At 45.9% G+C, this 57,671-nt stretch carries 53 protein-coding genes (2 of these 53 cut by a window edge); 27 read left to right on the top strand and 26 right to left on the bottom strand.

Features of this window, described 5'->3' with window-relative positions; translation table 11 throughout:
* The 6 genes in view from ubiE to tatC are tightly spaced (at most 21 nt apart) and all read left to right on the top strand, a layout consistent with a single transcriptional unit that may run on beyond the window.
* Positions 1-484: the 3' portion of a bifunctional demethylmenaquinone methyltransferase/2-methoxy-6-polyprenyl-1,4-benzoquinol methylase UbiE gene (ubiE, locus tag DFP81_RS12580; RefSeq protein WP_115898231.1), read on the top strand. It extends 272 nt beyond the left edge of the window; 484 of the gene's 756 nt are visible here — the last part of the coding sequence; its start codon lies beyond the left edge, outside the window; the stop codon is at positions 482-484.
* A 1-nt stretch (position 485) separates the two neighbouring features.
* Positions 486-2,129 (top strand): ubiquinone biosynthesis regulatory protein kinase UbiB, encoded by a 1,644-nt coding sequence (gene ubiB, locus DFP81_RS12575; protein WP_115898230.1) that lies wholly within the window; start codon positions 486-488, stop codon positions 2,127-2,129.
* 16 nt (positions 2,130-2,145) lie between these two features.
* Complete coding sequence (locus tag DFP81_RS12570) at positions 2,146-2,478, top strand: phosphoribosyl-ATP diphosphatase (RefSeq protein ID WP_115898228.1); 333 nt, start codon at positions 2,146-2,148, stop codon at positions 2,476-2,478.
* A gap of 11 nt (positions 2,479-2,489) precedes the next feature.
* Positions 2,490-2,708 carry a Sec-independent protein translocase subunit TatA gene (gene tatA / locus DFP81_RS12565; protein WP_115898226.1) on the top strand — a complete coding sequence of 73 codons (219 nt, stop codon included), beginning with the start codon at positions 2,490-2,492 and terminating at the stop codon, positions 2,706-2,708.
* 3 nt (positions 2,709-2,711) lie between these two features.
* On the top strand, positions 2,712-3,152 hold the full coding sequence (tatB, locus tag DFP81_RS12560) for a Sec-independent protein translocase protein TatB (RefSeq protein WP_115898224.1): 441 nt from the start codon (positions 2,712-2,714) through the stop codon (positions 3,150-3,152).
* 21 nt (positions 3,153-3,173) lie between these two features.
* A complete protein-coding gene (gene tatC / locus DFP81_RS12555) occupies positions 3,174-3,932 on the top strand; it encodes a twin-arginine translocase subunit TatC (RefSeq protein WP_115898223.1) in 759 nt (252 codons plus the stop codon).
* 112 nt (positions 3,933-4,044) lie between these two features.
* Here tatC and dtd read toward each other — a convergent pair whose 3' ends face one another.
* The 3 genes from dtd to thiI form a co-directional block, all read right to left on the bottom strand.
* Positions 4,045-4,479: a D-aminoacyl-tRNA deacylase gene (gene dtd, locus DFP81_RS12550; protein ID WP_115898221.1), complete on the bottom strand. Its 435-nt coding sequence runs from the start codon at positions 4,477-4,479 to the stop codon at positions 4,045-4,047.
* A gap of 207 nt (positions 4,480-4,686) precedes the next feature.
* Positions 4,687-6,507: a translational GTPase TypA gene (gene typA / locus DFP81_RS12545; protein WP_115898219.1), complete on the bottom strand. Its 1,821-nt coding sequence runs from the start codon at positions 6,505-6,507 to the stop codon at positions 4,687-4,689.
* A gap of 260 nt (positions 6,508-6,767) precedes the next feature.
* Positions 6,768-8,222 (bottom strand): tRNA uracil 4-sulfurtransferase ThiI, encoded by a 1,455-nt coding sequence (thiI, locus tag DFP81_RS12540; protein WP_115898277.1) that lies wholly within the window; start codon positions 8,220-8,222, stop codon positions 6,768-6,770.
* A 335-nt stretch (positions 8,223-8,557) separates the two neighbouring features.
* On the opposite strand from thiI, the gene glnA reads away from it, so the two are divergent.
* From glnA to tsaC, 5 genes are all read left to right on the top strand, one after another.
* The gene (gene glnA / locus DFP81_RS12535; RefSeq protein WP_115898217.1) at positions 8,558-9,964 is read left to right on the top strand and encodes a glutamate--ammonia ligase; all 1,407 of its coding nucleotides are present in this window, start codon (positions 8,558-8,560) and stop codon (positions 9,962-9,964) included.
* Positions 9,965-10,171: 207 nt separating this feature from the next.
* A complete protein-coding gene (gene glnL / locus DFP81_RS12530) occupies positions 10,172-11,257 on the top strand; it encodes a nitrogen regulation protein NR(II) (RefSeq protein WP_115898215.1) in 1,086 nt (361 codons plus the stop codon).
* A complete protein-coding gene (gene ntrC, locus DFP81_RS12525) occupies positions 11,254-12,687 on the top strand; it encodes a nitrogen regulation protein NR(I) (protein ID WP_115898214.1) in 1,434 nt (477 codons plus the stop codon). The genes glnL and ntrC overlap by 4 nt, the downstream gene beginning before the upstream one ends.
* A gap of 147 nt (positions 12,688-12,834) precedes the next feature.
* Positions 12,835-13,215, top strand: a complete 381-nt coding sequence (locus tag DFP81_RS12520; RefSeq protein WP_115898212.1) for a DUF3461 family protein — start codon at positions 12,835-12,837, stop codon at positions 13,213-13,215.
* A 141-nt stretch (positions 13,216-13,356) separates the two neighbouring features.
* Complete coding sequence (gene tsaC, locus DFP81_RS12515) at positions 13,357-13,914, top strand: L-threonylcarbamoyladenylate synthase type 1 TsaC (RefSeq protein WP_115898210.1); 558 nt, start codon at positions 13,357-13,359, stop codon at positions 13,912-13,914.
* A gap of 101 nt (positions 13,915-14,015) precedes the next feature.
* Here tsaC and DFP81_RS12510 read toward each other — a convergent pair whose 3' ends face one another.
* From DFP81_RS12510 to amaB, 12 genes are all read right to left on the bottom strand, one after another.
* The gene (locus tag DFP81_RS12510; RefSeq protein WP_115898208.1) at positions 14,016-14,729 is read right to left on the bottom strand and encodes an ABC transporter ATP-binding protein; all 714 of its coding nucleotides are present in this window, start codon (positions 14,727-14,729) and stop codon (positions 14,016-14,018) included.
* Entirely contained in the window at positions 14,726-15,607 is an 882-nt protein-coding gene (locus tag DFP81_RS12505) for an ABC transporter ATP-binding protein (protein WP_115898206.1), read from the bottom strand. The genes DFP81_RS12510 and DFP81_RS12505 overlap by 4 nt, the downstream gene beginning before the upstream one ends.
* Entirely contained in the window at positions 15,604-16,878 is a 1,275-nt protein-coding gene (gene livM, locus DFP81_RS12500; protein ID WP_115898204.1) for a high-affinity branched-chain amino acid ABC transporter permease LivM, read from the bottom strand. Before livM ends, DFP81_RS12505 begins: the two co-directional genes overlap by 4 nt.
* Entirely contained in the window at positions 16,879-17,790 is a 912-nt protein-coding gene (locus DFP81_RS12495) for an ABC transporter permease subunit (RefSeq protein ID WP_115898202.1), read from the bottom strand. It lies immediately after the preceding gene.
* Positions 17,791-17,877: 87 nt separating this feature from the next.
* Complete coding sequence (locus DFP81_RS12490; RefSeq protein ID WP_115898200.1) at positions 17,878-18,990, bottom strand: branched-chain amino acid ABC transporter substrate-binding protein; 1,113 nt, start codon at positions 18,988-18,990, stop codon at positions 17,878-17,880.
* 465 nt (positions 18,991-19,455) lie between these two features.
* A complete protein-coding gene (locus tag DFP81_RS12485; protein WP_245959156.1) occupies positions 19,456-20,493 on the bottom strand; it encodes a divergent polysaccharide deacetylase family protein in 1,038 nt (345 codons plus the stop codon).
* On the bottom strand, positions 20,493-21,791 hold the full coding sequence (locus DFP81_RS12480) for a S41 family peptidase (RefSeq protein ID WP_245959155.1): 1,299 nt from the start codon (positions 21,789-21,791) through the stop codon (positions 20,493-20,495). Before DFP81_RS12480 ends, DFP81_RS12485 begins: the two co-directional genes overlap by 1 nt.
* Positions 21,792-21,837: 46 nt before the next feature.
* Complete coding sequence (locus DFP81_RS12475; protein WP_115898194.1) at positions 21,838-22,980, bottom strand: murein hydrolase activator EnvC family protein; 1,143 nt, start codon at positions 22,978-22,980, stop codon at positions 21,838-21,840.
* 7 nt (positions 22,981-22,987) lie between these two features.
* Positions 22,988-24,517, bottom strand: a complete 1,530-nt coding sequence (gene gpmI, locus DFP81_RS12470) for a 2,3-bisphosphoglycerate-independent phosphoglycerate mutase (RefSeq protein ID WP_115898192.1) — start codon at positions 24,515-24,517, stop codon at positions 22,988-22,990.
* Between the two features lie 104 nt (positions 24,518-24,621).
* Positions 24,622-25,524: a LysR substrate-binding domain-containing protein gene (locus DFP81_RS12465; protein ID WP_115898190.1), complete on the bottom strand. Its 903-nt coding sequence runs from the start codon at positions 25,522-25,524 to the stop codon at positions 24,622-24,624.
* 129 nt (positions 25,525-25,653) lie between these two features.
* Entirely contained in the window at positions 25,654-26,925 is a 1,272-nt protein-coding gene (locus DFP81_RS12460; RefSeq protein WP_115898188.1) for an NAD(P)/FAD-dependent oxidoreductase, read from the bottom strand.
* 112 nt (positions 26,926-27,037) lie between these two features.
* A complete protein-coding gene (amaB, locus tag DFP81_RS12455; RefSeq protein WP_115898186.1) occupies positions 27,038-28,582 on the bottom strand; it encodes an L-piperidine-6-carboxylate dehydrogenase in 1,545 nt (514 codons plus the stop codon).
* A 192-nt stretch (positions 28,583-28,774) separates the two neighbouring features.
* Between amaB and DFP81_RS12450 the strand changes: the two genes are divergently transcribed.
* The 8 genes from DFP81_RS12450 to DFP81_RS12415 all read left to right on the top strand — a co-directional run bounded on the left by DFP81_RS12450 (position 28,775) and on the right by DFP81_RS12415 (position 35,646).
* The gene (locus DFP81_RS12450; RefSeq protein WP_115898184.1) at positions 28,775-29,668 is read left to right on the top strand and encodes a LysR family transcriptional regulator; all 894 of its coding nucleotides are present in this window, start codon (positions 28,775-28,777) and stop codon (positions 29,666-29,668) included.
* 85 nt (positions 29,669-29,753) lie between these two features.
* Positions 29,754-30,557 carry a DUF1338 domain-containing protein gene (locus DFP81_RS12445; protein WP_115898182.1) on the top strand — a complete coding sequence of 268 codons (804 nt, stop codon included), beginning with the start codon at positions 29,754-29,756 and terminating at the stop codon, positions 30,555-30,557.
* Positions 30,558-30,770: 213 nt separating this feature from the next.
* Positions 30,771-31,193: a rhodanese-like domain-containing protein gene (locus tag DFP81_RS12440; protein WP_342769967.1), complete on the top strand. Its 423-nt coding sequence runs from the start codon at positions 30,771-30,773 to the stop codon at positions 31,191-31,193.
* Positions 31,194-31,204: 11 nt separating this feature from the next.
* Complete coding sequence (gene grxC / locus DFP81_RS12435) at positions 31,205-31,459, top strand: glutaredoxin 3 (RefSeq protein WP_115898180.1); 255 nt, start codon at positions 31,205-31,207, stop codon at positions 31,457-31,459.
* A gap of 92 nt (positions 31,460-31,551) precedes the next feature.
* Positions 31,552-32,031, top strand: coding sequence for a protein-export chaperone SecB (gene secB / locus DFP81_RS12430; RefSeq protein ID WP_115898178.1), 480 nt, complete (start codon positions 31,552-31,554; stop codon positions 32,029-32,031).
* Positions 32,032-32,269: 238 nt separating this feature from the next.
* Positions 32,270-33,946 carry a COG3014 family protein gene (locus DFP81_RS12425; protein ID WP_115898176.1) on the top strand — a complete coding sequence of 559 codons (1,677 nt, stop codon included), beginning with the start codon at positions 32,270-32,272 and terminating at the stop codon, positions 33,944-33,946.
* A 54-nt stretch (positions 33,947-34,000) separates the two neighbouring features.
* Positions 34,001-34,603 carry a penicillin-binding protein activator LpoB gene (locus tag DFP81_RS12420; RefSeq protein ID WP_115898174.1) on the top strand — a complete coding sequence of 201 codons (603 nt, stop codon included), beginning with the start codon at positions 34,001-34,003 and terminating at the stop codon, positions 34,601-34,603.
* Positions 34,604-34,605: 2 nt separating this feature from the next.
* Positions 34,606-35,646 (top strand): LPP20 family lipoprotein, encoded by a 1,041-nt coding sequence (locus DFP81_RS12415; protein ID WP_115898173.1) that lies wholly within the window; start codon positions 34,606-34,608, stop codon positions 35,644-35,646.
* A 73-nt stretch (positions 35,647-35,719) separates the two neighbouring features.
* Here the strand turns inward: DFP81_RS12415 and DFP81_RS12410 are convergent, their stop codons facing one another.
* The 4 genes from DFP81_RS12410 to pobA all read right to left on the bottom strand — a co-directional run bounded on the left by DFP81_RS12410 (position 35,720) and on the right by pobA (position 40,048).
* Positions 35,720-37,009 carry a TRAP transporter large permease gene (locus tag DFP81_RS12410; RefSeq protein WP_115898171.1) on the bottom strand — a complete coding sequence of 430 codons (1,290 nt, stop codon included), beginning with the start codon at positions 37,007-37,009 and terminating at the stop codon, positions 35,720-35,722.
* Positions 37,006-37,515: a TRAP transporter small permease gene (locus DFP81_RS12405; RefSeq protein ID WP_115898169.1), complete on the bottom strand. Its 510-nt coding sequence runs from the start codon at positions 37,513-37,515 to the stop codon at positions 37,006-37,008. The genes DFP81_RS12410 and DFP81_RS12405 overlap by 4 nt, the downstream gene beginning before the upstream one ends.
* Before the next feature lie 46 nt (positions 37,516-37,561).
* Positions 37,562-38,584 (bottom strand): TRAP transporter substrate-binding protein, encoded by a 1,023-nt coding sequence (locus DFP81_RS12400; protein ID WP_115898168.1) that lies wholly within the window; start codon positions 38,582-38,584, stop codon positions 37,562-37,564.
* A gap of 255 nt (positions 38,585-38,839) precedes the next feature.
* Positions 38,840-40,048: a 4-hydroxybenzoate 3-monooxygenase gene (pobA, locus tag DFP81_RS12395; protein ID WP_115898166.1), complete on the bottom strand. Its 1,209-nt coding sequence runs from the start codon at positions 40,046-40,048 to the stop codon at positions 38,840-38,842.
* Positions 40,049-40,358: 310 nt separating this feature from the next.
* Here pobA and DFP81_RS12390 point away from each other — a divergent pair, with 310 nt between their 5' ends.
* From DFP81_RS12390 to DFP81_RS12370, 5 genes are all read left to right on the top strand, one after another.
* Positions 40,359-41,252, top strand: coding sequence for a helix-turn-helix domain-containing protein (locus DFP81_RS12390; protein WP_115898165.1), 894 nt, complete (start codon positions 40,359-40,361; stop codon positions 41,250-41,252).
* 175 nt (positions 41,253-41,427) lie between these two features.
* Complete coding sequence (locus tag DFP81_RS12385) at positions 41,428-41,610, top strand: hypothetical protein (protein ID WP_115898163.1); 183 nt, start codon at positions 41,428-41,430, stop codon at positions 41,608-41,610.
* A gap of 294 nt (positions 41,611-41,904) precedes the next feature.
* A complete protein-coding gene (locus DFP81_RS12380) occupies positions 41,905-43,680 on the top strand; it encodes a GGDEF domain-containing protein (RefSeq protein ID WP_115898162.1) in 1,776 nt (591 codons plus the stop codon).
* 78 nt (positions 43,681-43,758) lie between these two features.
* Positions 43,759-44,562, top strand: coding sequence for a UDP-2,3-diacylglucosamine diphosphatase (locus DFP81_RS12375; protein WP_115898160.1), 804 nt, complete (start codon positions 43,759-43,761; stop codon positions 44,560-44,562).
* 164 nt (positions 44,563-44,726) lie between these two features.
* Positions 44,727-45,161: a MarR family winged helix-turn-helix transcriptional regulator gene (locus DFP81_RS12370; protein ID WP_115898158.1), complete on the top strand. Its 435-nt coding sequence runs from the start codon at positions 44,727-44,729 to the stop codon at positions 45,159-45,161.
* Positions 45,162-45,325: 164 nt separating this feature from the next.
* Here DFP81_RS12370 and DFP81_RS12365 read toward each other — a convergent pair whose 3' ends face one another.
* The 7 genes from DFP81_RS12365 to DFP81_RS12335 form a co-directional block, all read right to left on the bottom strand.
* Positions 45,326-45,988 carry a 3'-5' exonuclease gene (locus tag DFP81_RS12365; protein ID WP_115898156.1) on the bottom strand — a complete coding sequence of 221 codons (663 nt, stop codon included), beginning with the start codon at positions 45,986-45,988 and terminating at the stop codon, positions 45,326-45,328.
* Entirely contained in the window at positions 45,988-47,865 is a 1,878-nt protein-coding gene (locus DFP81_RS12360) for a DUF294 nucleotidyltransferase-like domain-containing protein (RefSeq protein WP_115898154.1), read from the bottom strand. Before DFP81_RS12360 ends, DFP81_RS12365 begins: the two co-directional genes overlap by 1 nt.
* Before the next feature lie 224 nt (positions 47,866-48,089).
* Complete coding sequence (locus DFP81_RS12355) at positions 48,090-48,872, bottom strand: diguanylate cyclase domain-containing protein (RefSeq protein ID WP_115898152.1); 783 nt, start codon at positions 48,870-48,872, stop codon at positions 48,090-48,092.
* Positions 48,872-49,246 (bottom strand): biofilm regulation phosphoprotein SiaC, encoded by a 375-nt coding sequence (siaC, locus tag DFP81_RS12350; protein ID WP_115898150.1) that lies wholly within the window; start codon positions 49,244-49,246, stop codon positions 48,872-48,874. Before siaC ends, DFP81_RS12355 begins: the two co-directional genes overlap by 1 nt.
* An 8-nt stretch (positions 49,247-49,254) precedes the next feature.
* Positions 49,255-49,791, bottom strand: a complete 537-nt coding sequence (gene siaB, locus DFP81_RS12345; protein ID WP_115898148.1) for a biofilm regulation protein kinase SiaB — start codon at positions 49,789-49,791, stop codon at positions 49,255-49,257.
* Positions 49,792-49,816: 25 nt separating this feature from the next.
* Positions 49,817-51,802, bottom strand: a complete 1,986-nt coding sequence (gene siaA, locus DFP81_RS12340) for a biofilm regulation protein phosphatase SiaA (RefSeq protein WP_115898146.1) — start codon at positions 51,800-51,802, stop codon at positions 49,817-49,819.
* A gap of 76 nt (positions 51,803-51,878) precedes the next feature.
* Positions 51,879-54,842 (bottom strand): bifunctional diguanylate cyclase/phosphodiesterase, encoded by a 2,964-nt coding sequence (locus tag DFP81_RS12335; protein ID WP_181903089.1) that lies wholly within the window; start codon positions 54,840-54,842, stop codon positions 51,879-51,881.
* 358 nt (positions 54,843-55,200) lie between these two features.
* Between DFP81_RS12335 and DFP81_RS12330 the strand changes: the two genes are divergently transcribed.
* The 3 genes from DFP81_RS12330 to DFP81_RS12320 form a co-directional block, all read left to right on the top strand.
* Entirely contained in the window at positions 55,201-56,205 is a 1,005-nt protein-coding gene (locus DFP81_RS12330; RefSeq protein WP_245959154.1) for a TRAP transporter substrate-binding protein, read from the top strand.
* A gap of 122 nt (positions 56,206-56,327) precedes the next feature.
* Complete coding sequence (locus tag DFP81_RS12325) at positions 56,328-56,885, top strand: TRAP transporter small permease subunit (protein ID WP_115898141.1); 558 nt, start codon at positions 56,328-56,330, stop codon at positions 56,883-56,885.
* Positions 56,878-57,671 carry the 5' portion of a TRAP transporter large permease gene (locus DFP81_RS12320; protein ID WP_115898139.1) on the top strand. 523 nt of this gene lie beyond the right edge of the window, so only the first 794 of its 1,317 coding nucleotides appear in the window; it begins with the start codon at positions 56,878-56,880; its stop codon lies off the right edge, out of view. The genes DFP81_RS12325 and DFP81_RS12320 overlap by 8 nt, the downstream gene beginning before the upstream one ends.

The following is a 57,671-nucleotide window of genomic DNA, read 5'->3' as shown; positions in this document are numbered from 1 at the left end:
AATACTGGCTGACATCAACGACTCCATGCTCAAAGTCGGTCGTGATAAATTAGCCAACCATGGCGTAGTAGGAAACGTAAAATTTGTCCAAGCTAACGCCGAAGCACTTCCTTTTCCAGACAATACCTTCGATTGCATCACCATCGCCTTTGGCTTGCGTAATGTTACCGACAAATCCAAAGCCTTGGCGTCTATGTATCGTGTCCTAAAACCAGGCGGCCGCTTATTGGTGTTGGAATTCTCAAAACCGGAATCCGAGATGTTGTCGCAGGTTTATGACCATTACTCATTCCGCTTATTGCCATTTATGGGCAAAGTCATTGCTAACGATGCCGAAAGCTATCGTTACCTAGCAGAATCCATTCGCATGCACCCAGACCAAGAAACCCTGAAAGGCATGATGGATGAAGTGGGCTTTGAGCGTACCAGCTACCAAAATATGACTGGCGGCATTGTTGCCCTACATAAAGGATTTAAATTCTAATATGTTCACCAGCGCCTTTCGTTTAACGCGCATCATTTTGACCGTGCTGCGCTTTCGCCTTGATGCTTTAATTCCATTTGATAAATTACCTTGGTATTTACGTTATACCTTAGGCTTATTGTGTCAATTAGGCCGTAAACGAGCGATTCAAAACCGAGGCGAGCGGTTGCGCTTGGCCCTTGAGTCACTGGGTCCTATTTTCGTCAAATTCGGCCAAATTTTGTCTACTCGCCGCGACCTACTGGACGACGATATAGCTGATGAGTTGGCCAAACTGCAAGATAAGGTGCCAGCGTTTTCAGGTAAAACAGCCCAGGCGATTATCGAGCGCGACTTAAAAGCCCCGGTGAGCGAACTGTTTGCTGAATTTTCCGCGACCCCCCTAGCTTCTGCTTCCATTGCACAGGTGCATACAGCCACCTTGCATTCAGGTGAAGAGGTGGTGGTAAAGGTGATTCGCCCGAATATTGAGAAAACCATTCGCCAAGACATCGGCTTGCTTTATACCTTGGCGCACTTTATTGCCAAAAGCAGCTCAGATGGCCGTCGTTTACGCCCTGTCGAAGTCGTTACCGATTACGAATACACCATATTAGACGAGTTAGACTTAGCCAAAGAAGCCGCCAACACCGGGCTCTTACAACGTAACTTTACGGACTCTGAACTGCTCTACGTCCCTCAAGTATATTGGGATTACTGCCAAAAGAATGTCATGGTGATGGAGCGTATTTCAGGCATTCCGGTAGCGGACATAAAAGCCTTAAACGCCGCAGGCACTAATATGAAGTGCTTGGCAGAGCGCGGCGTGGAAATTTTCTTTACCCAGGTTTTCTCACACAGTTTTTTCCATGCCGATATGCACCCTGGCAATATCTTTGTGGATGTTTCCAACCCTGAAAAGCCTAAGTACATAGCAATCGATTGCGCCATTATGGGCAGCTTAGATGATGCAGACAAAAACTACCTAGCGCGTAACCTATTGGCCTTTTTCCAGCGCGATTACCGCTTGGTTGCAGAGCTTCATGTGGAAAGTGGCTGGGTGCCAAAAGAAACCCCTGTGCACGCTTTTGAATCCGCGATTCGCAGCGTTTGTGAGCCCATGTTTGCTAAGCCTCTGAAAGACATTTCATTTGGTCAGGTATTGATTGGCTTATTTCAAACCGCGCGTCGCTTTAATATGGAAGTCCAACCACAGTTGGTTTTGCTTGAAAAAACACTGCTCAATATCGAAGGGTTAGGACGTCAGTTGTACCCTGATTTAGACTTGTGGGTCACTGCCAAGCCCTTCCTAGAACGCTGGATGCACCAGCAAGTTGGACCGAAGCGTTTATTTGAGGAGGTGCGTAAACAAGCTCCTGAATGGGCAGGCCAAATGCCGAAGATCCCTAATTTGATCTTCTCCGCCCTAAGCCAAGCCTCGCACCAAGAAGAACGTATGCAAAGCCACACCGCCGCTATTGTTGAGTTAAGCAAAGAGGTGAAGAAGACACGCCGCGGCTTACCGTTCCGATTATTGGGGCTGGTCAGCCTTGGAACCGCCTGGTTGACGATCAACCCTGAGGCGTTAAAACACTTGCAAAGCGCTGACATGTTAAGCATTTCGCTGTTTATTGTTGGTCTATACTTATTGATATTAAAACCGTAACATTCGTGAGATTATAATGAAGATTGATGTATTAGCTGAACTCGCTGCCACTCTAGAACAACGTAAAACGGCAGCGGCAGATTCCTCTTATGTTGCTAGCCTGCACGCAAAAGGGTTAAACAAAATTCTTGAGAAAGTAGGCGAAGAAAGTACCGAAACTATTATCGCTGCTAAAGACGCTCTGACGTCACAAGACAAATCAGAGCTAATTAATGAAACAGCAGATTTATGGTTTCATACACTGGTTATGCTATCCCACCTTGATTTAGGTCCGGATGACGTTTTAAATGAATTAGCGCGTCGCTTCGATTTATCAGGATTAGAAGAGAAGGCGAATCGCTCTAAATAGGAGTATTGAAGATGTTAGGTGGTATCAGTATTTGGCAGTTACTTATTGTTTTGGCTATCCTTGTTCTTATTTTCGGCACTAAAAAATTAAAAAACCTTGGTGGTGATTTAGGCGGTGCCGTAAAAGGCTTTAAAGAAGCCGTTAACAAAGAAGATGAGAGCGAAGAATCAAACATGGCGCAAAACAAAGTCATTGATTCTGAATCTAAAAAAGACGACAAGAGCGTTTAATCTGTGTTCGATATTGGCTTCTCAGAACTGCTTGTTGTTTTCGTTGTGGCCTTGATTATTCTGGGCCCAGAACGCCTTCCTACTGCGGCCAAAACCGCCGGTCTTTGGGTGCGTAAAATACGCCGCTCGATTAGCTCTGTGCAGCGTGAAATTAACGCCCAGCTAGACCAAGAAGAATTGCAGCAGAAAATCAGCCAGACCAATCAGCGCATTATGAAAGAAGGCAATGACATTCAAAACATGATCACGCCTTTACCAGAATCTGCGTTGGCTAAGCAAAGCGGCGAACAACATCAACAAGCAAACCCAGAGCACTCCAGCCCTGCCTCATCAAAAAGCATTGAACAGGCCAATAACCTAGCCCCAGAGGCGCCAACGACGATGGCCGCCAGCACGGCAACAACAGGCACATCAGACAGCACGGCTGAAACATCTCGCTCTTAATTTATTGGTAGATTGTTAACTATGAGTACTGATTCTTCTGCGCAGGCACCACTTGTCGCCCATTTAATAGAACTAAGAAACCGACTATTAAAATCTGTCTTGGCAATTTTAGTCATCTTTATTGGCTTGTATTTCTACGCCAATGAACTCTATATGATAGTGTCTGAACCGCTAAGAATGCTGCTCCCCAAAGGCAGCTCCCTGATCGCCACCGAAGTCGCCTCACCTTTCTTAGCCCCATTAAAACTGACGTTTGCCATTTCCGTCTTGCTGTCGATACCTTATACCCTATATCAAGCTTGGTCCTTCATTGCCCCAGCCTTGTATAAAAACGAAAAGCAAATCGCCATTCCGTTGCTTATCTCCAGTATCCTTTTGTTTTACGGCGGCGTTCTGTTCGCCTATTACGTGGTACTGCCACTGATTTTCGGCTTTTTTACCACAGTCGGACCTGGTGATGTGACCGTTATGACGGACATCAACAATTACCTGAACTTTGTCTTAAAGCTCTTCTTTGCCTTTGGGGTGACGTTTGAAATTCCTGTGGCGACTTATTTATTGGTAAAAGCTGGGGTGACAACCGTGGCAACCCTATCAAAGAAACGCCCTTATGTTTTTCTCGGCTGCTTTGTTATCGGGATGCTAATCACACCGCCCGATATCTTCTCACAAACGCTTCTCGCCATCCCTATGTGGATGCTTTTTGAATTAGGCTTGCTGGCTGGAAGAACCGTAAAAAGAGAAGAAGAGAGCGCTGAGGAAGCTCCTGAGGCAAGTTAATCGCAAGATAAGACAATAATCGGTTTGTTAATAAAGCGGCGAGTTTTCCACAGCCGCTTTTTTTTGCCCTGTTTATTCTTGCCGATAGACACCTAATCGAGCATAAAACCATTTAATCCAGCATAAAAGTAACGGGACCATCATTGGTGAAGGATACCTGCATGTCAGCACCGAAGCGGCCTGTCTCAACCTGGGCGTACTGAGCTCGAACCTTATCCACAAAGTCATTAAATAAACGCTCGCCTTCCGCAGGAATGGCAGCTGTGGAAAAGCCTGGGCGAAGGCCTTTTTTGGTGTCGGCCGCGAGGGTAAATTGAGACACCAACAAAACACCACCAGAGGCTTGCTGGACATTTAAATTCATCTTCCCATCTTGATCAGAAAACATACGGTACTTTAGCAGCTTATCCGCTAGGCGCTGCACATCTTGCTCCGTATCACCTCTTTCAATGCCTACCAAGACTAGCTGTCCATGATCGATGGCGCCGATCACCTCACCATCTACTGAGACGCTGGCATTTAAAGCTCGCTGCACTAATACTTTCATGGCTACTCCTTTTGAATGCGCTGTGTTTTTCTATGCTTATGGCTATTTAAGAGCGCGCTGCGCTACTTTAGAGGACAACTCATCCCCCAGAAAAAACAAAAGCGCCCGAAGGCGCTTATGTCGCTCACGAAACCACTTGCGTGGCTCCATTTGCTGCTGCTCTTTTAAACCACTCTGACGAGTCGCTTATTAAAGAATCGCTATTTCTTACTTACGACCAGCGCGTTTACGCTCGTTTTCAGTCAATAGTTTCTTACGAACACGGATGCTTTCTGGTGTTACTTCTACCAACTCATCGTCTTCGATAAACTCAAGCGCTTGCTCAAGCGTGTGCTTGATTGGTGGCGTCAACGTCAAGGCTTCATCCGTACCAGAAGCACGTACGTTAGTTAGCTGCTTACCTTTTACAGGGTTAACGGCTAAGTCGTTGTCACGTGAGTGAATACCGATGATTTGACCTTCGTAGATATCTACCGCATGGCCTAGGAACATACGACCACGACTTTGTAGGTTAAACAAAGCGTACGCGGCTGTTTTACCCGTCAACATACTCACTAGTACACCGTTTTGACGACTGCTAACATCACCTTCTTTAACTGGACCGTAGTGGTCAAAGACGCTAGTCATGATACCAGAACCGGAAGTCAAGGTTAGGAACAAGCCACGGAAACCGATCAAGCCACGAGATGGCGCGATGAACTCAAGGCGTACACGGCCTTTACCATCTGGTTCCATGTTAGTTAACTCAGCTTTACGCAAGCCAAGCTCTTCCATGATAGAACCTTGATGCTGCTCTTCAACGTCGATAACCACTTGTTCGTATGGCTCTTGGATTTTGCCGTCAACTTCTTTTTGAACTACTTCAGGACGAGACACACCCAGCTCAAAACCTTCACGACGCATGTTTTCGATCAATACAGAAAGGTGAAGCTCACCACGACCGGAAACTTTAAATTTATCAGGCGTATCACCTTGCTCAACGCGCAATGCTACGTTGTGGATCAACTCTTGGTCTAGACGGTCTTTGATGTTACGAGAAGTAACATACTTACCTTCTTTACCAGCGAACGGAGAATCGTTCACCATGAATGTCATGCTTACTGTAGGCTCATCAACAGTCAATACTGGCAATGCTTCTACGCACTCTGGGTTACACAAGGTGTCAGAGATGCTTAGACCGTCGATACCATTAATACAAACGATATCACCAGCAGACGCTTTTTCTGTGTCTACACGTTGTAGACCGTGGTAGCCCTTCACGTTTAGGACTTTACCTTTACGCTCTTTACCATCAGAAGATTTGATCACTACTTGCTGGTTTGGAGACAAGCTACCGCGTGTGATACGGCCGATACCGATAACACCAACATAAGCATCGTAATCCAATGCAGAAACCTGCATTTGGAACATGCCTTCTGGATCAACATCAGGCACTGGCACGCTGTCGACGATCATTTGGTAAAGCGGCGTCATGTCTTCTGCCATAGCTTCTGGATCGTTACCAGAAATACCATTGATTGCAGAAGCGTAGATAACAGGGAAATCAAGCTGCTCTTCAGTGGCGCCTAGGCTATCGAACAAGTCAAAAACTTGATCCATTACCCAATCAGGACGCGCGCCTGGGCGGTCAATTTTGTTGATAACAACGATTGGACGCAAACCACGCTCAAATGCTTTTGATGTTACGAAACGCGTTTGTGGCATAGGGCCATCTACTGCGTCTACCAACAACAATACAGAATCTACCATGGACAATACGCGCTCTACTTCACCACCGAAGTCTGCGTGTCCAGGTGTGTCTACGATATTAATACGGTAATCGTTCCACATGATTGACGTGTTTTTCGCCAAGATTGTGATGCCACGCTCTTTTTCTTGGTCGTTGGAGTCCATGATTCGTTCTGAACCTTGGTCTTTACGATCTAGCGTACCAGATTGACTTAAAAGCTGATCAACCAAGGTTGTTTTACCGTGGTCAACGTGGGCAATAATAGCTACGTTACGTAACTTATTGATATCATTAGACATTATATTTCTCTGCATTAAGCGTAAGCAAAAAGATGTATCGCTGCTTGGCGCGAGCAGTGATGCTCTTCAAGCGCGTTGAATCTCAGTACGGGGTAAAATTCGCGCAATTGTACCCTTATATTTGTGAAGATCCCATTAAACTGACTAAAAAAGTCAACAAATAATCTTCTTCAGGCATTTACTCCACCTTTTTATGGCGCAGCAAATGACGCAAAACCCAGTTCTTGTTGCCAGCCTAATTGACCAGCAACTCGCCTTTATTAAGGCAGGTAAATCCCCACATTCTTATTGCCTTTACCCAGCAAATAAGAAGCATGAATGCGGCTCATCACCCCTTTACCGCAATACAATAAATGCATCACATCGGCGTCTAACTCAGACCATTTTGAGTCCAATGCAAAAAATGGAATGACTTTAACAGGTCGACCACTGACTTTTAGTGGACGCTTCAAGGCTTCGTCAGGGTGACGAATATCAATAATGATTTCATTACCCACCGGCATGCGCACTTCAGGCACTTCCCCTTGATATTGCTTCTCTACATCGTCCATCACATTTTGGATCGACATGACTCGCATATCTTCTACGGCTTTATCCAACACCGCAAAATCGAAATTGGCTTCTTGTTTCTCAACACGGTGCATTTTCGCACGAGTGGTGGGTTTCACGGAAATAACACCACAAAACTCCGGCATACTCGCCGCAAAGGGTGCGGTTCCAATCTCAATGGCTTTATCAATGATTTCTTGCTTATTGGTGGTGATTAAAGGGCGCAGCACCAACTCATCGGTGACTTGATCAATGACTTTTAGGTTGACCAAGGTTTGACTGGAAACCTGGGCAACACTTTCTCCTGTCACCAAGGCTTTGGCATTCACCCCTTCCATCACTTGTGTTGCTGCACGCAACATCATGCGCTTGAGGATTACCCCCATTTCCGCATTGTCTACCTTAGTTAGGATCTCACCTACCACTTCTTCAAAAGGAACGGTAACAAATTTTACGTTCAAACCTGAGCCATACTTTTCCCATAAAAAGTTAGACACTTGCTTAACGCCAATTTCATGGGCATCACCACCTAAGTTAAAGAAACAAAAATGGGTTTTCAGACCACGACTCATGGTGAGGTAAGAGCTGACGGTGGAGTCATAGCCGCCTGACATTAATGACAACACAGAATCTTGAGAGCCAATTGGGTAACCACCCAAGCCCTCTACACGTTGCTCAATCATCCATACGCGATCGTCACGAATGTCGATTGGCACCAACACATCAGGATCTTTTAGGCGCACACTGTGGGCACCAGACTTTGCTTTAAGGCAGCCACCAATATAACGCTCCGCTTCTACAGAAGAAAAGCCATGCTCCTTTCCTACACGCTTAACGCGCACAGCAAACACGGCGTCTTTAAGAATATCCCCATAGGAGACTAACGCTTGATCCACAATACCGTCTAAATCCACCAACGGAAATTCACGGACAAACTGGAAATGAGCAATGCCAGCTATATTCGACAGTGCTTCAGTAAAATCAGCCCTAAGCTCATCACGCTCTGACAACACCTCAATGAAATCCCAATTACCTGCTACCACCACATCCGCATCGTGCTGTTTTAGCACTAGCTTTATGTTTTGACGCAGCTGTTTGATAAATGATTTTCGTACAGGACGACTTTTAATGGTGATTTCAGCGAAAAACTTAACAATAAATTTCATAAGGAGTGCGTTGCATGCCAGGTAATTAAAAACGGGGCTCATTATAGAGAAAAGCCAAAGCGGACGAAAACAATATATTCGCACCAAAAAAGGGCGCAAAAGAATAAATCGCACCAAAAATAAACGGAAGTTTTTGTGCTGACCTATTTTAGGGCCATTCGTGTGCGCCTTCATAGGGCGATATTTTTGTATCTTATTGTTATATAAGGGTTTAATAAAACGCCCAAAATTCTGGCACAGCTTGTGCTAAGTAATCTATCAACAGCGCTTCACCTTGAAGCATTTTAAATACTATATCGGAACAAATTTCTTTTTAATCAATTGGAGAACCAACTATGTCAAACAAGACCCTTGCTTTGATTGCTGAACACGACGCGAAGTGGGTTGACCTTCGCTTTACCGATTTCAAAGGTAAAGAGCAGCATGTGTCTATCCCAGCTTCTACTGTGGATGAAGAGTTTTTTGAACACGGTCAAATGTTTGACGGTTCCTCAATCGCTGGTTGGAAAGGCATCAACGAATCCGACATGATCATGATGCCACAAGACGACACCGTTATTGTGGATCCATTTACAGAAGAATCTACCCTGATCGTTCGTTGTAACATCATCGAGCCATCTACTATGCAAGGCTACGACCGCGACCCTCGCTCTGTTGCGCTACGTGCAGAAGAGTTCCTTAAGTCTACTGGTCTTGGCGACACTGCATTCTTTGGTCCTGAGCCAGAGTTCTTCGTTTTTGACGACGTTAAATGGAAAACAGACATGTCTGGTTCTTGTGTTGAAATCAACGCAGAAGAAGCAGCTTGGGCGTCCAACAAGAAATTCGAAGGCGGCAACATGGGCCACCGTCCTGTTGTTAAAGGCGGTTACTTCCCTGTACCACCGGTTGACTCTCACCATGACCTTCGTGGCGCTATGTGTGGTGCTATGGAATCTATGGGCTTGGAAATCGAAGTTCATCACCACGAAGTGGCAACTGCAGGCCAAAACGAAATCGGTGCTAAATTTAACACTCTAGTTAAAAAAGCCGATGAAGTTCAAATCCTTAAGTACTGTGTACACAATGTTGCTCACGCTTACGGCAAAACAGCGACATTCATGCCAAAACCAATCGTTGGCGATAACGGTTCTGGTATGCACGTTCACCAATCTTTCTGGAAAGATGGCGTTAACCAATTTGCTGGTGACCAATACGCTGGCCTGTCTGAAATGGCGCTTTACTACATTGGCGGTATCATCAAGCACGCTAAAGCATTGAATGCGTTCACTAACGCTTCAACTAACTCTTACAAGCGTCTTGTTCCTGGCTTTGAAGCCCCTGTTATGCTAGCTTACTCAGCTCGTAACCGTTCTGCTTCTATCCGTATTCCTTACGTTGCTAGCCCTAAAGGCAAGCGTATCGAAGCACGTTTCCCTGATCCAACCGCTAACCCATACCTAGCATTCTCAGCAATGTTGATGGCTGGCCTTGACGGTATCAAAAACAAGATCCACCCTGGCGATGCTGCTGACAAAGATTTGTACGATCTTCCAGCGGAAGAAGCATTGGCTATCCCACAAGTTGCGGGCAGCCTAGAAGAAGCACTTAAGTGCTTAGACGAAGACCGCGAGTTCTTGACTCAAGGTGGCGTTTTCTCTGATGAAATGATCGATGCTTACATCGAGCTTAAAGCGGGTGAAGCTCAGCGTGTTGCAATGACAACAACACCTCTTGAGTTCGAACTTTACTACAGCGTATAAATGTAGAAAGCCATAAAGACAAAGCAAAGCCCCGATTCAATTTGGGGCTTTTTTTTGCCCTCGAAAAAAACATATATTTATAGTTGCACCAAAACAGAGCACAATACCTTTATAGACTCTGGAAATACCCAATGAAATCAGTCTTCTTTATGGCACATTGTTGGTTCGTATTTTGCAGTCCATTAGAGTCACTAAAGAGGCACGACTGTGTATAGCTTATTAATAGATCGTTTATCAACGGCTGTGGTACAAGTAGACCGCGAGCTGAATATTGAATATTTAAACCCAGCAGCTGAAATGCTATTGGCCATTAGCCGTAAGCGCATTTATGGTCAGGAACTAGGGGTAGTGTTCCGTGAAGATGAAGCCAGTGTCGCGTCTTTGTTTAACGCGATAGAATCCGGCCACCCGTTTACCAAACGGGAAGCGGAAGTTGAAATAGCCAACGGCAAAAAGTTATTTTGCGATTACACGGTAACGCCTGTTATCGGCACCATTAACACCACCGACAGCCTGCTGATTGAGCTTTACCCTAGAGACCGTATGAAACGCATATCTCTAGAGGATGAACTGATTGCCAACCATCAAACCAGTAAAGAATTGGTGCGCAATCTGGCCCACGAAATTAAAAACCCATTGGGTGGTATTCGAGGAGCGGCGCAATTGATAAGCCGCGCCTTTACCGACGAAGCATTGAAAGACTACACCCAGGTTATTATCGAAGAATCAGATCGCCTGCGTGATCTGGTCGACCGCTTACTCGGCCCTCGTCAGCTACCAAAAACAAAAGAGTTGAATATCCATCGGGTGATTGAACGCGTCAAACAACTGATCCAGGTTGAATCAGAAGGTTTGATTGATATTGTGCGTGACTATGACCCAAGCATCCCTGATATTGTGGGCGATGAATCTCAATTAATCCAAGCCCTACTCAATGTTTCCCGCAATGCAATGCAGGTTTTATTGGAGCAAGACGACAACCCTCACAGACAAATTCGTTTCGTAACACGAGCATTACGACAGTTCACCATAGGCGCAAAACGCCATCGTTTAGTCTGCAAAGTCAGCATTATTGATAATGGTCCTGGCATTCCGGAAGCGTTATTAAAAACTCTATTTTACCCAATGGTTAGCGGTCGCGCTGATGGCACTGGACTTGGGCTGTCAATTTCCCAATCCGTTATCCACCAACATAACGGCATTATCGAGTGCCAGAGCCAGCCACATAACACCGAATTTAATATTTTAATTCCTATTGAGACGCGGGCCCTAGGCAAGGAGAAAGACATATGACACAACACGAGACCGTCTGGATTGTAGATGACGACAGATCGATTCGCTGGGTACTAGAAAAAACCTTAGAACAAGAAGGGATCCATTGCCGTCTGTTTGAGTCCGCCGAACACTTAGTGGACCTGATTGACCAAGAACAACCCAGCGCAATCATCAGTGACATTCGCATGCCTGGCATGGATGGCTTAACCCTGTTGAACAAGTTACAAAATGATCACCCGCACTTGCCTGTCATCATTATGACGGCGCATTCTGACTTAGAAAGCGCGGTTGCATCTTATCAGGGCGGTGCGTTTGAGTATTTACCGAAACCTTTTGATGTAGAAGAAGCCGTCAGCCTAGTAAAGCGCGCGATTTTACACCACCAAAACGCCATGCCTAGCATTGAAGAAACCACCGAAGAAGTTGAAACTCAGGTAGACAAAGACATTATTGGTGAAGCACCTGCCATGCAAGAAGTGTTTCGTGCCATTGGTCGCTTAGCCAATTCCAATATTACCGTGCTGATTAACGGAGAATCGGGAACCGGTAAGGAGCTGGTCGCTCAAGCCTTGCACACTCACAGCCCAAGGGCGGCCAACCCCTTTATTGCTCTCAATATGGCGGCTATTCCCCACGATTTGATCGAGTCTGAGTTATTTGGCCATGAGAAAGGCGCTTTCACCGGTGCCAATACCCAACGACGCGGCCGTTTCGAACAAGCCAATGGCGGCACCTTATTCCTTGATGAAATCGGTGACATGCCTGCCGAAACGCAAACTCGACTATTGCGAGTTTTAGCCGATGGGGAATTTTACCGTGTGGGTGGCCATACGCCTGTTAAAGTGGATGTTCGTATTATTGCTGCAACGCACCAAAACTTAGAAGGTTTGGTATTAAAAGGTTCGTTTCGAGAAGATTTATTCCATCGTTTAAATGTCATCCGTATTCATTTACCTAAATTGGCAGAGCGACGTGAAGATATTCCTAAACTGGCACGCCACTTTTTAAGCCGTGCTGCAGAAGAGCTGGCGGTAGAGCCTAAACTGCTCAGCAAGGAAACAGAAAACTATCTCACCAGACTTGATTGGCCTGGTAATGTCCGACAACTTGAAAATACCTGCCGATGGCTAATCGTAATGGCATCTGGGCGTGAAGTCTTAGTCGAAGATTTACCACCAGAACTATTATCCGAAGCCCCTAGCGAGCAACCTTTTGGTTCTTGGGAAGATGCTCTTAAGAGCTGGGTAGATAGCGCCCTAGCCAGTGGCCAAAAAGGCATTTTAGAGCAAGCCGTGCCTAAGTTTGAGCGGATCATGATTGAAACGGCATTAGCCCATACCGCAGGGCGACGCCGAGACGCTTCATTATTATTAGGCTGGGGCAGAAACACCCTCACCCGGAAAATAAAAGAGCTAGGAATAGATAATACTGAGCAAGAAGAAGATTAATTTTCCACTAGCAGATGGCGGCAGAAAACACTTGGCATCATTGATTGCCAATTCCCTGCGCCATCTCAATTTTCTTATCGTTTGCCCTTGCTTTTGAACATAACAATCCCATACTAATTAATAACAAACATTAAATAGGACTTTGCTATGTATCCAACGCTTGAATCTATGGGCATCACTAGTACAGAAAACATCGAAAAATTCACTCTTCGATATGAAAATGGGCAAGATGTTTTAAAAGTATATTACCGTCGTGAGAAAGGCTCTTTATTACCAAAAAGTAAAAAGTTTAAATTTGGTCGCTCTACAAAAACAGTTTTAGCCGATGGCGGACAACAAACTTACCGCCAAGTACAAGAACCTTCTTTGATTGTGGTTCGTGCTTTAGAAGAGCTAGAAAAAATTGTTGGCAAGCAACAAGAAGCGAGAGTCTCTAAAGAAGACCTTATTGTTGAGCTAGAGCACCTAGAAAAAGTCATGGAAAGTAAGATCGCTGACATCAAAGCCAAAATCAACGCCCTAAAGTAAGCCTTAATACGCTTGCCAGTCATTAAGTTGGGATCGAGGCTGATTAATTTTTCTTAATCGGCCTTACTTTCTGGCTCCTGTTCATAAATACCCTTAAAATTCCCCCTGACGTTTTTCATTTCCCTGTCAGAGTGACCTTTCATGAAACTGATACATTCCCCAACACAACTTGCCGATATTGTGCGCCAAGGTGGCGTTATCGCCTACCCAACTGAAGCCGTTTGGGGCTTAGGCTGTGACCCATTTAATGAATCAGCGGTCAAAAAAATTCTTAGTTTAAAGTCTCGAGCAATTGAAAAGGGCCTGATTTTGGTCGCAGGCAACGCCGCCCAATTAGCCCCTTGGACTGAGACATTAACCACAGAAGCGGCGGAGCGGCTAATCAGCAAAACGGCTATTCCTACTTCTTGGGTAGTACCTGATACGCAAATTACCCCGCCATGGGTCCGAGGTCAGCACGCCAGTGTGGCGATCCGTTTATCACAACACGCGCCCGTCCAAGCCCTTTGTGCGGCCTTTAATGGCACTCTCGTTTCTACCTCTGCCAACCCGGCTGGACTTGACCCTGCCATGTCAAAAGAAGAAGTGATCGCTTACTTTGGTGACGGCATTGATGCTATCTATGATGCCCCTCTCGGTGGCAATAGCCAGCCATCACAAGTGAAAGATCTATTAAGTGATACGTTATTTAGAGCTTAATCGCCACGCGAAGCGATACGGTTTTGCTGCAGTCCAAAAAAATGGCGAATCTTAGCCGATAAGATTCGCCATTTTTGCTCACTCAGCCTTTAAGCAAAAGGCTAATGGCCGCCCAAATACGCCTCACGGACTTCTGGATTGAGCAGTAGCTCTGCCCCAGTGCCGGTTAAACGAATTTCACCATTTACCATCACATAGCCACGATCTGCCAGTTTTAATGCGTGGTTGGCATTTTGCTCCACCAAGAAGATGGTCATACCTGTGCTGGCGACATCTTTGAGTATTTCAAAAATTTGCTTAACAATAATCGGTGCCAAACCCAAGCTGGGTTCATCCAATAACAAGAGCTTAGGTCGACTCATTAACGCGCGCGCAATGGCCAGCATTTGTTGCTCACCGCCAGACATAGTAGAGGCTCGCTGATTACGCCGCTCTTCAAGTCGCGGAAATAACTCAAACATACGCTTCATGTCCTCATCCGCGTGCTGCATACCAATTGGGATGGTGCCCATGAGCAGGTTTTCTTCAACCGACATACTTGGAAATATACGCCGCCCTTCTGGTGATTGAGCCAAACCATGGGACGCCACATAATGGGCTGATTTCTGGGAAATATCTTCACCCCGATAGATGATTTCACCACTAGAAATTCGTGGCTGACCAAAAATAGACATCAATAAGGTCGACTTACCTGCGCCATTGGCTCCGATCATGGTGACAATTTCACCTTCATCTACCGTTAGTGAGACTTTCTTCAATGCTTGGATTGGACCGTAATGGACATCCACTTCTTTAAATTCCATCAGTGTTGTCATAAGGTCACCTCTTCGCCTTCTTCTGCCCCGAGATAAGCAGCAATTACTTTTGGATTACTCTTAATATCATCCGGACCGCCATCGGCAATCACTTCACCATGATCAAGTACAACAATATAATCCGAAATATCCATCACCATGCCCATATCATGCTCGATCAACAAGACAGTGGTCTTATGCTCATCGCGCAACACACGGATCATTTTCGTTAAGGCTTCGGTTTCTGACGGGTTTAACCCCGCCGCGGGTTCATCAAGACAGACAATTTCTGGGTTGGTACACATGGCTCGAGCAATTTCTAAGCGCCGTTGTTGACCGTAGGAAAGCTCGCCAGCTAAACGGTTGGCAAAATCCACCAGATCCACCACGCCGAGCCAATAAAAAGCACGCTCTAAGGCTTCCTCTTCCGCTAATTGATAGGCCTTAGTATTTAAAATCCCCCCCATCAGATTGCGATTGACCCGCATGTGCTGGGCCACCAACAGGTTCTCTACCACCGACATTTCTTTAAACAGACGAATGTTTTGAAAGGTTCGCGATAAGCCAGCACGGTTGACCAGATGCGATCCGCCAAACATCTTGTATTTTAAGCGCTGAATAAAGGCGACAGGTGAAATAAAGTCGGTCATCATGAAGGGCTCACCCAAGACTTTAATCACACTGGTTTCTTTGCCATTAGCGGACAACATAATGTTGCCCCCTGTGGCTTTATAAAACCCCGTCAAACAATTGAATACTGTTGTTTTACCGGCGCCATTGGGACCAATTAGAGCCGATACCGAACCACGTTTTATATCAAAGGTCACATCATTAAGGGCTTTAATCCCACCAAAGTGCATAACCAAGTTTTCTACTTTAAGGATGTTTTCTTGGCTCATTTAACTGCCCCTTCTCTCGCAGCAAAACCATTTCGGGTCACACGAACGAGACCGCGAGGTTTCCAAATCATCATCACAACCATCAAAATACCGAATATCAAGACTCGGAACTCGGCCACTTCCCTTAACATCTCAGGCAATACGGTCAAACAGAAAGCGGCAATCACCACCCCCAATGTTGATCCCATACCCCCGAGTACAACAATCGCGAGAATCAGAGCAGATTCGAAGAAAGTAAATGATGAAGGGCTCACAAAACCTTGGTATGTAGCAAAGAAAACCCCCGCTAAACCGGCGGTAGAAGCCCCCAACATAAAAGCAGATAGCTTTACTAACACATGGTTCAAGCCCAAAGAACGACAAGCAATTTCGTCTTCGCGCAGCGCTTCCCAAGCACGACCAATAGGCATTTTAACCAAACGATGCTTAATAAAAAGAACCGCCCACACCACAATAAACAGCACCAAGTACACGAACATGTATTTGTAACCGGAATCGTAAGGCAGGTTAAAAAACTCATGGAAGGTTTCACCACTGGCGGAACGCCGCTTGAACTCTAAACCAAAGAAGGTCGGTAACGGTGCCGAGATACCATTCGGGCCATGGGTTAAGGATACCCAGTTGGTGAGTACCAAACGAATGATTTCACCAAAACCCAGGGTCACAATAGCCAGGTAATCGCCATGCATTCGCAGCACCGGAAAGCCCAATATGGCCCCAGCAAACGCCGCGGCAATGGCCGCTATGGGCAACATTGACCAAAAGCCTAACCCCAAATTCTCATAACCTAGGGCTAGGGCATAAGCGCCGATTGCATAAAAGCCAACGAAACCTAGGTCTAACAAGCCAGCCAAGCCCACTACGATATTCAAACCAAGTCCTAATAGGACATAGATCAGGCCTAATATCAGTACCGTAAGAATGTATTTCGATGCCACAAAGGGGATCAGAAAACCAATTATCATTACCAACGGAATAACCCAGATCATTTTCGATTTAAAATGCGGCGGATTAACCGTTACGCCGTCATGGTTGCTGGCGTACTTGAAGATCATCGCCTTACCTTTCTCGGTCTGAAAATAGTAAGACATAATCAAACGACCAACAAATACCAAGGCAACAATCACCGCCACGCGCTGAAAATCGATGTCGAATTTATAGCCATCCAGAACGACCCCCATAATAGGGCCAAACACCACCAATGCCATCAAGGCAGCAACCACGGCATCAGTGAAGCATTGCTTATAATTCATACCTGCTGTTTGACTCATCTATACTTTCTCCACTGCTGGTTTGCCTAATAGGCCACTTGGACGAATAATCAAAATCAGCACTAACAAAGAGAAAGAAAACACATCTTTATAATCTGAACTTACCAAGCCTGCGAACAAGGACTCAGAAAGCCCCAAGATAATGCCTCCCAGCATAGCCCCTGGTAGTGAACCAATACCGCCAAGCACCGCAGCCGTAAAGGCTTTGATTCCCATGATGAAACCAATGTAGAAATCAAAAGCGCCGTAATCAAGGGTCACTAATACGCCGGCTAGTGCGGCCATAGCGGAACCAATCACAAAGACAGAGGAGATAACTTTATCGGTATCTATCCCCAAAATAGAGGCCATCTTGCGGTCTTGTTGGGTAGCTCGACACATACGACCCAGTTTTGTTTTCTGGATAATATAAGTCAGTACCGCCATCCCCGTGAACGCGATCAGCAGTATCATCACTTTCATATAGGTGATTTGCACAAAGCCATCACCCACATAAAAACGAAATGCCCCACTGAGTAAGGTAGGCACACCCTGCTGGTTTGGCCCTTGGCTCAACTGTACGTAGTTTTGCAATATCAAAGACATACCGATGGCGGAGATCAACACCGATAAACGACTTGAGTTACGCAAGGGGCGATAAGCTACACGCTCAATTACCCAGCCATAGGCTCCGGTAATGACTATGGTGAAAACCAAGGCGCCAAAGATGATAAAAGGAAAAGATTGCACACCAAAAAAAGTGAGTAGTGCGATTGATATGGCAGTGAGATAAGCAGAAACCATGTAAACATCGCCATGGGCGAAGTTAATCATGCCAATAATGCCGTACACCATGGTGTAGCCGATTGCTATAAGCCCATAAACAGAGCCAAGGGTCAGGCCGTTTACCAACTGCTGGAGAACGATGTCCATCGTATAACCTCGCGGGAATGTAAATCGAAGAACGTCTCGCCGTTGGCTAGCAACGGCGAGCAGTTGAATAAATTAATTCAGAAAAAATTAATTTTGTTGGATGTATTTGCCTTTATCATTCCACTCATACATGACGTAATCGGATACTGTTAAGTCGCCTTTTTCGTCAAAGCTCTTTTTCCCCATCACAGTGTCCACTGAATTAGCATGCAACCATTCAGCGGCTTTAATTGGATCTAAATTAGTATGGCTTAAGGCCGCCGCCGTTACTTGCATGGCAGTGTATGAGTACAGGGTATAGCCTTCTGGTTCATAACCATTTGCCTGAAATTCTTTGACCACACTCTTACCCGCTGGATAGGACATTGGGTCGGCACCAAATGTCATCATCACGCCGTCAACATATTGTGGACCACCGGCAACCGTAACAAACTCGTCTGAAACGATACCATCACCTGACATAAAGATGGCTTTTGAACCTTGCTCACGAAGCTGACGCACCAAAGGACCAGCCTCTGAGTGTAAGCCACCAAAATACAACACATCAGCATTCACAGAACGAATTTTTGTCACCAAGGCGTTAAAGTCTTTTTCACCTCGGGTCAGACCTTCGTACATCACTTCTGTGCTGCCTTTATTATTCAGCGACAACTTCATCGCATCCGCTAAACCTTTACCATAAGTGTCTTTATCGTGAATAATCGCGACGCGTTTGGCTTTCAGGGTATCTACAATATAGCTAGCGGCCACTTGCCCTTGTTGGTCATCACGACCACAAACACGGAACACATTGGGCAAACCACGATCGGTAATGGTTGGGTTGGTTGATGCTGGCGTCACCATTAATACACCGGCTTCAGCATAGATATTAGACGCTGGTTGAGTAGAAGAAGAGCAGAAATGGCCAATCACAGCGATGGCATCATCTGAGTCAACCAAACGGTTAGCTACCGACACCGCCTGCTTCGGCTCACAAGCATCGTCTGCTTTGACCAGCTTGATCATTTCTCCATCAATACCACCTGCGGCATTGATATCTTTTGCGGCTTGTTCGGCCCCTTTCCATAGCTGTTCGCCAAACGCAGCGTAAGCCCCTGTATGAGGACCTGCTACACCAATTACCACTTCTGCCTGAGCCAGTGTCGCCGCTCCTGCTACCGCAATAGAAATCAACGTTTTTCTGATTACCGCATTTGACATAAGAATAGCTCCTACTCGTTTTTGTTTATCGTTATTATTTAAAAAGCAAGAAGCGTTCCAAAAATATGCCACCCCTAAAATGACATATAATATGAAACTTATTGCAGAATTCCCTAAAGAATGTGCACTACAATGTAGCAACAGACTAATATTTGATCAATGACTGGTCAATAGATAAGCAATAAAATAGAAAAATAAACCACCCTGAGACTCGGCCAAGGTAAAATTAATCACTAGTGAAAAACACCAAGATAGGTTTTTATGCTTTATAAGTGAGGCTTACTAACAGGTGAGCGCTGACTGGCTAATGCCATACGCCCATCAAGGGGATATTAGAGAATCAGCGAAGAGACAATCGCCAAAATGCTTACCTTAAGACGTCACGGTAAGCATTTTATTAGGCTTGGTAAGAGGAAGGTGCAAACTTTTGGCTACTTTTGATTGAGACAGTCCGTAGCCTATCCGTTATTCTGTTACCCGTTTTTTCTGGTTAGCTGCATTACTTTTTGGGTGCTTGCGCAGCATGTCAGTCAATGGCACTAATCTTACGCCATCTTTTTCTAGCGCCACCAGACGCTTCTTTAAATAGGCCATGGTTTCTGGGTAAGGGTGCCCTATCGCCAGCGCCTCACCATTACGTTTTGCCAGTTTAACCAATCTTGTAAATTGCTTATCAATGGCCTTTTCCATGCGAATATTATCCAAGAAAACATCTCGACTGGTGGTTGGCAAGCCATACTCTATGGCGGTTTTTTCGGCCACACTATGGGCTGAGGTCAAGCTGTCTATAAAAAATAAAGAGCGCCCTTTTAACACTTCCATCACCCAATTCATTGAGTTTTGCTGTGCGGTTAATAAGCTGCCCATGTGATTGTTTACGCCTTTAATACCAGGCAAACTTTCAATATCTTTTAACAATGCTTTTTTCAGCTGCGTTTCTGTCATTTTGACATAAAGACCGCCTGGTCCAAGCTTCAATTCACGTACATTTTCCATTGGCGCGTGAAGAATAGTGACCCGTTGCTGCTGCTTTGACTGGGTTGCCGTAGCATGAGCAAAAGGCGTCAAAGGCAAGATAGCCAGCGCCACATTAGTGGGTAACGCCAGCGCCGATGTCATACCTTGGCGGTTATAACCTAGATCATCTATTAAAATCGCAATTTTCGGCAAACTCTTATCGGGCTCTTGCTCTGCTGAGTGATTAGACTGCCAAAAAGGAGGCGTCATATTTAGCGGCTTTGCTAACTCGGTATCGTCCTTTGAGTGTGCTAAATCATTGAGGACAGGAGCCAGCCAATGCGGTTCGATAGCCTCCTCAGTGTCCGCTCTATACTCTCGTTCTGGTGCGGCGCTATTCCGTTCTGGCGCTGCGCTATTAAAAATCAATGGTCCTAATGCCTGGGTTTGATCGGTTTCTTCTGCTGACTGTGCTTGATTGCCCATCAAGCTGACCAAGATAAGAGCGCTCCAAATGGCGCTCCTCTTGATGTTTATTAAATTCACTATTTTGTCTCTCGAGGATGGTAATCAAAACTAGGTAGGGTTTGTAAAATGGTTAGCGCTTGGAATAATTGGAAATCCTTCTTTGCTACCTCGCTAAGCTTCAGCAAACCGGCCGTATCCGTTCTGTCTGCGCCACCTGTCCCATTGCTCAGATGCCCTTTTAGCTCGGCTTCTTTGACCACGAAATGATCTTTATTCAAGGTCAAGGTGGCTTCAGGTACTACCAAATCCGGGGTGATACCCTGCGCTTGGATAGAACGCCCATTAGGGGTGTAATACAAGGCGGTGGTAAGTTTAACCGCGGCACCATCAGACAATGGTACCACCGTCTGTACTGACCCTTTGCCAAAGCTTTCGGTCCCCATAATTAGCGCGCGTTTATGGTCTTGTAAGGCACCGGCGACAATTTCAGAAGCGGAGGCAGAGCCATCATTAATCAGCACCACCAGTGGCACTTTTGGTAACTGAGTGTTTTTCGCCGTCGCCTTAAACTCGCTCTTAGATAATTTATGACGACCGTCTGTGTACACTATCATGCCATTCTCAATAAAGGTGTCCACTACCTTCACTGCCGCTTGCAGCACGCCGCCTGGATTGTTTCTTAAATCCAGCACCACACCATTAATTGGCTGTTCTTGTTCCAGCTTAGCGATTGCCTGATGGAATTCTGTGCCGGTATCTCCTTGGAATTGCTTAATACGTATGTAAGCAATACCTTTACTTAACCATTTGCTGGTCACACTTTCATCTTCGACTAAACGGCGTTCAAGGGTAAAATGTTTGATCTGCCCATCCCGCTCGATATCCAAGGTCACCTTAGTGCCTACCTCACCGCGCATCAGGTTCATTACATCTTGAAAGCCCAAATCAGTAATGTAGGTAGTGCCAACCTTAACAATAACATCACCAGAGAGAATGCCCGCTTGCTTAGCTGGCGATCCGTCAATCGGTGACACCACGGTTAACTTACCGTCTTTCATTTCCACTTCAACACCCACCCCAGCATAGTTGCCAGATGTGAGGTCTTCAAAGTCCGCCACTTCATCCTTAGTCATGTATTCAGAATGAGGATCTAGGGCTGCCACCATTCCTTTGAGGGCTCTGTCTAAAATCTGTTGGTCAGAGAGTTGATCAACATAGCCTTCTTTAATGGTTTCAAAGGTTTCCACAAAGGATTGTATTTCAGATAAGGGAAGCTGGGGGGCATGGCTATCGACCGTTTTTTCTGCAGCGCTGACTTGCTGTACAGAAAAAGCCATCAGTAACAATACTAGAGCTCGATTGAGAGACTTCTTCATCATTTTTCCTACTGTTATGCCATGTATATAAATGCGTTATTTATCATCAACTGGAGCGAACCCAAGACAAGGGTGTTAATGGCGCGCCATTGTGTCTGATGGCAAAGAAGAGCGCCGCATCGGCAGGTCCGCCCGAGCTGCCAACGGTGGCCACCACATCGTTACTGTTGACCCATTCTCCCACTTCTTTCAAGAGACTCTGGTTGTAACCATACAGAGACATATAACCATCACCGTGATCAATAATCATCAAGAAACCAAAGCCACGCAGCCAATCGGAAAACACCACTCGGCCATTAAAGATGGCATGCACTTCAGTGCCTTCTTGCGCTTTAAGGGTGACGCCACCAAGATTTACCTTGCCGTCCGTCGGCAAACGAACCAATTTTCTCAGCGGTCGTACTAATTTACCTTTTTGCGAGGAAAAGGGCACATTTTGATCTGGTAGTTTCACATCCGCTAAGGCCTCTTCTAGGCGTTTTAGCATTTCTTTCAGGTCTTGCTGATTTTGTACCAAGCGTTGAGAACGCTGGCTGCCTTTTGCCAGATCTTTATCTAGCTTAGCTAATAAGGTGCGACGAGCCGACTTTTCTTTGCTTAATTGTTTACGCTGCTCGATTAATGAGGCTTCTTCTTGCGCTTGTTGAGCGCGTTTTTGGCGCAAGCTTTTCTCCACTAGATTAAGGTCATTAACTTCATTCGCGTAACCATTAATTAGGGATTGTCGGGCGGTAGAGAAATAACGATTGTATTGCAGCAAGCGCATTGAAGTAGCAGAGTCAGGACCATTCAGCAGTAGCTTAATGCCTTCTTGATTACCGGAACGATAAACCGCCCTTAGTTGGGCGGCTATTTGTTCATTCTGTTTTTGGATACTGAGCCGAAGCGATAGCTGCTGCTGTTGTAACTCCCCCAGCTGCTGCTCACCTTGTTTCAGGCTCTGCTGCAAATTTTTAATCTTGTTGAGCAAATCTTGAATGGACTTGTCTTTGCTTTCCAATTCTTTTTCAACATCAGAACGTTGAGACTTAGTCTCTTTCAGCCAAGCATTCAGTTTTTGCAGATCTTTCTGCAAAGCTTGAATCTGTTGTTTGGCTTCTTGTGGCGTCTGCGGCTCTCCTGCTGCCCAGCTAAGGCTGGACAACAGGAGCAAGACGACACAAAACACATGACGACACAATACAGTCATCAATGCCTCACTGACGAGTGAGTAGGCTAACGCCACTCATTTCTTCAGGTTTTTCCATGCCCATCATGTCCAATAATGTCGGCGCAATGTCGCATAAAGAACCTTCTTTTAAGGCAAGACCCGGCGTTGGAGAGAACAGCACCAAAGGCACTGGCCCAATGGTATGAGAGGTTAATGGCTGAGACCCATCGTTACTTAACATTTGCTCTACGTTGCCATGATCAGCGGTAATCAAGCATTGGCCACCATTCACTTTCAGCGCAGACAAAATACGGCCTAGACACGCATCAACGGCTTCGACGGCTTTTACTGCCGCGTCAAAAACACCACTGTGCCCAACCATATCGCCGTTGGCAAAGTTACAAATAATGGTGTCGTATTTACCCGCTTCAATGACTTCCACCAGCTTATCTGTGACTTCTGGCGCACTCATTTCTGGCTGTAGGTCGTAAGTTGCGACATTAGGAGAAGGGATCAATTCACGCTCTTCGCCGTCAAACACAGCTTCTTCGCCACCGTTGAAGAAGAAGGTAACGTGGGCGTATTTTTCGGTTTCCGCAATGCGCAATTGCTTCTTACCTGATTTGGACAAGATTTCGCCCAAAGTATTGCTGAGCGCTAATGGCGGGAACGCCACATCAGCAGCAATATCAGCCGCGTATTCGGTAAAGGTAACAAACGCAGCATACGCTGGGTGTGCTTTTCGTTCGAAGCCAGAAAACTCCGCTTCAGTAAAAGCGCGTGTCAGTTGGCGAGCACGGTCAGGGCGGAAGTTGGCAAAGATAATGGCATCGCCATCTTCTACTGCAACAGGTTCACCAATAACCGTTGCTTTAACAAACTCATCATTTTCATCACGCTCATAAGCCGCTTGAATTGCTTGTTCTGCAGTGGCGGCTTGATATTCGCCTTTGCCAAGTACAATAGCGTCATAAGCCGTTTGCACTCGATCCCAACGATTATCTCGGTCCATGGCAAAATAACGCCCTGTTAGCGAAGCAATTTTACCCACGCCTAACTCTGTTAATTTTGCACTTAACTCTGCAATTGGGGTTTGTGCTGAACGCGGCGGTGTATCGCGACCATCGGTAAAACCATGCACATAAACGGCTTTAGCACCGCGCTTTACCGCTAGTTCGCACATCGCCATAATTTGCTCATGATGACTGTGAACACCACCATTGGAAAGCAAACCTAAAATATGTACTGCTTTACCTGCGCTTACCGCTTTATCGACCGCCCCTACTAGGGCGTCGTTTTCAAAAAAAGAGCCGTCAGAAATAGCTTTACCGATACGGGTAAAGTTTTGATAGACCACGCGTCCAGCACCCAAGTTCATATGACCCACTTCTGAGTTACCCATCTGACCTTCTGGTAACCCCACGGCCAAGCCAGAGGTTTTGATCAGTGTGTGGGCGCGGTTTTCCCACAGGCGATCCCAGTTTGGCGTGTTCGCCGCCGTAATGGCATTGGATTGGGAAGTTTCGCTGTAGCCCCATCCATCAAGGATGAAGAGTGCGGTGGTCTTTTTATTCATGGTTATGTGTCCCGTAAATTAAACATGACGATGGTTTGATACTATCACAGGCATGTAATTTAATTACAGACTGACAACACTATTCCGTTCATTAATTCTTTTTATCATGCCACTTGTCTGGCTAACAACCAGTCACGAAAAGTCACTACCTGCTCCAAATCAGCCTTGTCTGCAGGGTAAGACAGCAGATATTCATGGGGGGTCGCAACTTCATCGCCAAACGGCGCTACTAGATCGCCATTGAGTAAACTTCCCTGGGCTAGGATGCTAGGAATCACTGCCACGCCCATGCTGTTTTTCGCCGCTTCTATAAGCATATGAAAGTGTTCAAATGAAGTGCCGGCAAACGAGCCGCTTTCAAGGCCTTGGGCTACCATCCAATCGGGCCAAGCATTAATTCTTGCGGAGGAATGCAAGAGTGGCAAATTCACCACGTCACTGCACTGCCACTCAGTACCGCTTCGGCCGTCTTGGTATTGCGCCAACAAGGCGCTGGAACACACCGCCACGACCTTCTCTTGCATCAACTGATGAGACACAGCACGTGGCCAATGGTCACCACCATAATGAAGAATAATATCAACGCTTTCAGGGTCTATCTTGGCGGCGTCGTCGAGTGACCTAACCTTGATTTGAAACTGTGGATAATCCCGTTGAAACTCAGCCAATTGAGGAACCAGCCAATGGGAAGCAAAGGTGGGTAATGCAGAAATGGTTAACGTGGTTTTCTCATCTTCACGATGCAGCATTCGCAAACAGGCATTCTCCATGCCATCGAGTAAAGGGACGACTTCTTTATAATACGCAGCCCCTGTACCAGTAAGCACCAAACGCTTATTCAAACGAATAAATAGATCACGGGATAGAAACTCTTCTAGATTGCGAATCTGACGGCTAACGGCACTTTGAGTAAGGTGTAATTCCTGCGCAGCTCGAGTAAAGCTAAGGTGTCTAACCGATGCTTCAAAACATTTTAGCGCGGTTGACGACGGGATATATCTCCGCATTCTTTGGCCACTTCATTCTAAGGTGATGGAAGGATAAAAGCATACTCTACCTTAAGCTTATTTGGCACACAAAGGAATGCCCTGAAATTGCGCATTCCTTCACTTTTATTGTCAAACCCTCCGTTTCAACTAATCAATAGCGTGGGTTTTTTGGCCTAAATGATAGGTCTGCGCACCCACCTCATAAAACAGGCGTTTCAGCTCTCGTAATGGCACATTACGCAATCTCGTCATAGGTACCGACAGACTGTCTCGCTGGCCTGAAAACCACTCAGCCAGCTCTTTGCCCATCATGGTACCAGGGCCAATGCCACGCCCGCTGTAACCTGCTACGCTAAACAAGCCGTGCTGCAATTGCTGACAATGGGGAAGGTGATCTTCGCTGTAGGCAATCTTGCCGCTCCAGGCATATTCCCATTCTACTTGGCTCAAAAACGGGAATAATTCAGCCACCCGCTGAGATGCCCAATTGGATAACGCCTTTCCTTCGCCGCCCATACCTCCAAACACTAAACGGCCTCGTTGATCTAGGCGAAAAGAACTCATCACTGTACAGGTATCCCAAACACCTTCTGCGTTTGGCAAAACCTTCGCTAACTGGGCTTCACTCAAGGGTTTACTGGCTAGCTGACTGTAAAAGATAGGGACAAATTTCCGCGCTTGCTCTTTCACCCCATGCTCGCTGTATGCATTGGTTGCCAACACCACTTTTTCAGCCCGTATTTGCCCTTTTGGGGTAGTCACAATCCAACCTTCCGTCGAGGGCCGAACACTGTTTAAGGGCGACTGATCAAACAATAAAGCCCCTTCTTTCAGCGCCGCAAACGCCAAACCACGGGCATACGCTAATGGCTGAATGGTTCCCGCTCTTGGGTCGAACAAAGCGCCAATAAATTTAGTCGAACCAATGCGTACTTGCGCTTCAGCTGTGTCTAGCAATTCCACTGGCGCACCGCGCGTTCGCATTTGCTCACAACGGCGCTGTAACTGAGTAAGTCCAGCCTTGCCGACGCCTGCATGCAGAGTGCCATGTCGCGTAGTTTCACATTGAATGTGATATTTATTGATTAGGCTAAACACCAATTCTGGGGCGCCTGCCAAGGTGTTGTATAGGGTTCTTCCCGCTTCGAGTCCAAGGGTTTTATCTAACTGGTCGGGCTCCATCCACACTCCGGCATTCACTAAACCGACGTTACGCCCAGAACCACCAAAGCCAACTTCTTGTGCCTCAATCAGCGCCACAGAGACGCCTAATTGAGCAAGGTGAAGCGCCGCCGACAAACCGGTAAAGCCACCACCAACAATCGCTACCTGTACCTCAATTTCCCCTTCTAACTGGGTGAGTTGAGGGCCTGCTGGCGCACTGGCTCGCCATAAGGAATCACACACAGAATCTTGCATAGTTACGACCTTAAAGCCGACGCTACGGCTTAGCTAAATAACTCAAGCAAACAGGACGCCTTAACAAACGATGACGTCCCTCTCACCTTCTTTGCCTACTGGCAGCCCTAGCTCATTCAAAGACTATGCCCTGAGCCAGTGGTAAATCGCCACCATAGTTGATGGTGTTGGTCGTGCGCCGCATATAGTTACGCCATGCATCAGACCCTGACTCACGACCGCCACCTGTTTCCTTCTCGCCACCAAAAGCCCCTCCTATTTCCGCCCCTGAGGTACCTATATTGACATTGGCGATACCACAATCAGAGCCTGCTGGAGACATGAAATATTCTGCCTCGCGCAGGTTTTCAGTAAAGACCGCAGACGACAAGCCTTGCGGCACTTCATTTTGCATCGCAATGGCGTCTTCGAAGTCATCGTAGGTCAAAACATAAAGAATAGGCGCAAAGGTTTCTTGCTGAACAATGGGGGCATCATGGGCAATACGAACAATCGCAGGCGCCACATAAAAACCGCCTGCTGGCACACCGTCAGTGACCCGTTGCCCGCCACAAATAATCTCACCACCTTGTTGCTGAGCAGTGGCTAATGCCGCCTGCATGCGAGCAAAACTGTCTTCGTCCACTAAAGGGCCAACCAAGGTGCCTGCGGCTAGCGGATTACCAATTGGTAAGGATTGATAAGATTTCGTCAAGCGCTCGACAACGCCATCCACAATAGAGGTGTGGGTAATAAGACGGCGTAATGTAGTACAGCGCTGACCTGCTGTGCCCGCCGCTGAAAACACAATCGCACGCAAGGCAAGGTCTAGGTCCGCGCTCTTAGACACTATCATGGCATTGTTACCACCAAGCTCTAGTAAAGAACGACCAAGGCGTCCCGCCACTGTGGTTGCCACCGCTCGTCCCATTGCAGTCGAACCGGTTGCAGACACCAATGGGAAGGTATCGCTAGCAGCAATGGCTTCACCTAACTCACGATCGCCTATCATGACCGACACCACGGCTTTAGGAATATCAGGCATATCGGCCAAGACATTTTGTGCAATACGATACATGGCTAGCGCACACAAAGGGGCTTTCTCAGAAGGTTTAAGCAACACCGGGTCACCACACACCAAACCGAGCATGGTATTCCAAGCCCACACCGCCATGGGGAAATTAAACGCTGTAATCACAGCAACAGGGCCAAGTGGTTGCCACTGCTCCATCATGCGATGGCCTGGTCGCTCAGAGACAATTGATAAACCATGCAGCATGCGGGATTGTCCCACCGCAAAGTCACAGACATCGATCCATTCTTGTACTTCTCCGAGCGCTTCAGGCACAATTTTACCGGCTTCTAGGGAAATCACTTGGGCCAACTCGTCTTTGTATTTACGTGCCTCTTCACCAATACGACGCACCAATTCACCACGACGTGGCGCAGGAATATTGCGCAAAATTGCAAACGCCTCTTGCAGCTCTTTATTCACCTCGTGCAATTGAGAGGGTGTCGCGTTCTTAAATTGCGATAAACGCGCGCCATCAATTGGACTATGGGCAGAAAACTCAGCACCGTCCCCTAACGCTTGCGTGTTACCCGTCAACACGCTGAAAAAGGTAGCGCCCTGCTTTAATTGATTAATGCCTAAAGTTTCTAAACACGTTAATGACATATTGAACCTCGGTAATCTTGGTGAAATGACAAAATAGAGAAAGCGTTGATGGCCAATTTGCCGCGCTCAAGTCTTTCCAACACCTTACTCAGCTTAGTCAATGATGAGAAATACCGTTTTCCTGTGGGAGGTCTAGTTTTTACCTATAGCCTGCTCCATACTCAGGTAATAAGAGTTTTTTTGGGGGTAATTATGGACGTTCGATCTCTTCGCTACTTTATTGCAGTTTTTGAAGAACGCAGCCTAAGCGCGGCGGCAAAACGCTGTTTTGTGGCTCAACCGTCCATTTCCACCACCTTATCGCAGCTGGAAGAAGACTTAGACACCAAGCTGTTTGTACGTCATTCAAAAGGCGTCGCCCCCACCGACAGTGGCACTCAGCTGTACCCCCATGCTTGCCGCTTGGTGAATGAGTTCAGTAATCTAAAGGACATGTTCCGCCACAGTGATAAACCACTGTCATTGTCGATTTCTTTGGCGCCTTTTTTATCCGGCACCTTGATCAGCCAAGTCATCAAAACCATGTTGGATGACATTCCTGGGTTGACCTTGAGCCTAGTGGACGCGTCTGAAAGCGCTGACTTACGCTTTACCTGCGACAGTTATATTCAAGACGACGATGTGTTTTACCCTCTTTGGGAAGACGACTATGTGATCGCCATGCCGGTGGGATATTGGCTCGCGGATTATTCTTCTTTATCCATCAAACAAATAGATAAACAGCCTTTTGTTTCGCGCACCCCTTGTGACATTTTGGAATCTTGGAATTTCATTATGCAAAAGCAAGGGCTAACAACAGATGTCCGCGCACAAGTGAAAACCGAAGAGTACGCTCTGGATTTGGTAGCAGCAGGGCTGGGCATTTCACTCATTCCTGAGCATTCGTCACGGGGGCGCGCAGACGTCGTGTTACGCACGCTCAATGACATTCAATTAAAGCGTGTAGTGGGCTTAGCCCACAACAAAGATCACAGTTTTCCTGCGTATGTCATTAATACTATTTTGATGACTAAAAACACCTTATTTAATAAAAAGGCCGCTCAGAAAGCGCTAGCGCATCGTGACCCGCATCATTTTTTCGCATGACTAAGTGCATTTTTACCCTTTGCTGGTCCACCACTTGATCCAGTAAAGTCATCCTTAATTGTGACCCTATCTGTGGAGGTAAGTTATGCATGCATCAGAATTTTTCGACGCCCTATGGCAGCAATACATCCAAGTGACGCCTCAAGCCAAGCGCATCCAGAACTTGTTTAAAAGCCATGGAGAAGAGGTGCTTAACGACCACGTCGCGTTCCGCACTTTTGCTAATTCGCCTATCTGCTTGGCCAACTTAGAACCTCAGCTTATGGCCATGGGCTACCAAGCATACGGTGCCTTTCGATTTGAAAATAAGCATCTGGTCGCTCGTTGTTACAAACACCCTGAGCACGAGGCGCTACCGAAAATCTTTTTATCTGAATTGTTAGTAGACGAGTTGCCAGAAGACTGCCAGAACATCATTCAAACACTGATCGAGCAGATCCCTGAAGACTGTGTGCAGTCTCCTGCGATCTTTTGCTCTGGTATTTTATGGCGGCCCATCTCATCAGCGGATTATCAGACTCTCACCCAGCACAGTGAATACGCCGCTTGGCTTGCGACCATGGGGCTACAAGCCAATCACTTTACCGTGAGTATCAATTTATTAGACACCTTTACCAGCATAGAGCAAGTCAACCAACTGCTCCTTGACGAAGGCTATCGCCTAAACGATGTCGGCGGTTTGGTAAAAGGCTCTCCAGCTGTGTATTTAGAACAGTCGTCCACTATGGCGGATAAAATTGAATACCAGTTCGGCGATGGCAAGAGCAGCACCATCCCAAGCTGTTTTTATGAGTTTGCCCGTCGCCATCCAACCGCGGATGGCACATTATTCGACAGTTTTATCGAAGGCAATGCAGACAAGATTTTTGACTCCACTAACAGCAACTAGCTGGCACACCTTGCTCCTTTCCTAGGCGCGCCAATTTACCCTTGTGGCACTTATTTGATGGTCACAAGGGTAAAATTAACCATGCTCTTTTACCTCTAACTCGCCAACGCAGTAGGAAACTTTTTAACAGAATTCAGATCCGTATATAAGGAGTATGTACCCGCCAAGCTGGCCGTGTATAATGCTGGCAGTTTTTTTACAGGTCTTACCGTTATGATGATGAATCAAATTATTGAATTTGCGACTAACCACTGGGAAATGGTCGCAGTATTTTTAGCTGTCCTAGCCACCTTGATTTTCTCCGAAACCAAAGGCGGTCCACAAGGCTTAACACCTTCTGCTGCAACCAATCTTATGAACACAGAAGACGCTGTGATTCTTGATATTCGCCCAGAAAAAGAGTTCAAAACTGGCTTTATTACTGGTGCAATGAATATTCCTGCAACTAAGATTAAAAGCAGTTTAACAAAGCTTGAGAAGCACAAAAACGACCCTATTATTGTAGTATGCAAATCTGGCATTCACTCGGGCCCAAGTTCGAAAGAGCTGAAAAAAGCAGGCTTTAGCAAGGTATTTAAACTGCAAGGCGGCATCGCTGAATGGCAGTCATCTAACCTTCCTTTAGTGAAGAAATAAGAGAGATTATTATGGCTACAGTAACCCTTTACTCTAGTGACTACTGTCCGTTCTGCACTCGTGCAAAGCAATTGCTTAACATGAAGCAGGTTGCCTTCAACGAGATTCGTGTCGACGGACAACCAAAAGTACGCCAAGAAATGATGGAAAAAAGCGGTCGTCATACTGTTCCTCAAATTTGGATCGGTGAACAACACGTTGGTGGTTGTGACGACTTGTTTGCGTTAGAGCGTGAACAAAAACTGGATGCGCTTCTAGCTGGCTAAGCACACCGGCAGACTAAGCAACCAAGAAATAAAAATGGCATCACTGCCAACGGCAGTCGATCAGAACACTCTTCATAAAAAAAGGAATAATAATGGCTGATAACAACGAAGCGGCAGTAAACCAAGAAGAACAAGGTCCTCAGCTGTCTTTACAACGCGTATTTCTAAAAGACATTTCTTTTGAGTCACCACGTTCCCCTATGGTGTTCCAAGAAGAATGGCAACCAGAAGTTGCTATGGAATTGAACACTCGCAGCCGTCAAGTCGGCGAAAGCGTTTATGAAGTCGTGTTAGACATCACCTTGAACGTCAAAAATGCCAATGAGCCAGCGTACCTAGTACAAGTTCAACAAGGTGGTTTGTTTGTTATTGCGGGTCTCGACGACCAACAATTGCATCACGCACTAGGCGCTTTCTGCCCTGCAACCTTGTTCCCTTATGCTCGTGAAAATGTTGATGCGACAATCGTCAAAGGCAGCTTCCCTGCGGTGATGCTAGCGCCTATCAACTTTGATGCTCTGTATTTAGAAAATCTTCAGAAGCAACAAGCAGAAACAGCCACAACACAATAGCGTCATGCACGTTTTTTGCTTATAAAAGGAGGCCATGTGCCTCCTTTTTTGTGGCATAGTAGAGTGAACAAAGACACCCTCCGTGACTCTTAACTTGGCATTTACCTAGCATGACGAAAAAGAAGAAAAAACCTTGCCCCTATTGTCTGAAAGCGCGCTGGATTTTACTTTACCTAGCTTGCATGGCATTAGTTGGGGTACTGTTTATTAACCAGTTTCTAGGCACAGGACACTAATCTTGAAGTGGGCTATTCTTTGCGTGACATTTCTCTTGCTAAGCGGGTGTGCGACCTACCAGCAGGAAATCGATCAAGGCCTCTCTCTGGCCAAGCAAGGTGACTGGAAAAAAGCCGAAAGCCAATTCACTGATGTATTGCAAGACTCTCCCCAAGATCAATTACTGTACCTTCTTGAAGTCGGCGCTCTGGCACAAAACCAAGGCGATTATCAACGCAGTAACCGCTTACTCGAACAAGCCGATCAACTCAGCGACACCTTCTTTCCAAAAAGCTTTAAGAACCGTGCTTGGGCATTGCTCACTAATCCAAGACAAGAAAATTATCATGGCAGTGGCTTAGAACGCATCTACATCAGCTACCTAAAATCGCTCAATTACCTCGCCTTGTCAGAGCAAGCAGATAACCGAGAACAACGGGATAAATTGCGTGACTCAGCCTTGGTCGAAGCGCGCCGTATCGACAACAAGCTCAATGAAATTCAAGCACAAAAACCCACTTACGACGATCTCAACGCTAAGCAAGATCAAGCCTTTTACATGAAGGCGCTCAGCTGGCTTGGCAACTTTTACAATGGCGGTCGCAGCACCGCAGAATACGCCTATCGAGACGATGCTTGGGCGCGTTATGTAGAAGGCTTGCAATATGAGATCAGCAAGCAATACGACGACGCTCGCATTAGCTATCAAGATGCCGCCAAACTCTATGAAGCAGGTTATGCCAAACAGTATGGTCTGTCAGACATGACCGCTGAACGGGCCTGGTTGGACACCATTCGCATGATGCGTAAAGGTAGCGGCTGGAGCCAAGATGAGATCAACAAGCTGATCAAGGCTAAGCTCTCCCCAGCGATGCAAACCCTACTCGCCAGCTACCAGCAAGATGATGCAGAACTGGTTATTTTAGAGCACCAAGGCTTTATACCAGACAAAAGTGAAATGTCATTGCGCCTGTATGCGGACCCGCGCGCTTACTCCTTGGTATTACAACCACTAGTGGGTGGCAGCCACCAGCAACAAAGCGACGCTTATCGCTGGTTTACCATGGTCTATTCCGATATTAACCCATTGAATTTGCTCGCCAACTACAAAGCTGGCGGCGCTTGGGGGGCCATTGGTGGCGTGTTCACCAAACGCGTTATTGTCGGCTCTGGGGTTTGGAGTCAGCTAAAGCAAGCCCACCTAGACAGCTTACTGACGCAGCAGTTTATTCGCGTTACTGTGCCTTATTACCGCCGTTTTACACTCGATCACCAAACGCCTATATTGGATCTTAAAGGGAGCAGTCAGGAGGCGCATTCTAGTCAAACCATTCGCATGACTTCGTTGGCGGATATCGCCGTTCAAGAGCAGCTTTTTGAGGCCCAACGAGACATCTATGAAGGCTTGGTACGGGAGTTATTACGCAGCTGGTTGGCAGATCGCGTCGCCCGCAGCGTGGATGATGACACTGCTAGCTTGATACTCAGTTTACTTGGCCAAGTCTCTGTTTTTGCTTCATCTGCTGCGGATACCCGTAACTGGCTAACCTTACCTGCCCAAGTACGTTTAACCCGCAAGCCATTGCGGGCCGCGACCTATGACCCTCATTATGCGGTCGACAATAAAGACTTCTCATTGGGTCAAATAGTCTTACAGCCCAATGAAATAAAAGTATGGAACTTACGTAACCCAAACTAAACTAATCGTTTAAAACGCCTATATTGTTAGGTTAAAGAAAGAAGGACCCAGATCATGCGCATATTAGCTCAATGGAAACATTTAATTGTGGTACTGCTCGCCGTTACCCTGGTAGCTTGCTCAGGCAGCGTTAAGCGAATCGATACGGACAAAGAGGTGGCCGTGTCTGATCGCTGGAACGACATCGACTCTAAATTAGTCGCCGACGCCATGATCAATGATATGTTGAGTTTCCCTTGGTACCGAGATTACAATTTCTCTAACAAAGGCAATCCAACCGTCATTATTCAAACCATTCGCAATAAAAGCTCAGAGCACATTCCTGTCGACACCTTTGTAAACGACATCAAACGCAGCTTATTGCGCGCTGGCAAAGTTGATTTTGTGGTCTCTGGTGAAGAGCGCGAAGACATTCGTACCGAACGAAGCGACCAAGAAATGAATGCCGCTCCAGATACCGTCGCCAAATTCGGGCTGGAACAAGGGGCAGGCTTTGCCTTATCCGGCACCATAAACTCAATTGTCGATTCAAACGGCGATGAGCGAGTCACCTTTTATCAAGTGGACCTGAAACTGATCAACATGACCACCAATCGTGAAGTCTGGAATGGTCAGAAGAAAATCAAGAAACTGGCAACTAAAGGCGGTTTCTTCTAACCATGAAAAAGGCTAGCTTGTTTCGTCCTTTAAACTGGGCATTGGTGGCGTTGAGCGCCACCGTTTTATCTGGCTGTATCAGCTCACTGCCTGATTTTCAGAGCGCTCAGACTGACCCTACCAAGGTACCTGATTGGGTGCTATCGCCACCCAGCGATCGCTCGCATCTTTATGGGGTTGGCAGTGCTCCTAGGATAGATAACCTTGCCCTTGCTTTCGCTCAGGCTGAACAAAACGGCAATGCGCAAATAGCCCAGCAGTTACGCACTCAGGTCAGTCAGCTCAATACCCAAGACACTCAGGTGTCTTCGACCAGCGGTCAAAATGAACAAGTCATACGGGTGCAAAGCGCGTACACCCAAGTCAAAACCGCCCCGATTGAATTAGAACAAACCGTCAATGAACAACGTTTTGCCGGTGACGATTACGTTTATGTTCTGCAATCTATTGATCGCCAACGTATTATCGCGAAATTAACCGAGGCTCTAAAAGACACCGACGATAAGATACGCAGCGCAGCAGCAAGTTTATCCACATCGCCTGATCAAACGGCAGCACAACAAGATTGGCGCACCTACATGCGCTTAATACCGTTATTTGCACAACGTAAAAATTACCAAGATGAACTGAACCTATACTCGACTCAAGCGGCATTGTTAGGCCGTGCTGACAAGTCGTTGCAGGCGACTGAGCAACAACTCAACCAGGCTTTGAATCAGTTTGGTTTTGATGTCTCTGGCACGGAGCAAAGCGATTTATTGGCCAGTGAGTTGTCCCAATATGGATTAACAGCGAAGCAGGATGCAGTGTTCACCTTGACCTCTAAAACCTCCCACCATACGCAAATGCAACAGGGTCGGTATTATGTCTTTCAAGAAGGAACTTTGTCGTTGATTGGAGCCGACCAACGCCACTTAGCCTCTTGGACTGTCAGGGCTCGAGGCATAGATAAAAACCCGCAAAGTGCTGAGGGTAAAGCGGCAGAGGACTGGTCTCAACAAGCCGTCAGCAAGCTCTTCAACTGGCTTACTAACCAACCCTAAGCGCCCGACGTTAACTCTATAAAAAATGGCCTAGGATTATTCCCAAGGCCATTTTTTTATACTACAACAAGGACTAATTCACTAAGCCCACTGCAATCACAGGGAAAGCCACAATTAAGGCTAAACGCAGCAGATCTGAGATCACAAAAGGCACCACCCCCTTGTACATATCTCCCAGACTGATGTGAGGCGCGACTGATTTAATCACGAACACATTCATTCCCACAGGCGGTGTTATCAGGCCAAGTTCTACGGTAATTACCGCGACAATACCAAACCAAATAGGATCAAAGCCGGCCGCTTCAATCAAGGGATACACCACAGGCACAGTCAGCAACAGCATGGCAATACTGTCCATCACACACCCCAGCAACATAAACAAAACAAGCACACACAATAACACCATGTATGGGCTCAAATTTAAGCTGCCAACATACTCCACCAAGGAGAAAGAAATGCGCGACACAGACAAAAAGTAGCCGAATATTTCCGCTCCGATAATCATGAAAAAGATCATCGCAGACATGACCAGTGTCTCACTGACTGCCGCTTGGAACTGCGTCCAACGCATGCCGCGAAACAGTGCGATCAATAAGGTCGCCCCCGCCCCCACCGCGGCGGCTTCTGTCGGCGTAAACCACCCCGTATAAATTCCCCCAATGATGAACAAAAAAACCGCCGAGAAAGGCAACAAGCCTTTTAGTCCCATCACTTTTTGTTTTAATGTGGTTGCTTCACCAGGATTGGCTGTCGCTGGAAACAAAGTCACCACCACCGCCACGGTCATCCCGTACATCACCAGACCCAGCAGGCCAGGCACCACACCTGCAATGAACATATCGCCCACTGACTGTTCGGTAATCAGGGCATATAAAAGCAAGGCAATGGAAGGTGGAATCATCACCCCTAAAGTACCACCCGCCGCTAATACACCACTGGCCAGCGTAGGCGCATAGCCGTTTTTCTCCATTTCAGGCAGAGCCACCCGAGACATGCTCGCAGCGGTGGCCAAAGATGAACCAGATATTGCCGAAAATATCCCACAAGAAGTTACCGCGGCCAGGCCCATACCGCCACGCCAGCTACCAAACATGGTTTTAGCCCCTTGGAAAAGCGCCTGCGACATACCTGCTTTTGAGGCAAAAACCCCCATTAAAATAAACATAGGTATAGGGCTAAAACTGTAGTTGGATAAGGTTTCAAATGGCCCATTCGCTAAAATTGACACCGCTGGATCAAACGCCACAATCCAAGCAAAACCACCAAAACCAATCAATGCCATCGTTAAAGCAATTGGCGCTCGTAACACAATCAAAAGCATCATGAAGGCGATGCAAATTAAACCTATTAGTGATGTACTCATGCTTCTGCCTTCCCACAAATCAATAGTTCAAACGCGTACACAAACGCGGCAATAGCCAGCATCACAGTGGCAAAAGTGGCCACAGAATAGAAATACGTTAATGGAATCATCAAATCTTGGGTGGTTTCATAACTCATCGCGGCGTCTTCAATATGAAGATAAAAGCTGTAGCTCATCGCCCCGCCTAACACGCCAAAACAAAGACTATAAAAGGCTTCAAACAAGCGCTTCGTAGTGTCTTTAAAGCCATCAGTAAACAGATCTACGATAACTTGTGAGCGGCTGACCGAGTGGGGCAAAATAAACAGCACAGTAAACAACAAACTGTATTTAACCAACTCGATGCCACCGGTAAAGGTCCAATCCACGCTCCCTTCAGTGATACCGAAAAGCCCACGCGCAGCGACATCCGCCAAAGTAACCAGCATCATGGCGACAAGAAAAAAGCCGCCAATAAGATGCATAAAGTGGGTAATGCGCGCAATAAAACAACTCACTGCTTTCATCTGAAATCCCCAAAGTCAGCACAGTTAAAACAATCTCAAGCTTTGCTTATTTACACGCCGTTTGAGCCAGTTCCATCGCGCGAGCGTACACCTTATGCGCAGGTAATCCTTTATTTTGCAACGCTTGCAAATACTCTTCTGTCGCTTGATATAACACTGGCTTCCAAAGAGGGTTCTCTGCACCATCTTTAATCACATCGATGGTATCGCCCATTTCGATTGCTTGAGCACGACCCTTCGCATCTAAGCCATCAAATACTAACGCCGCTTTTTTCGACCATTTCATACCGGAGTTATCATCAATGACTTTTTTAAGGTCGGCAGGCAAACGGTTATAAAAGGATTTATTCATCGTCATCACAAAAGCCAGGGTGTATAAACCACCGACTTCAGTATGGTATTTGGTCAATTCGTTAAGACGGAAGGTATATTGCCCTTCCCATGGTAAGGCCACCCCGTCAATGACACCACGCTGAGTCGATTGATAAGCGTCCGGCGCAGGCATTCCTACCGGCTGTGCTCCCAAACCTTCTAGCAACTTGGCGACCACAGAGGTCGGACGACGAATGCGCAATCCTGCTAAATCTTCCGGTACCTTGATGGCTTTATCTGTGGTGTGCAGGACGCCTGGTCCATGGGTGAACAGAAACAGGGGTTTTGTTTGACGGTATTCTTTTGCAATCAAGCCTTCATCATATAAGCTTTCGACGATACAAGAACCTTGTGCAGCACCTTGTGCAACCCCAGGAAGCTCAACAATTTGGGTAAGGGGAAAGCGGTTGGCAGTATAACCCTGAATAACCACAGCCACATCGGCGATGCTGTTTTTTACCGCATCGTATTGGCCGGTGGCTTTTGCCAGCGTGCCTGAAGGGAAAATCTGTACATCGATACGCCCATTAGACTCTTCTTCTACCGACTTTGCCCATTGCTCGAATAGTTCTTTGTTTTGCCCTGATACTTCAGGAAAGAAATGACTAAAACGTAAGGTATATTCTGCTGCCTGAGTTTGGCTAATGGCGGATAAGGCAAGCGCTGTCAGTGCCACCTGTTTTATTGTTTTTTTCATGATCAACTCCGGGATAACGTTATATTTATTATGATAACCAAAAGCTAACAACCCAAAGCCAAAAAAGGTAATTCATTCTGGGCTTTAGCTATTGAAAAATTGAATAGACAAAACTCTTTTACGCAGAAATCATTAAATACATTTCATTGGTTAAAATAATAAACTCTTATAAATCTATATGATTTATAAGAGTTTATTATTTTAACAACACATATCAGAAAGCCAAAAACTCTCTTTCATTTTTTATTTAAGCCTTTATCCGACTGAAAGGGGCTCATAAGGCAAACCAACATATTGCATCGCAATTATTCGTCGCCCTTCTTCTGTGTCGGTATAGAAATTGAGTTCTGAACTCATGAACTTTTCAAACGTAGCAGAATCCGCACCATTCACTGATACATCACCAAAATCGTGCATCATATTCGTCATCCACCAAGAGAAGCGTTCGCCATTCCAAACCCGGCGCAGGCAAATCTCAGAATACTGAGAAACACACTCTTGATCGCCTTCTTGATACACTCGAGTGAGTACTTTATAGAGAGTAGCAACATCAGACGCAGCCAAATTTAGCCCTTTAGCGCCAGTGGGTGGCACAATATGAGCGGCGTCTCCGACCAAGAATAACTGACCATATTGCATGGGTTCGCAGACAAATGAGCGCAATGGCGCAATACTTTTTTCAATGCTTGGCCCTGTCACTAATCGACTCGCAACCTCATCGGGTAAACGCCTTTTTAGCTCTTGCCAAAAGTCATCATCACTCCAGTTCTCAGCCTTATCTGTTAATGGCACTTGCAGGTAATAACGGGAGCGCGTGGCAGAACGCATGCTCGCGAGGGCAAAACCTCGGTCTGTTTTACAATAAATAAGCTCGTGATTAACCGGTGGGGTATCCGCTAATAAACCTAACCAACCAAATGGATAAACACGCTCATACTCAGTACGTACGCTCTCAGGAATAGTTTGACGAGATACCCCATGAAAGCCGTCGCAGCCCGCAATATAATCGCACTCTAAACGCCGCATTTGCCCACCTTGTTCAAAGGTCACATAAGGTGACTGACTTTTGACCTCGTGCAATGCCACATTACTGGATTCATAAAAGGTGGTAAGACCCGCTTCTGAGCGCGCTTGCATCAAGTCGCGAGTCACCTCGGTTTGACCATAAACCATCACAGTATCGCCGCCAGTTAAGGTGGCTAAATCAATATGAACACGCTTATTGTTAAAGGCCAGTTCAACTCCCGTATGAATTTCCCCCTTTTGTTCCATACGTTCGCTAACCCCAGCTTCTCGCAACAGATCCATCATACCTTGCTCAAGCACACCAGCCCGAATACGACCGAGTACATAGTCTCCAGAGGCTCGCTCGATAATGACATTATCTATGCCTTGTTTTGATAATAATTGGCCTAGTAATAATCCTGATGGACCCGCTCCGATAATAGCAACTTGCGTTTTCATTTTTGCTCACCTTTCTATTGTTATTTTTCACGAGTGCTTAGCTCGCTATTAAAGTGGCTTTAATAGTGGCGAATTAAAAAGCGCTTCGTTAGGCACATATCGGTTAAAAAATTGTACTTTTTGAACAAAATATATTTTCCTCAAAAATGGATTATTTTTATAAAAATCACAGAAAATGCGTGAATTCAGCGTTAGATATAGGTAAAAATATCAACATTGTGTGAAAAACAATAAAAACAAACTAATAGCATCAGCTTTTGCATATTGCACCTTTATGCAATTTCATGGCGCAATCACATGGACCACAAAAATGACAAGCAAGCATAAGATTCCGCATTTCGCGTTATATGGTGAATCCAATTGGATAGATGACCCTGAGTTTTTTCATATTGAGGCCATAGAATCGAGGAGCAGTGATTTAGGCTGGAAAATAAAACCCCATCGCCATGCTCAGTTGTTTCAGATTTTGCTGCTTAAGTCAGGCAAGGCCAATATTCGAATAGATGACCAACAGCAAAATTTACTGGGCAGTTGGGCTATTATGGTGCCAGTCGGTGTGGTGCATAGCTTTCAGTTTGCCCCTGATACTGATGGCCGCGTTATTACCATTGCGGTTCCTGTGATCGACGACATTGATGAAGCAACCAAACGCTTTATTAAACCCTTGTTACACCAACCCAGCTGCATTTCTTTCAATAACCAAGATTCGCTGCTGGCTGACCTCTGGCCGCTGATAGAGCAATTAGAAAAAGAGTTACACCGCCCCCATGAAGGACGCGGCTTAATGTGCCGTCATTTAATCCATGCCATTCTTTTGCAATTAGCTCGCCAGCAAACAATAAGCGGCGAGCAAAATACGACCATGTCGGCACAAGACCAGCAAATTCAGAGCTTAAAAGCCTTGATTGAATTGCATTACAAGGAGCACTGGAGCAGTGACCAATACGCCTGCGCTCTTGGCATGTCAATCAGCCGTTTGAATCGGGCCTGCAAACTTATTCTGCAGCAAAGTGTCCATGACTTAATCCAGTCTAGGTTACAGCTTGAAGCCAAACGGCAGTTACTTTATAGCCGCCAAACTATCGAAGAAATCGCTTATCATTTAGGTTTTAAGGACCCAGGCTATTTCTCGCGCTTTTTCAAAAAGAGTACTGGCTACCCGCCCGGCAGATTCCGCGCTGCCAGTCAGCAACCAATACAATGAAGCTGCTTTCAGGCTCTTCACAAAAACCATTAAAAAATGGATTAAAAACAATGACTTAAACTAAACATTAGTTTTTTTCATCAATGAGCTGAAAATTGATCGTTTGTTCAAGATTCATCCAAGCCCTATTATATAAAGCGTAAACAAAACACACGCAAACTTTAGGAGAGTTACGATGAAAACTGATTATAAATACGACAATTTAGGCAATCTAGACACAGATTACTATGTAGAAAAAGCTTACGAAATGCGTCGCTACTACCTTTCTCTTGCTTTTAAAAAAGCGGTTTCAGGTGTTAAGAAAGCCGTGCTAAGCCTAATTCCTACTCGTTCCGTTCAAGGCCGTACTGCTCATTAATAAGCGCTATCGCCTAGTCGACTGCCCTTGCTCTAACAAGCGTAGTGAAGACTAAACGACCCAAGTTCCCGATCGTAAGGTAACAATAAAAATACCGATCAGGTAACGGGGTTTGCCTCTCTCAGTTCCGATTATTTTCCCAATTTTACTCGCCAAGACATATAGTTACAGCCCTCTGCTGCCTTCTACATATTAATCGCCTTCCTCTTTTCATGCGATTAGCAGTCATCAAACGGTCATAAATACGACATAAACTTATGCTCACCAATAAGCGGATAAAGTATCAGAACTACGATGAGTACGAATGAGCAACGAGTTTTACTGGATAAAATTTTAAAGGAAGGTTTGATCACCCCTCTTTTTCAACCTATCTATGATTTATCGTCTGGTGCGATCTACGGCAATGAGGCCTTATCCCGCGGCCCAGCCAACACCGAACTGTTCACTCCTGATGCTTTATTCACACTGGCAATGCAAGAACAACGCTTGCATGAACTGGAATTACTATGTCGTGAACGAGCTCTGAGCCGATTTGCCAAATTGGCGTTACCAGGACGTTTATTTTTGAATGTAAGCGCGTCCCTTTTAAGCTCACCTTATCACCAAAAAGGCATGACGCTAAACATCCTGAATGAGCTTGGTCTCAATCAAAAAGACATCATTATTGAGCTCTCTGAACAGCACCCTTACGATCACAATGGCCTGTCTAGAACCAGCGTTGAACATTATCGAGAAATGGGTTTCCCAGTGGCGATAGATGACCTTGGTGTAGGTTATTCCGGCCTTCGACTTTGGTCTGAACTACAACCAGACATTGTCAAAATCGACAAGCATTTTATCCATGATGTGGATAAAGATGAGATCAAACGAGAGTTTGTTCGCTCTATTATTACCATTGCCCAACGCTTAGGTTGTAAGCTCATTGCAGAAGGCATAGAAACACAACAAGAGCTGGATCAGTTAATTGAAATGGGCGTCAGTTATGGGCAAGGTTTTTTTCTTGCACGGCCATTAGAAATGCCAGCCACTGAAGCAAATACCTACCTACAAAAGCAAGCACAACGTCGTGCTGCGTTTAATCTTGATCATGCCGAAACCGTACAAACTCTATCCCGTACAACGCCTGCTGTCAGTGTCGAAAGTCCGTTAAATTTTGTCTCCCAATGCTTTATCGAACACGCCAATTTGTTTTCTATTCCAGTACTGAATAACAATCAGGAACCGATTGGTGTCATACGTCGCTACCAATTGCATGAACTCTTCTCCACTACCTATGGGCGCGCCTTATATGAACATAAGCCGGCCACTATTTTGCTCAGTGAAGACGTGCTTATTGTAGAAAGCACGGTGAGTTTGTCTGCCGTTTCTGAACTGGTTACCAATCAAGAAGCAGATACGCTTAACAATGAGATCATCATAGTACGCGATAAAAAATTCGTCGGTACTGGGCATTTAAGGGATCTACTTAAGCGTATTACTGAGCTGAAGATTCAAAACGCAACCTATTCCAACCCAGTCACCTTACTGCCTGGTAATGTCCCTATTCATAAAGAAGTCAGCTTACGCTTAGCAGCTAAAGAAGACTTTTATGTGGCCTACTTTGACTTAAACGATTTCAAGCCCTTTAACGATTATTTCGGCTATTCTAAGGGTGATGCCGTGATCCAGCTGGTTGGCAACATTATCAAAGAGGTAGTCAGTCCAGATGGCAACTTTATCGGACACATAGGTGGCGATGACTTTGTGGTTATTTTTCGCGCCCTAGACTGGGAACAACAATGCCGTGCTATCTTAAGCCGTTTTGCCCAAGAAGTGCTTAGCTTTTACACAGAAGAAACATTAAAAGAAGGCGGAGTATGGACTCGAAACCGACAAGGTGATCTGCTCTTCCACCCCATTTTGAGTCTCGCCATTGGCGTCGTAAACCCTAACCCAGATGAGTGTGACAACCATCACCTCGTTGCAGAATTGGCGGCTCAAGCGAAAAAGTCGGCAAAGCAAAAAGGGGGCAATTACCTCTACCTGCAACCCTATCAAAATACCTATATTACCCCGAATATTGCGATGTGACAGAACTGTCATCTAGCGCTCATAAGTTTGTCATCTAGCCTGCCTACTCTATACAGATATTGCTCGTAGGAGGCTCTTATGCAAACGACTTTTCGATCCGTCTTTATCTCAGATGTTCACTTAGGCACCAAAGCGTGCCAAGCGGACCACTTGTTAGATTTTCTGCAGAAAATCACCACAGACACCCTGTATTTGGTGGGCGATATTATCGATTTGCAAGAAATGAAAAGTCGTGCAAACTTTGTCGATAGTCATACTCAAATCATCGAACAGATCCTCAGCATGGCCCGCTCTGGTACTAAAGTGATCTACATACCAGGTAATCACGATGCTTTCTTCAGACAATTTGCTGGGCAAACCCTATCAGGTATCGATATACGCCTAAATGCGAAACACACAACGTCAGACGGTCGTGTGTTCCATGTTAGTCACGGAGATGAGTTTGATCAGATGATCAAGATCAGCCCTCTGATGCTGGCTATTGGCGACCGTGCGCATGGCCTTATGCTGTCACTCAATCAATGGATCAATGGTGTGCGCCGCTTTATTGGGCTGCCTTACTGGTCCTTGGCCGGCTACTTAAAAACCCATATTAATAAAGCCAAAGAGTTTATAGAACGCTTCGAAACAGCTGCATTGAAGTCTGCTAAAAATCACCATGTGGATGGCTATATCTGTGGCCATATTCATTACGCTTCTTTTCGCCTGAAGGACGATACTCTTTACTGTAATGATGGTGATTGGGTAGAGCACTGTACCGCGTTAACCGAATCTAACGGCGGCGAGCTCAACTTGATTCACTGGTCTGAAAACCCAAAACATCTGGCATCTGAGCCCAGCCGTGAAGCCTGGGAATTTAACCCCAGCCCTTCTCAAAGCTAATTAAACAAAACGGACAATATGCAAGGACGCCATAACATTTACTCCGTTATGGCAGGCAAGTAGGAGCAAGAAATCAAAAAGCAAGGAAGTGACGTCGTAAGGATTGCTATTAAATAGCGCGCTATCTATTATCGACGAATCCAGAGTTTAGAGGTAAGTCCGCCATGACAGGCGTTCTAAAATTGAACGAGCTTTTGTGTTTCTCCTTGTACTCAACGTCTTTGGCGATGAACAAGTTATACCGGAAACTACTCAAGCCCTTAGGCATCACTTACCCACAATACCTGGTTTTAATTGTACTTTGGCAACATAGATCCTGCTCCGTTTCTACTATTGGAGAACAGCTCTATCTAGACTCAGCCACCTTGACTCCGTTACTCAAAAGGATGGAGTCATCAGGCTTAGTCACTAGGCACCGCGCGAAAGATGATGAACGTCATGTCATCATTGAGTTAACTCAGCAAGGGGACGCCTTAGAAGCCAAAGTAGAAGCCATTGTCCAACAAGCGGTCTGCACTTTAGACCTTTCGTTGGACCAATTGGCAGACACCAAAGCGACTATTGAAGCGCTTAGACAGAACTTACTCGCCCACTCTTAATGGTCGCGCCATTAACTGTGCTGATGTGAATAAGTTCTTATTTTTTAGCATTAAGTAGTGCACTACTTAATAGCGCATTATGGGCAAGTTTGATGTGGAATATTCACTAAGCGACCCCTTGCTCCAAGGCACCGAGCAAGCATATCACGCTGTGGGTTAACTCATTAACCTGCAACGAATTTGGTATGGCCACCACCTATCTGTAATAGGTCATGTAGGCGACAATCTTTGCCTTGGTAGGAAATTTGGGCGAGCAAAAGCTCGGCGGTTGCCAAAGCATCGGTGAGCGCATCATGGCCTTGGTACTCAGGCAGCCCATAACGGGCTCGACAAGGAGCTAAGCGAAAGCCGCCTTCTTGTATCGGTTGACTAGCACGCAATGACTTCGTCCTTTCTATGGCCAGTGTATCCAGCCAATGTAACGTGAGCGAGGCTTGCTGTTGCTGCCGCCACCACGCTTTTAAAAAACTCAATTCCAACGGCGCATGGTGCATCACCAACACCTTATCTCGAAGCAATAAACGCAAATAGCGGATCACACTCTGCTCACGGCGACCATGATCTTCTAAGTCACCATCGGTAATTAAATGAATGCCCACACTGGCTTCCACTTGCGCCCCGTTTAATAACAGATGCTGCGCAGAATCCAACTGAATTTGCCCTTCTCGAATCACCACCCAACCGATGCTAATAATGTGATCTTGCTTTGCGTCTAGGCCACTGGTCTCGATGTCTAACACCAGATATTCCCAATCTTGCCATGGCCGTTTTGCGGTTAATCTATGACGTCGCCAGGTCTGAAAACGGGCAATAATAGAAGCAAGCATTAGGCATAGCCTCGTGCGAAACGCTGCAATACGATTTCCTGCGCTTCTTTAATAGTCGCGAAAGTGGCTTTTAAATGTTTACGCTCTAATGGACTTAACGTGCTGGGGTCAAGATAAGCACTGGCTTTACCAGCCGCTTGCCAGTGACGTCGTTGAGCTTCCAGCCTTAAGCCATTTAATTCGTCCCATGCATCGATCAAATTACGCGCAATGTCTTCGCTTATTAACTTCTCTCGAATCGCCTGCTCTAAACGCGGTATGGTACCGACCCGATACGTCTGGCAGGCCACCCCATATAAGCGGGCAATATCATTGATTAATGCCAACCCCTGATGCTTTAGATCTAGTTGGTGCTTATGTTCTCCTGAGGATTCCAACAAGAAGTGACGAAAAAAGCCCAATGGCGGTTTGCTTGCCAAGGCACTACGGGTCAAAGAAACTAAAAACAAACTGTTTTTGGCAATGTCTTTCTGCATTCCTTTGAGCAAGTCCGTCAGCGCTTTTTCATCGCCATAGACACAGCGAATATCAAAGAAAATACTGGCGTTTAACAAGGCGCTTGGCGCCGCACTGGTGATCCAATTAGAAAACGCTTGCTGCCATTGTTCTTGTGTCATTCGCCAATCGGGATTACTGGCCATAATATTACCCGGACACAAACGAATACCGCACGCCCCCAACCCCTCACAGACATAGTTGGATAAGGCTGAGAAATACTCGCTCTGTTGTGCATTAGGAGGGCTAGAAAGCATCAAGCCATTATCCTGATCACTGCCCAAGGATTGGTCTTTTCGTGCTTGGGAGCCAAATACTAGAAACTGGAAAGGGAACGGAGGCTGGCCAAACTTTGCAATGGCTAATTCGATTAAACGACGGGTCAGGTTGTCACTCACTGCCGCTAATACTTTACCAATATCTGCCGGCTTCATATCCGTTAAAATCAAATTAACAATCAAGGTCGGCCACTGTTGACAAACTCGGGCCAGATTTTCGACTGTCGTTTGTCGGTGAATCTGATTAATCAATAGAATAGGGCTCAACTCTTGATGTCTCAGTAAGTCAGCCGCGGTCACCATGCCCACCGGTACCCCATCCCCCGTAACGACCGGCAAATGGTGAATATTGTATTCACTCATCAGGGTTTGCGCCTGCATTACCAGAGAATCTGGTGATAAGGTCGCAGGAGCACAGGTCATCACTTCGCTCAAGGACAGCTCTGATGTGATGCCCAATGCCAGCACGCGAGAACGCAAATCTCGGTCCGTCACTATGCCAACTAAAGGTTTATGCTCTTCTTTAGCGTCTACAATCAGAATCGAGCTCACCCGCGCTTCGGTCATTCGCTGCGCTGCTATTTGCACACTTTCTTCAGGGGTCGCTTTAATCAGTTGACGTGTCATCACCTGCTCAATCGGTGTAGAAAGCTGCAAAGCCGGGGTATTAATGTCTGAACCTTGGGTGCGGGATAATTTACGGGAACGATGATGTTGAGTGTGTTCAAAAAACAGTCTGAGCGCTTCGCTTTGCTCGAAAACCTGAAGAAAAGAAGCTTTTGCAAAACGGTAAACCAAACTGTCTTCCATGGCGACGATTTCTAAACCATCAGGATTTTGGGCCAGCACACTGGAAACGCCAAAGCATTCGCCATCGGCTATTTGATCCACTAACGCGCCATTTGGAGTGCGTATTTCACAGGCGCCACGACGGATCAAATGTAAGGTAGCCGCTGCGCCAGCAAGCGTTAGAGTCTGCCCTTGGCGTACATAAGACACCTCCATGCCATTCAATATAGACGCCATTTGAGCGCTGGATAAATTGGCAAAAGGAGGGGTTGAGTAGAGGAACTTTTGTACCTCAGAAACGTCGATGGCTGCCATTATTATTATGCTCTTCGTATCGAGTTAATAACATAATGCGCCTTTTAGAAGTAGATTTGAACACCACCTAGACTAATGTCTATGACAGAAAAGGCAGGCTAGGTCGTTCTGAATTTGGTTAACAACGAGCCTAGAGCGGCTCGTGATACTTGGCCTTCTGGCAGGCGGTCGTCATCGCCAACAAAGCGTTTGCGTGCTATCGAAAACGCTTCTATGACGATCGATTAATCCAGAGAAATTTGATTACGGCCCAATGACTTAGCCACATAAAGAGCATCATCCGCTCGGGTTAGTAAGGAATCCACCGTGTCCCCTTGACGATATTGACTTATACCGATACTGACACTGGTGGTCAGTTGCTTGTCGCCAAAGTTAAGCGCCAGCTGCTCGATCGCTATGCGCATCTGCTCCATTAACGACTGTGACTCTCCTTGGTCTTTTCCTGGTAAGAGCACTAAAAACTCTTCTCCACCCCAGCGCCCGATATGTACATCTTCAGCCACAATATTGGACATGAGTTGACCTAGCGCGACCAAGACATCATCACCAATTTGATGACCATGCTGATCATTAATCAGTTTAAAATGATCCACATCCACCATGGCAACGCAATACACCTTATGCTGGCTATTAGGCTCGAACTCATGGGACAGACGTTTCATCATCATACGACGGTTAGGAAGTTCGGTCAGGGGGTCCATTAACGCGGTCTGCTCAAGCTCACTGTTCATTTGCTTCAAAATTCGCTGATAATGATCCGAAATCCGAGTGATCTTCTCTAACTGGCGTAAGTGCTTATCAAATCGCGCACTGAGACTTTTTTCCCGCTGCATCATCATATCTTGGTAAGAGTCTGACAAACGCGTAATACGCTCAACCCGATTCCACTGGTTCAGGTTCATTTCCCACAAACGGCCTAATACCTCTCGGGCAGGATGGTTGTCGTATTCTGGGTTTTCCAAAATATTCACAACATCTTCTTCTAGTGCTGAAAAATCAATTTTCATCAGCCACCTATAATGTCGAAAGGAAAGCTGCAGTCTTCTTTAAACTCTTCGGCGAGCTCTGCAACACGCTCATTTTCTTTGTCATATAGCCATTTCACCGCCACTGAGCGTCCTGACTGAAATGCATCTTCCATTTCATCAAAAATATCCATCATGACCTTTATACTGCTTGTATTAAGGTAAATTAGGCTCAACTCTAGGGTCAAAGGGGACGAGTTTGTAGTTAAAAAGCGGCTAACCCAAGCCACCACGTCGGCATACAGTTCATAGGAATTCTCTGGGTAAGAATCACCCTTCATATAAAGAATGCCATTTTCCCAGTCCCCTCGAATTTCTGGAGAGGATTGGGTACTGTTAATCAATAACTCATTCATAGTGTGTCTCAGATTTGTATACTTAAGCTGAAATAGGCGGTTTCATTGTCAATGGGCTTTAATGTTGCGGCCATTGGTTTACTGGATTTTCGAGCCATATCAATTAACCCCAACCCAGCGCCTGTCGTTGCTTGGGGATCTCGCGGCTTTCTTAATTGAGCCTTATAGGCCGCCTTTAACTCTACTTTGTCCATCGTGGCAAAGGATTCAATGCGTTTTAACAAGGCTTCCCCATCCTCTAAACGCACAATATTCCCCGCTGCGACGCTGTAGCAGTCTTCATTGTGGCTGACAATTACCGTTGCGGTGTCCGCTCCTGGCAGTTGTGATTCAACAGCATAGTGTCGAATATTTTGTGTTAGCTCAATATAAGCAGCAAACACATCCAGCGCAGACGCCGGTGGAAGTTGCTCAGATTGTAAATAGTTTTTCAAGGCATTGCCGATTTCTTCAATCAGGCTTCTCGATATCGGCCCATTAAAACACAATAGTATTTTATCCTGTTCGAAGCGCTCTCTTAAACCATAAAGATCCGGTGTTGACATAGCGTATTCCCCATAATTGACTGGGCTATTGATCAAAACGAAACGACATTAGAGTGATGTCATCTCGCTGTGGTTGATCTCCCATATACGTATTTAACGCCTCAACAAATGCTGACGCTTGTTCACTTAATGTTAGCTCTGCATGACGTTGTATTAAGGACTCGAAACGGCGGTTACCAAAACCAAATTTTTTCTCTCCGCCAGCTTGGTCTAAGAAACCATCGGTGGTCATATAATAGGTCCAACCTGATACCGGTAATTCTATGTTCTCGTACACGCCAAGACGTTTATCTCCTAAAGCCCGTCGCGACGGTTTATGCTTCACTATTTCTGAGCCATTGCTAGCATACAAGCCAATTTTGGCGCCAGCAAATCGCATTATGTCATTTTCTTCTGGAATATAAACCAACCCCACGTCAGCATTGGTTGCCACACGATCGGCGGTGGCATCTTCGTTCAACATGGAGCGCAACGTGTGATCAATAGAATGCAACAATGCCGCGGGGTCTTGAATGCCCACTTCAGTGGTGGCGTGATCGATCGCCGCGCGCATCAACATGGTCATTAACGCCCCAGGCACACCATGACCGGCACAATCGACAATACCCAATAAACAACCATGTTCAGCACGCTGGAAGACATAAAAATCGCCGCCAACAACATCCCTTGGGCGCCACACAATACTGTGATGCTCACCTAAAAAGTGCTTCATCTCGCGATCCGGCAAAATCGCTTTTTGAATTAAGCTTGCGTAATCAATCGAGGCACCTATTTCACGGTGTGCATCGAGCATTTCCTGATGAGTTGCTTGCAGCTCAGAGGTACGCTCAGCCACCTCACGCTCTAATTGTTGTGTATGATTGCGAACTTGGGCTGCCATATTATTAAAGGTTTGGCTTAACTCACCAATCTCATCATCACTGGTTACCGGCAAATTCACATCGTAACTCCCCGCTTCCATCGCCTTCGCTGACGTTTGTAACTGACGAATAGGGGAAATCACTAAACGCTCTACGGCAAACCCAAAAACAGCCAGCAAGATAACCAATAGCAGCACAAACACCGCCGCGGTTGGCAGCAGTATATTGGTGTTTAACAAATTAACATTGTGTAAATCCACATTGGTCACAACGTACCAATCCAACAATGGAAAATACATAAATGACATTAATTGCTGAGTGCCTTGTTGCTCAACCAGCACCGAAACAACACCGCTGTCTTCGGTTCTGGCTTGCTTCATTGCCTGCTGCACTTTTTGCTTAGACTCAACATCGTCTAACAAGGCAAATATAGAGCGAGTTCCATAGTTGCCGTCGAGTGTGTCAAAGGCAATTAAGTCTTTATCTTTGTGTGCTTCGATGCCGCCATTGGCATTGATAATAAAGGGATGCACCCCAGCAATAGGCGCACTGGTGAAACGATCAAGAAAATGAGTTAAATCGAATCCGGTCCCCGCTAAACCGACAAATACCCCGTTATTCTTCACAATATAATTCACCCAAATTTTAGTCACTTTTAGGTGTTCGTCTTCGTCCACATTAATATTAAAAGGGGCCAACTGTTGGCGGCTATGAAAATACCAATCATCTCGTGGGTTAGCGTACGAAATGCGGTATTTTGGCGTCATACTAAAAGGGTTATTAACATCCGCAAAGTAGTAATCTTTGGTCGTATCTGTAATGAAAAACATGGAGTGATCTTGAAAAACGCTTAAAAACCCCTTCGCATCCTCAACAAAGGCAGCCTGTTTTTCGGCATTCGTAGGGTCTTGCATCCACTCCCGAACCGTTGAGGTGTCTGCAAAGCGTTCGGCTAATGCGAGCTCCCGTGAGATTGGGGTTAAGATTTTCTGATAATTCAGCTCGGTGAAACTTTTTGCATAATTTTTGGCTGAATAAACCTTGCCTTCTTTGAGCAGTAACCAACCAATAAAGGCAGTAAAAAACAACGCCAAAATACAGGTGACTGCCAATGCAAACAATGACTTACCACGTAATCCCCAACGAGCCATACAGATAAAACCTTACTAATAAGTTAAACATTACAACAATGAAAAACGATTATTTTAGTTGAGACAATGAAACGAATTAGTCGATTTCTTCCGTTCTAACGAACTCGTTGCTAGGTTGTGGGCGACCGAGTAGAAAGCCCTGATAAAGATTACATCCATGATTCTTCAGCCATTCAAATTGCGCCTGCGTCTCTACGCCTTCGGCAATCACTTCCATACCTAAATTCTGACCAAGACCAATAATCGACGCGGCCAGTGACGCTTGCTTATCACTCTCTTCGATAGCACGAGTAAAGGACTGATCAATTTTCAACTGATCTATCGGCAACTGCTGAAGATAAGACAATGAAGAATAGCCTGTGCCAAAATCATCCAAAGAAATAAGCACACCTAAGGTCTTCAGTGCCTGCATTTTTTGAATAATATCCAGCTGATCTCTGACCAACATACTTTCCGTCAGCTCAAGCTGCACTTGCGCAGGATTTACCCCAGTTTGCCGCAGCGCTTCTTCTACTTCTGAGACAAAATCGACTGTAGTAAATTGCAGCACACTGACGTTTATCGACATCACCAAATGGCTTAAAGAAGGGTTTTCTTGCCACTTTGCCAACTGCACCATGGCATTTTTCATAACCCAGCGCCCGAGAGGAAGAATCAATTTAGATTCTTCAGCGAAGGGAATAAATACCCCTGGAGATATCATACCTTTAGTCGGGTGAATCCAGCGCACTAGCGCCTCTACCCCAACCATATTTCTCTCACCATCCCATTGCGGCTGATAGTAGAGTACAAATTCCTCGCGCTGTAGCGCCAACCGGAAACTGGTGTCTAAAGTCACCCTTTCAAGGATCTTCTCGTGCATTTGAGGGGCATAGAAACACACATGATTACGACCATGGCCTTTGGCTTCATACATGGCCATTTCAGCTTGTTTAATAATTTCATCACTGCCAATGGCGTCTTGACCAAAAATCGCAATACCAATACTGGCGGTTAACGCATAAGGTTGCTCATTGAGCTCAAACGCTTGCCTTAAGGCAGCCATGACCTTGTTGGCCACATGCTTTGCTCGGTAAGCAATACGATCTGAATTTTCTGAAATATCCACATCTTCTAGTACCACGACAAATTCATCACCACTAAAGCGAGCCACAGAATCACCAGATCGCGTGGCATCCATTAAACGTGATGCTACTTGTTGCAGTAAAATGTCCCCTAGGTGATGCCCCTTCAAATCGTTCACATCTTTGAAGTGGTCTAAATCAATAAAAAGAACCGCACTACGACGACATTTAAGGTCAATGTGAGTCAGCAGGTAGTCGATTTCTTCACAGAGCATACGCCGATTCGGCAAACGGGTTAGGCTATCGTAGTAATTCAGTTGGTTGATACGGCGTTCATTGGCTTTGCTTTCTGAAATATCTTTAAAAGTCGCCACATAGTGGGTTAACTTTCCTTCATCGTCTTTCACCACAGAAATACTGAGCCACTCAGGGAAAATTTCACCGTTTTTACGGCGATTCCAGACTTCGCCTTCCCAGCTGCCATATTCTTGAATACGCTGAAACATTTCTCGATAAAAGGCTTTAGGGTGGCGGCCTGAGCTAATTACACTCGGCGACTCGCCAAGAACTTCTGCTTCTTGATAACCTGTGATGGACTCAAAGGCAGAATTCACCCGAATAATTTTGTTTTCTGCATCTGAGATCAAGATGCCATCTTGGGTTTGAAAGGCTGTCGCTGCGATGCGCAGTTCAGACTCTACCGCCTTTCGCTCAGTAATTTCGCGTGACAGCAAAATATAAAAACCATTCTGCTCCTCACTGCCATAGGTATAAGTCATGGACATCTCAAACCAACGACGATGCTCACCAAAGTCGTAATAGTATTCATGTCCATTAGAAAAGCCTTTGATTTTCGCTTCAGCCATTACTCGTTCAAATATGGCCACTGTTTCAGGCCCTAATAGTTCGCTGAAATGCTTGCCAAGCGGCCAATTTTTCGCCTGCAACCACTCATCCATACGCGGCGAATGGTAAGAGGTCACCACACCGTTATCGTCCGCTTCATAAAAGGAATCAGGAAGTGCGGACAAAACCGCTTTCATACGTCGATTAGAATTACTTAATTGTTCGGTACGCCGCTCAACTTGACGTTCCAAGTCAGCTTTGCCTGCTCGTAGGGTTAACGCCATAAACACCAAGCGACCAATCAAAAAGCTTATCAGTAACACGATAAGAGCATCGCCCAAGATAATCCAAGGGGATAACCAAAAACCTTGTGGTGACAGGATTAACTGCCATTCACCATTTGGAACACTGATTGATACCGCCACCTGTTGCTTACTAATGCGTTCCGATGAGGTACTAATGACGGTAGCTGGTTGATCCTTCTCTTGGCTCACCTTTACCAGCTGGTAATCAAAACCACTTTTGTTCAGATCAGCGAAGTTGACATAGTGAAGTAATGTGTCGACATGAATCACCACATTAGTAAATCCCCAAAAAGCCGCCTCACGACCGTCGTAGCGAGGCAAATAGACAGGTAAGCGGCCGATGACACCCTGTCCACCCTGAACCAATTCCATTGGCCCGGCAAGGGTCAGCCTGCCGTCTTCTTTGGCTTTTAGGGTTTCACTACCTTGCGCTAAGTCAGCCAGTTGATCAAAACCTATCGCCGCTTCGTTACTTTTATAGGGAAATACTTGGCGCACAACCCCATCAGGAGAAAGCGCAAAAGCAGAGACGTCTGGGTACTCTTTTTTTAGCCTTGCGGCAAAAGCTGGAAACCAGTTTTCGTGGACATGGTCTCGGCCTGCTGCTGCCGCAAGAGTGTAATTCGCAGACAGGTTTTTATCTAAAGCGGTTTTTAATAACAGGGCATTACTTTGAGCGAGAGAAAGGGCGAGGGTTTTTTTAGTCTCATGTTGCTGATGAATAATTTTTGTCGTGGCAAGACTGAACATAAACAAAACGAGCAAAAAAGCAAAAATACTCGCGTGTTTCGGTCGTGCCATCATGTTTTGAAATAGTCGATGCATTATTACCAGCCAACCCGTGATATATAGATTTATCTGCTGTCGCAAGAATAAAACCCACATGCTACTACAGGCATTATGATTAATCGACTCTGGTACTTTGCTTTACTGGCATAAGACAATAAAACATAAAAAACACATTCTTTTAGCCTCTTTACTTTCGCGTTACCTTTTATCTAAGAAGATTTCTATAGTTATCAATAGATTATAAAAAAAACAAAAAAATCGATCTGTCTAACTTGACCAGAATAGAAAGTTACCGGTAACATATAGCCCTTAAGTTACCGGTAACAATTATCTGTAACAGGCAGCCAAGTTCCTACAACAATAAACATCGGGAAATGATCTTATGAGCAAGCTAATGACAACTCTTACCACTGTTGCTCTAGCAGGGGTTATGTCTACTTCCGCATTCGCGGCGGATTACAAGTTTAAGTTTCAATCTTCTGACCCATCAGGAGACAAGAACTACCAAATCCAGCAAGAGTGGGTAAAGCGCGTTGAGACTATGTCCGGCGGCCGTGTCCAGATTGACTTGCTACCTGTTGGCAGTGTGTTCAAACACACTGAAACCCTAGATGGCATCAAAATGGGTATCTTGGATGGCCAAATTACTGCGACAAGTTACTTCTCCGGTAAAGACCCAGCGTTTGGCTTAATTGGTAATACCGTTGGTGCATGGTCTAATACTCAACAACTGCTGCAATACATTAATTACGGCGGTGGCTACCAACTAATGAACGAGCTTTACGCACCGTACGGCGTTAAATTCATCGGTGGCTCTACGACTGGGGTTGAAGCACTGGTTTCCCGTGTTCCTCTAGACAGTGTTGCTGACTTAAAAGGCTTGAAAATTCGTGCCCCAGAAGGCCTGGTGCAACAAGTTTTCGCCGCTGCTGGTGCAGCACCGGTTAACCTACCTGGCTCAGAAGTTTTTACTGGTCTGAGTAAGGGCGTTATTGATGCCGCAGATTACACTGTTTTCTCTACCAACCAGAAAGCAGGAATGAACGACATTGCCACTCACCCGGTTTACCCAGGCTTCCACTCTTTGCCATTGATCGACGTATCTATGAGCAAGAAAAAGTGGGATAAACTGCCTGCTGATATCCAAGCGATCTTAACCGTTTCAGTACGTGATTTTGCAGAAGATATCACCACACAGTTGCGCATTGCGGACGAAGCCGCGGTGAAAGAAGCCAATGCTAACCCAGAGATCACTATTCATAACTGGTCTCCAGAAGAACGTAAAAAGTTCCGTGCTATTGCCCGTGTACAATGGAAAGAGTTTGCTAAACGCTCTCCAAATGCACAAAAAGTATATGACTCTATTACAAAATACCTAGAAGAAAACGGCTTACTGTAATTTGCCGTTTTTGTCCGATAGAACAACTCTCTGAGTTGTTCTATCGCATTTTCGTCAGCCTCGTTTATGCGCCTCGCAAAAAGAAGAGAACTTCAGTCTCAGCTTTACATTGGATTACCGCCATGAAACCCGAAATGATTCATCCTGAAATAGACCCATCTGAACAACCTCGTAACGATTTAGATCGTGTTATTCATGGGTTGGGCAATCTATTAAGTCTGTTATTTATTTTTACTGTTGGTATTTCTTTTTATGAAGTATTAATGCGCTACCTATTCGACTCGCCGACTATTTGGGTGCATGAAACCGCCTCTTTTATCGGTGGTTGTTTATTTGTCTACGGCGGTAGTTATGCCATGGCGACGAATAAACACGTTCGTGTGGTGCTGATCTACGACATAGTGTCTGATACGACACGTCGTTATTTAAACCTGTTCCATCATATTCTAGGTTTGATTTTTACCAGTCTGCTAATTTGGGCATCCTTCCAAATGGTAGAAGATTCTTGGCTATCTCCACTGGGCGATTGGTCATTAGAAACCTCTGGCTCCGCTTGGAACCCAGCTTTTCCAGCGCTTGTTAAAGGTACTATTTTTCTGACAATTTGTTTGATGTTCGCGCAATTCTTTTTACACCTTATTCAAGAAATTAATGGCCTAAGGAAGCATAAAAATGTTTGATTTATCCTCCCTTGGCATAGGCTACGGTAGCCTATTAATGCTGGGGTCAATGATCTTTTTATTGTTAACCGGCATGCAGCTCGCTTTCGTAACCCTACTTGTGGCGATGTTTTTTGCGGTTGGCTGGTTCGGCTTTGGCGCCTTACCTCTGGTGACCAGTCGGTTATACAGTTTTGTCGGCAGTTACGTCTTTTTAGCGGTGCCGATGTTTGTCCTAATGGCCGCCTTACTCGACCGTTCTGGGATTGCTCGAGACCTGTTTGACGCAATGAAGGTCTTTGGTCGCAAACTGCGTGGCGGTGTCGCGGTACAAACCCTATTAGTTGCCGTGGTACTTGCTTCCATGTCTGGGGTAATTGGTGGCGAAACCGTGCTGTTGGGCATTCTCGCTTTGCCGCAAATGTTGCGCCTTGGTTATAACCGTAAACTTGCCATTGGTACTACCTGTGCCGGCGGTGCTTTAGGCACTATGCTGCCACCGAGTATCGTCCTGATCATCTATGGTTTAACCGCTAGCGTATCGATTGGTGATTTGTTTAAAGCGGCTTTTCTACCGGCGTTATTGTTGGCTTTTGCCTATATGGCTTATGTCCTGATTATTTGTCGTCTAAACCCAGAGTATGCCCCGCTTCCAAGTGAAGAAGAGCTGGCAGAAGACGCAAACGTGAATTACTTCAAAGCCTTGTTCTTCCCACTACTTTCTGTGGCTGTGGTACTTGGCAGTATCTATACCGGCGTCGCTTCGGTAACGGAAGCCTCTGCATTAGGTGTGGTCGGCATCATGAT

Origin of the sequence: Marinomonas pollencensis, from assembly GCF_003387375.1 — a bacterium.
Classification (GTDB): domain Bacteria; phylum Pseudomonadota; class Gammaproteobacteria; order Pseudomonadales; family Marinomonadaceae; genus Marinomonas; species Marinomonas pollencensis.
The sequence above is the reverse complement of the archived record's forward strand: the minus strand, read 5'-3'. Positions and strand labels throughout refer to the sequence as shown.

What these genes read in the sequence shown, in the direction of transcription:
- ubiB (WP_115898230.1), top strand. Translation starts at nt 486, where the DNA reads ATGTTCACCAGCGCCTTTCGTTTAACGCGCATCATTTTGACCGTGCTG.
- DFP81_RS12570 (WP_115898228.1), top strand. Translation starts at nt 2,146, where the DNA reads ATGAAGATTGATGTATTAGCTGAACTCGCTGCCACTCTAGAACAACGT.
- tatA (WP_115898226.1), top strand. Translation starts at nt 2,490, where the DNA reads ATGTTAGGTGGTATCAGTATTTGGCAGTTACTTATTGTTTTGGCTATC.
- tatC (WP_115898223.1), top strand. Translation starts at nt 3,174, where the DNA reads ATGAGTACTGATTCTTCTGCGCAGGCACCACTTGTCGCCCATTTAATA.
- dtd (WP_115898221.1), bottom strand. Translation starts at nt 4,479, where the DNA reads ATGAAAGTATTAGTGCAGCGAGCTTTAAATGCCAGCGTCTCAGTAGAT.
- typA (WP_115898219.1), bottom strand. Translation starts at nt 6,507, where the DNA reads ATGTCTAATGATATCAATAAGTTACGTAACGTAGCTATTATTGCCCAC.
- thiI (WP_115898277.1), bottom strand. Translation starts at nt 8,222, where the DNA reads ATGAAATTTATTGTTAAGTTTTTCGCTGAAATCACCATTAAAAGTCGT.
- glnA (WP_115898217.1), top strand. Translation starts at nt 8,558, where the DNA reads ATGTCAAACAAGACCCTTGCTTTGATTGCTGAACACGACGCGAAGTGG.
- ntrC (WP_115898214.1), top strand. Translation starts at nt 11,254, where the DNA reads ATGACACAACACGAGACCGTCTGGATTGTAGATGACGACAGATCGATT.
- DFP81_RS12520 (WP_115898212.1), top strand. Translation starts at nt 12,835, where the DNA reads ATGTATCCAACGCTTGAATCTATGGGCATCACTAGTACAGAAAACATC.
- tsaC (WP_115898210.1), top strand. Translation starts at nt 13,357, where the DNA reads ATGAAACTGATACATTCCCCAACACAACTTGCCGATATTGTGCGCCAA.
- DFP81_RS12510 (WP_115898208.1), bottom strand. Translation starts at nt 14,729, where the DNA reads ATGACAACACTGATGGAATTTAAAGAAGTGGATGTCCATTACGGTCCA.
- DFP81_RS12505 (WP_115898206.1), bottom strand. Translation starts at nt 15,607, where the DNA reads ATGAGCCAAGAAAACATCCTTAAAGTAGAAAACTTGGTTATGCACTTT.
- livM (WP_115898204.1), bottom strand. Translation starts at nt 16,878, where the DNA reads ATGAGTCAAACAGCAGGTATGAATTATAAGCAATGCTTCACTGATGCC.
- DFP81_RS12495 (WP_115898202.1), bottom strand. Translation starts at nt 17,790, where the DNA reads ATGGACATCGTTCTCCAGCAGTTGGTAAACGGCCTGACCCTTGGCTCT.
- DFP81_RS12490 (WP_115898200.1), bottom strand. Translation starts at nt 18,990, where the DNA reads ATGTCAAATGCGGTAATCAGAAAAACGTTGATTTCTATTGCGGTAGCA.
- DFP81_RS12480 (WP_245959155.1), bottom strand. Translation starts at nt 21,791, where the DNA reads ATGAAGAAGTCTCTCAATCGAGCTCTAGTATTGTTACTGATGGCTTTT.
- DFP81_RS12475 (WP_115898194.1), bottom strand. Translation starts at nt 22,980, where the DNA reads ATGACTGTATTGTGTCGTCATGTGTTTTGTGTCGTCTTGCTCCTGTTG.
- gpmI (WP_115898192.1), bottom strand. Translation starts at nt 24,517, where the DNA reads ATGAATAAAAAGACCACCGCACTCTTCATCCTTGATGGATGGGGCTAC.
- DFP81_RS12465 (WP_115898190.1), bottom strand. Translation starts at nt 25,524, where the DNA reads ATGCGGAGATATATCCCGTCGTCAACCGCGCTAAAATGTTTTGAAGCA.
- DFP81_RS12460 (WP_115898188.1), bottom strand. Translation starts at nt 26,925, where the DNA reads ATGCAAGATTCTGTGTGTGATTCCTTATGGCGAGCCAGTGCGCCAGCA.
- amaB (WP_115898186.1), bottom strand. Translation starts at nt 28,582, where the DNA reads ATGTCATTAACGTGTTTAGAAACTTTAGGCATTAATCAATTAAAGCAG.
- DFP81_RS12450 (WP_115898184.1), top strand. Translation starts at nt 28,775, where the DNA reads ATGGACGTTCGATCTCTTCGCTACTTTATTGCAGTTTTTGAAGAACGC.
- DFP81_RS12445 (WP_115898182.1), top strand. Translation starts at nt 29,754, where the DNA reads ATGCATGCATCAGAATTTTTCGACGCCCTATGGCAGCAATACATCCAA.
- DFP81_RS12440 (WP_342769967.1), top strand. Translation starts at nt 30,771, where the DNA reads ATGATGATGAATCAAATTATTGAATTTGCGACTAACCACTGGGAAATG.
- grxC (WP_115898180.1), top strand. Translation starts at nt 31,205, where the DNA reads ATGGCTACAGTAACCCTTTACTCTAGTGACTACTGTCCGTTCTGCACT.
- secB (WP_115898178.1), top strand. Translation starts at nt 31,552, where the DNA reads ATGGCTGATAACAACGAAGCGGCAGTAAACCAAGAAGAACAAGGTCCT.
- DFP81_RS12420 (WP_115898174.1), top strand. Translation starts at nt 34,001, where the DNA reads ATGCGCATATTAGCTCAATGGAAACATTTAATTGTGGTACTGCTCGCC.
- DFP81_RS12415 (WP_115898173.1), top strand. Translation starts at nt 34,606, where the DNA reads ATGAAAAAGGCTAGCTTGTTTCGTCCTTTAAACTGGGCATTGGTGGCG.
- DFP81_RS12410 (WP_115898171.1), bottom strand. Translation starts at nt 37,009, where the DNA reads ATGAGTACATCACTAATAGGTTTAATTTGCATCGCCTTCATGATGCTT.
- DFP81_RS12405 (WP_115898169.1), bottom strand. Translation starts at nt 37,515, where the DNA reads ATGAAAGCAGTGAGTTGTTTTATTGCGCGCATTACCCACTTTATGCAT.
- DFP81_RS12400 (WP_115898168.1), bottom strand. Translation starts at nt 38,584, where the DNA reads ATGAAAAAAACAATAAAACAGGTGGCACTGACAGCGCTTGCCTTATCC.
- pobA (WP_115898166.1), bottom strand. Translation starts at nt 40,048, where the DNA reads ATGAAAACGCAAGTTGCTATTATCGGAGCGGGTCCATCAGGATTATTA.
- DFP81_RS12390 (WP_115898165.1), top strand. Translation starts at nt 40,359, where the DNA reads ATGACAAGCAAGCATAAGATTCCGCATTTCGCGTTATATGGTGAATCC.
- DFP81_RS12385 (WP_115898163.1), top strand. Translation starts at nt 41,428, where the DNA reads ATGAAAACTGATTATAAATACGACAATTTAGGCAATCTAGACACAGAT.
- DFP81_RS12380 (WP_115898162.1), top strand. Translation starts at nt 41,905, where the DNA reads ATGAGTACGAATGAGCAACGAGTTTTACTGGATAAAATTTTAAAGGAA.
- DFP81_RS12375 (WP_115898160.1), top strand. Translation starts at nt 43,759, where the DNA reads ATGCAAACGACTTTTCGATCCGTCTTTATCTCAGATGTTCACTTAGGC.
- DFP81_RS12370 (WP_115898158.1), top strand. Translation starts at nt 44,727, where the DNA reads ATGACAGGCGTTCTAAAATTGAACGAGCTTTTGTGTTTCTCCTTGTAC.
- DFP81_RS12365 (WP_115898156.1), bottom strand. Translation starts at nt 45,988, where the DNA reads ATGCTTGCTTCTATTATTGCCCGTTTTCAGACCTGGCGACGTCATAGA.
- DFP81_RS12360 (WP_115898154.1), bottom strand. Translation starts at nt 47,865, where the DNA reads ATGGCAGCCATCGACGTTTCTGAGGTACAAAAGTTCCTCTACTCAACC.
- DFP81_RS12355 (WP_115898152.1), bottom strand. Translation starts at nt 48,872, where the DNA reads ATGAAAATTGATTTTTCAGCACTAGAAGAAGATGTTGTGAATATTTTG.
- siaC (WP_115898150.1), bottom strand. Translation starts at nt 49,246, where the DNA reads ATGAATGAGTTATTGATTAACAGTACCCAATCCTCTCCAGAAATTCGA.
- siaB (WP_115898148.1), bottom strand. Translation starts at nt 49,791, where the DNA reads ATGTCAACACCGGATCTTTATGGTTTAAGAGAGCGCTTCGAACAGGAT.
- siaA (WP_115898146.1), bottom strand. Translation starts at nt 51,802, where the DNA reads ATGGCTCGTTGGGGATTACGTGGTAAGTCATTGTTTGCATTGGCAGTC.
- DFP81_RS12335 (WP_181903089.1), bottom strand. Translation starts at nt 54,842, where the DNA reads ATGCATCGACTATTTCAAAACATGATGGCACGACCGAAACACGCGAGT.
- DFP81_RS12330 (WP_245959154.1), top strand. Translation starts at nt 55,201, where the DNA reads ATGACAACTCTTACCACTGTTGCTCTAGCAGGGGTTATGTCTACTTCC.
- DFP81_RS12325 (WP_115898141.1), top strand. Translation starts at nt 56,328, where the DNA reads ATGAAACCCGAAATGATTCATCCTGAAATAGACCCATCTGAACAACCT.